The sequence below is a fragment of the Rahnella sp. WP5 genome, from assembly GCF_000745615.1.
GTDB lineage: Bacteria > Pseudomonadota > Gammaproteobacteria > Enterobacterales > Enterobacteriaceae > Rahnella > Rahnella aceris.
The window spans coordinates 1-57,671 of sequence record NZ_JQJR01000014.1 but is presented as its reverse complement, the minus strand read 5'-3'; the positions used below and the strand labels follow the sequence as shown (position 1 = coordinate 57,671).

Here is a 57,671-nt window from a genome sequence, read left to right as displayed (position 1 = left end):
CAGCGTTTACAAACGGAAGATATTGATGATGCCACGCGGCAGGACGCCATGAAACAAAGTAATCCACGCATTATTTTGAGAAATTATCTGGCGCAGAAAGCCATCGAAAGGGCTGAAGTGGATGATATCAGTGCGCTGGAGCAACTTCACCAGGCATTGCGTGACCCTTACAGCGATGCGCCTCAGTATGATGAAATGGCGAAATTGCCACCCGACTGGGGAAAACACCTCGAAATATCTTGTTCGAGCTGAGATAAAAAATGCCACATCTGAATGTGGCATTTTTATTGAACCGTCTCTACTGGCGTAAGAAAACTTGCGGCAATGCAGTTTCCGGATGCGGGCAGACGTTCAAATCGGCCTGATACCAGCGGCTCAGTATGGCTTCGCTCAGTACGTCAACGGGCGTCCCGCTGGCGACCACTTTTCCGCCGTGCAATAAAATAATCCGGTCGGCATACAACGCCGCAAGATTGAGATCATGCAGCACGCAGCATACCGCCAGCGGCGTTTGCCGGGTTAGCTGTCGCAGCAAACGCAACGCGTGTTGCTGATGATATAAATCCAGCGCCGATGTAGGTTCATCGAGAAACAACCAGCGTGAGGAAGAGGCGGGTTGCCAGAGCTGGATCAGTACCCGCGCCAGTTGAACCCGCTGCTGTTCGCCCCCCGATAAATGGCGATAATCTCTTTCTGCCAGATTCAGACAATCGGTTTGCGTCATGACTTCAGTCAGTGCCCGTTGCATATTTTGCTGACCGTGCGGTGAACGCCCGAGTGTCAGTACTTCCCGCACGCTAAAGCCAAAGGCCAATGTACTGTTCTGACGCATAACTGCCCGGGTGCGCGCCAGTTCCTGTGCTGGCCAGTCATTGAGTTGTCTTCCCTGAAGCGAAATCTGCCCCGATTGTGGCATCAGGTAGCCGGTCAGCATACGCATCAGTGTTGATTTTCCGGCACCGTTTGGCCCAATCAACGCCACCATCTCTCCGCTTTGCAAGCTGAGTGAAACATCGTCAATTAACCGGCGGCTATTGACGGAATACGTCAGATTTTCTGCAACCATTGATGAAGTAAAGTCAGACATTACGCGGAACTCCCGGGCGCAGGATCAGCCATAAGAAATACGGCCCGCCAATCAGGCTGGTGAGCAATCCCACCGGCATTTCTGCCGGAGCAACCAGTGTGCGGGCCAGCGTGTCAGCGAGCAAAAGCAGGCAGGCACCGGCCATGGCCGATCCCGGTAATAGCCAGCGGTGGTCTGCGCCAATACGCATCCGCAACAGGTGCGGGATCACCAGACCGATAAAACCGATCACACCAGAAACCGCGACAGCAGCCCCGACCAGCAGGGCGCTCAGCAGCAATAATTGCAACTGCGTGCGGCGGACATTCACACCGAGATAGTGCGCGTCTTCTTCACCTAATTGCAGGATATTCAGGCGCCGCGCCATGAACAGGGCCGCAACACAGGCTGGCAGGATCAGCGAAGAGGCCACAGCCAGTGTCGGCCATTGCGCCTGCCCGAGACTGCCCATGCTCCACAAAGAGAACTGGCGTAACTGCTGGTCATCACTGACGTAGGTCAGCACGCCGACAGCGGCACCGCACAGTGCATTGATGGCAATACCGGCAAGCAGTAAGCGCGATAACCCACCATGGCCGAAACGACTCAGTGTAAAGACGATGGCTGAAATGGCCAGACTGCCAGCAAATGCGCTGATCATATGACTGTACAGGGCCAGCAAGGGTGGCAATGCCAGTGGCATCACTATAGTCAGGGCAACCGCAAGCGCCGCGCCGCTGCTGATCCCAAGCAGGCCGGGATCAGCCAGCGGGTTGCGAAACAATCCCTGCATAACCGCACCGGAACTGGCCAGCGCGCAACCGACTACCACCGCCAGCAGCACGCGGGGAAGGCGGATTGTCAGCCAGACTTGCCACAAACTATCGCCAAATGGACGTGCGAGTAACGTCCTTAACGACAGTGACATCGCGCCGGTATTCGCGGCCATCACGGCCAGCACCAGCAGAGCGCCGCCAAGGCCAATCATCGCCCAAACTGGCGAACGGCGACCTGACGGCACCGGAGGGCTCATGCTACTCATTTTGCTTGTTCCGCAGCCTGACGAAGTTGTGCCATCACCGCAGGCGTTTGCAAACCAAAGCCCAGCAGGGACATATCATCGATGACCAGCACACGCTTATTTTTGCCCGCAGGCGTCATAGCAACACCCGGCAGTTTCCACACCTGATCCATTCCACCCAGGGTTTTAACTCCGTCAGCGGTCAGTAGCAGGATATCCGGCGCACTGGCAATCACCCCTTCCTGTGACAGCGGACGGTAACGACTGAATCCCTGCATGGCATTTTTCGCCCCGACAGACGTGATCATCGCATCTGCCGCAGTATTCTGACCTGCTGCCATAGATGACATGCCACCGTGGCTCATTACAAACAACATTTTTACCGGCAGGGCATCGTGTTGAATAGCAGAAATCTGCGAACGATAGGTTGCGATCAGTTTTTCACCTTCCGCCTGACGGTTCAGCGCTGCGGCAATCACTTCGATTTTATCCGGGACGGTGTCCGCAGAGGGTTTCCCCGGCACACGAACCACTTTTACGCCGTTCTGCTCAAGCTGTTTTAACACCAGTGAGGGTTCTGCCAGTTCGCTGCTCAGCACCAGCGACGGGTGCATAGACAAAATCCCTTCAGTATTGAGCTGGCGCATATAACCGACGTCCGGTAGGGCCAGTACTGCCTGCGGACGCAAGCTGGTACTGTCGCGGGCGACCATTTCGTTGCCCGCACCGAGTGCGTAAACAATTTCGGTAACGTCACCGCCAATACTGACAAGCTTTTCAGCGGCATACAGGCCCGGGGTCGCCAGTAAAGCTGTAATAGCGGCCAGCATTTTCAAGGTTTTGTTCATGCTGCAACACCTTCATTGCTAAGTTGCGCCAGCTGTTCCCGCCACTGAGTTTGTTCAGGATTGCCTTCGTTACGCTGACCGTAAAGTTGCGCGATCTGCGTACCATCAGCGGCAAATAACTCCAGGCTGGTCACGAAACCGTCTTTGGTCGGCTTACGGGTGATCCAGCTTTCCGCGATAGCACTTTCCACCAGATGCAGGGTGAACTGTTTGTTGAAGACGTTAATCCATTCACCGTGCGGCATGATCTTTTCAATCTGACCGGTGAAAATTTGCACGCAACCCCTGTTGCCTACAAAAATCATGATTTCGTTTTGGTCATCTTTGGCGATATTCAGTAAACGCGTCAGCGAGCCGTTATCGACGCGCCATGCCAGATCATCCCCGACAGCTTTAAACGCTTGCTGGCGGGTGACATCGTGACGTTTCAGCAACTGGAAGAACTGGTGAACGTCGGTCATTGCACGCCATTCAGCATCGAGAGTGCTGGTGTCGGCGGCAGTCGTCGGAGCCGGAACTTCAGGGGCGACTTCAATTTGCAGCGGAGGATTGACGTCACTTTTGTACTGCGCAATCAGCGCGTCCCATGCTGCCATGTCAGTTTCATCGGTGTTATACACTTTATGAACGGCATCACCGTGCGCATCGAAGAACTGAATGCTGTGGCGAACGCCGCGGGCCGTGGTTTCTGACAGGCTGAAAATGTGCAGCCAGTGTTGCAGGAACAAACGCAGGTCCAGCGCGCGTGGATTAAGGATCAGACCGGCGTGACCGCTGAGATGCTGATTCTCATAGCGACCTTCCTGCTCGTGTACGGCAAAGTTGTTACGGGTGATTGACTTGGTGCCACCGACATTCTCCAGAGCAGCCAGCAAGCTACGGGCATCAACATCCAGACGCGCAGCATCATGGGAAACACGTAAAGCCGTTAACTCAGCTTCGCTTATCCGTAAAATTCCCGCCAGATCGCGGGCATATTTACCGGGATTAGCTTCTTTTGCCTGTAAATAGTCCTGATAGTGAACTGAATGCATTGCTGTTTCCTCGTTGTCTAAAGTCACCCGCTCTTTGGCGGATAAAGCTTGCGATGTTATGTGAATGATTTGTAAAAATATTTATGGCAAGAGTACGTTTAATATACGCGTGGTAATAGGAATTAATATCAATTTGATAATCATTATCAAATCATTACCTAAACACATCAAGAAAATTTTTGTCGCTGGAATGTAATTCTGTGGCGTTAACCCCTTAATTTAAGAGGGGAAGCAGGAGGGGATGCGCGGAGAAGCATCAGAACAGACAGAGGGTTACACGCCCCCAGGCCTGCTACTGACACAAAAAAGGGCAACCAAAGTTGCCCTTAAGAAGGTTACAGCAAAGTGATCAGAACCGGCTGTTTGTTGCCTGCGCAAGCATTGAGAGTAATGTCTCGGTGTCTTCCCAACTCAGACATGGGTCGGTAATCGATTTGCCGTAAATCAGAGGTTTGCCGGGAACGATGGGCTGTGTGCCTTCAACCAGGAAACTTTCCGCCATGATGCCCGCAATGGCAGTTGAACCGCTGATGATTTGCTGGCAAATATCTTCTGCTACCTCAAGCTGACGACGGTGCTGTTTCTGGCAGTTGCCATGACTGAAATCGACCACCAGCCGCTGCGGCAAATCGAATTCCGCCAGATTCAGGCAGGCTTGTTCGAGGTCATCCGCATGATAATTCGGTTTTTTACCTCCACGCATAATCACATGGCCGTAAGGGTTGCCGGCGGTACGGTAAATGGTCATCTGACCCTTTTTGTCCGGTGACAGGAACATATGACTGGTGCGCGACGAACGGATAGCATCGATGGCGATGCGGGTATTTCCGTCAGTGCCATTTTTAAAACCAACAGGGCAGGAAAGTGCCGAGGCCATTTCGCGGTGGATCTGACTTTCGGTGGTGCGAGCGCCGATGGCACCCCAGCTGATCAAGTCGGCAATATATTGTCCGATCACCATATCAAGGAATTCGGTCGCTGTCGGGATGCCTAGTTGGTTGACGGTCAGTAATACCTTACGTGCCAGCTCAATACCGTCATTAACACGGCAGGAACCGTTCAGTTCAGGGTCTGAAATCAGGCCTTTCCAGCCGACAACGGTACGTGGCTTTTCAAAGTACGTACGCATGACGATTTCCAGGCGATCCTGATACTTTTCACGCAATACGCTGAGCTTGCCCGCGTAATCAATAGCCGCTTCTATATCGTGGATTGAGCAGGGGCCGACAACGACCAGCAACCGCTGATCTTCACCGCTGATAATCTTTTCAATTCGTTTACGTGATTCCATCACGTGTTGTGCGACCGACGGGGAAATTGGCAGTTTGTCTGCCAGTGCCTGAGGCGTAATCAGGCTGTCGATGCGCGTCGTACGCAGTTCATCTGTTTGTGACATCGTGTTCTCGAAAAATTTGTTTCTTCGCTGCGGCAGGAATACCGGGAAGTGATGCCGATCACAATAACGCAAAACCCGATGAATTCAACCATTGCCGGCAGGATATGCCATCTACATCAGTAAAAGGATTCAGAACATCCGGCGACTCATGCCGAAGCTGTCCATGATCTTCGCCGAAATCTCCTCAACAGAATAATTTGTACTGTTGAGGTAACGGATCTGATTTTTGCGGAATAAGGCTTCTACCTCAGAGACTTCCATCCGGCACTGGCGCAAAGATGCATAGCGGCTGTTTTCAACGCGTTCCTGGCGAATTGCCGTCAGTCGTTCAGGGTCAATCGTCAGGCCAAATAGCTTATGCATATGCGGTTTTAACGCGGCAGGTAACTGGATATTGTCCATATCGTCGGCGGTAAATGGGTAGTTAGCCGCGCGGATACCAAACTGTAATGCCAGATAAAGGCTGGTCGGCGTTTTACCGCAACGCGAGACGCCCAGTAAAATCACCTGCGCCTGATCGAGGTTGCGCAGGGAAATCCCGTCGTCGTGGGCCAGCGTGTAATCAATCGCGGCAATGCGCGCATCGTATTTACTGATGTTGCTGGCTGTCAGGCCATGCGTCCGGTTGGCAATTGGGGTAGGATCTACGCCCAGCTCATTCTGTAAGGGGGCGACCAGCGACTGAACAATATCCTGACAGAAACCTTCACTGTTTTTAATGATGTCGCGGATGTTGGGTGAAATGATGGAATAAAACACCAGTGGGCGGGCACCGGTTTTCTCAAAAATTTCATTAATTTGCCGGCAGACAGCTTTGGCGCGCTCTTCACTTTCAACAAAGGGGAGTGAATAGGTTGTGGCATTTACCGGAAATTGTGAAAGCACAGCATGGCCTAAAACTTCTGCTGTAATCGCGGTACCGTCCGAAATGTAAAACACGCATCTGTCCACAAACTGCTCCTGAGTTATCGCACTTCATTTATCTTCAACTTATCGCTTATTTAGTAATAACCAGAATTTCAGGAAATAAAAAGCGTATTCGTTCCAGCCAGCAATGTTCTGCTCATTGCTGCGAGACAGTGCGCAAAATGACTGTAATAAATGAAATGGTATTTTAAATTCTCCACGATTTCTCGCAGCTTTTTGATTTGCTTCAGCAGAGCTTCAGCAGCTCTGTTAGCATTAATTTAGTTTCGAAACTAAAGGCAACTTCTCCATGATTCATAAGGAATATTGTTGATTTCCATCGCGTGAGTAATTTTGCTGCTGTGGAATTTTCCTAAACAAAAATAGTTTGATTTGCTGGATCGATTCACCTGTCCATCTCTTATGGATCATTATGCTAATCTCAAAATGACAGCGTTGTTAAATGACAGAAAAAGCGTCGCTGACAATGACTAGACAACCGGTTTGCACGCCTACTGACTTTTACTGTAAATAAATAAGAAAGGATTGTTTCATGGCTCATCTCGATCCCGATTTACGCAATGTTATCTGGTACAACCAACTGGGTATGAAGGACGTTGATAAAGTCGGGGGCAAGAACGCATCCCTCGGGGAAATGATCACCAATTTGTCTGATCTGGGTGTTTCAGTTCCAAATGGTTTTGCAACGACTTCTCAGGCATTCAATGATTTTCTCGATCAGAGCGGTGTCAACCACCGTATTCATGAGTTGCTGGATAAAACGGATGTTGACGATATCGGGCAATTAACTCAGGCGGGCATGCTAATCCGCGAGTGGATCATTGAGACGCCATTCCAGCCTGAACTTGAGAAATCCATCCGCGAGGCCTATCAGCAGCTTTCCGACGGTGAGCCTGATGCGTCATTCGCTGTGCGTTCTTCCGCAACTGCCGAAGACATGCCGGACGCATCATTTGCCGGACAGCAGGAAACCTTCCTGAATGTTCAGGGATTTGATGCTGTACTGACCGCCGTGAAACATGTTTACGCTTCCTTATTTAATGACCGTGCCATTTCTTATCGTGTGCATCAGGGCTACGACCATCGTGGCGTGGCGCTGTCTGCGGGTGTGCAGCGCATGGTGCGTTCTGATCTCGCTTCTGCAGGCGTGATGTTCACCATTGATACCGAGTCGGGTTTTGATCAGGTGGTCTTTATCACCTCGGCTTATGGTCTGGGTGAAATGGTCGTTCAGGGTGCCGTTAACCCTGATGAGTTTTACGTACATAAACCTACGCTGGAAAAGAATAAGCCTTCTATTGTCCGCCGTACGATGGGCTCGAAGAAAATTCGCATGGTATATGCTCCGAGCCAGGAACATGGCAAACAGGTTCAGATTGAAGATGTGCCGGCTGAACAGAGCACGCGTTTCTCCCTGACGGACGACGAAGTGCAGGCACTGGCACGTCAGGCATTATTGATTGAAAAACACTATGGTCGTCCGATGGATATCGAATGGGCGAAAGACGGCCATAACGGCAACCTTTATATCGTGCAGGCACGTCCGGAGACAGTTCGTTCAAACGGTCAGGTGATGGAACGCTATCAGCTAAATGGCAGCAGTAAAGTGTTGGTTGAAGGCCGCGCTATCGGCCATCGCATTGGGGCCGGGCCGGTAAAAATCATTCATAATATCAGCGAAATGCACCACGTTAAGGCAGGTGATATTCTGGTAACTGACATGACGGACCCTGACTGGGAGCCGATCATGAAAAAGGCATCGGCGATTGTCACCAACCGCGGCGGGCGTACCTGTCACGCAGCCATCATTGCGCGTGAATTGGGTATTCCTGCGGTAGTCGGTTGTGGTGATGCCACTGAAAAACTGACAGAAAACCAGAAAGTGACGGTTTCCTGTTCTGAAGGCGATACCGGTTACGTCTATCAGGATGAGCTGGACTTCACCGTGCAGAGCTCTGAAATTGATGAGCTGCCAAAATTACCGCTGAAGATCATGATGAATATCGGTAACCCTGACCGCGCATTCGACTTTGCCTGTCTGCCGAATGAAGGTGTCGGGCTGGCGCGTTTAGAATTCATTATTAACCGTATGATTGGTGTTCATCCCAAAGCATTACTGGAGTTTGATCAGCAGCCGGCGGAGTTGCAGGAAACCATCAATAAGATGATCCAGGGCTATGACAGCCCGCGTGAATATTATGTGGCACGTCTGACGGAAGGGATCGCGACGCTCGGCGCTGCATTCTGGCCGAAACGGGTGATTGTGCGTTTGTCCGATTTTAAATCGAACGAATACGCCAATCTGGTCGGCGGCGAAAAATACGAGCCTCACGAAGAAAACCCGATGCTGGGCTTCCGTGGTGCGGGTCGTTATGTCTCTGACAGCTTCCGGGATTGTTTCGCGCTGGAATGTGAGGCCATGAAGCGCGTGCGCAATGATATGGGGCTGACTAACGTTGAAGTGATGATCCCGTTTGTTCGTACCGTGGCACAGGCTGAAGCTGTCGTTAAAGAGCTGGCGAGTCAGGGGCTGAAACGGGGCGAAAATGGCCTGAAAGTGATTATGATGTGTGAAATACCGTCAAATGCATTGCTTGCAGATCAGTTCCTTGAGCACTTCGACGGATTCTCTATTGGGTCTAATGACATGACGCAGCTTGCGCTGGGGCTTGATCGTGATTCCGGCGTGGTTTCTGAACTCTTTGATGAACGAAACGAAGCCGTTAAAGCCCTTTTGTCGATGGCAATCAAAGCCGCTAAGAAGCAGGGGAAATATGTCGGTATTTGCGGGCAGGGGCCATCAGATCATCAGGACTTCGCGCAATGGCTGATGGAAGAAGGAATCGACAGTTTGTCACTCAACCCGGATACCGTTGTCCAGACCTGGTTAGCGTTAGCTGAAAAGTAAATAAATGACTAATGACTGACGCTAAGGCTGTCACTTTCGGGTGGCGGCCTTTTTCTTTTTTACCGGGATGGAAGTTACGGGAATAAAAATAACGGTTAGCGGGTTACGGGATAAATAGAACGGTGAGGAAAAGAAATAAAAAAAAAGCCCGTCATAGCAGACAGGCAAAGACTACACACAGCAATTTGGGATATACCAGCTCAGGGGGAAGCTTGTATATAAATCAGTGGGTTGAAATCCGAACTGTTAATAATACTAAGTTTCTCAAGGTATTTAGTCTGTAAGAATTCTCCTAATAGATATTATTCTCATGCTAATTGATGAGAAGAAGTGTTTTTAGTGTGAGTCATTCAGGAAGGAAGCAGGAATAAAAAAAAGCGCTGCCCGGTTGAATTATCAGGGGCAGCGCCGGTGGTCAGTTAAAACGCAACGAAATTATTCATCCAGCGCTTTTAGTGCTTCTTCAGGTTCCATGTCAGGCTCAGGAGCCTCATTGACCCAAAGCGAAATCAGGCGATATGAGACGGCCAGCACGACCGGTCCGATAAACAGGCCAATCATGCCAAAAGCAAATAAACCACCAATAACACCGGACAAGATAAGCAGCATCGGTAAATCCGCACCCATGCGGATCAGAACCGGGCGAAGCACGTTATCCAGGGAACCAACCACGCAACTCCATACCAGCAGAACGGTGCCCCAGGTATTGTCGCCGGACCAGTACAGCCAGATGATGGCCGGTATCAGAACCAGTAACGGACCGATTTGCGCGACGCAGCACACGAACATCACGACGGTCAGCACGGTGGCATAAGGAATGCCAGCAATGGCCAGTCCGATCCCACCCAGTACTGACTGAACAATGGCGGTAACAACGACACCTAACGCCACGGCACGGATTGCCTGACCGGCAAGAATAACGGCTGCATCACCACGTTCTGCTGCCAGTCGCACCGCGAAATGGCGGATACCCATGGCAACATTTTCTCCACGGCTATAAAGCAGGGCACTGAACAATAACATCAGCGCACAGTGGACAATGAAACGGCCCAGATGACCTGCCTGTGTCACAAACCAGGCTGCTGTTTGTCCGACGTAGGGCTGCACTTTGCTCATCAGCGCGTTCCCGCCGCCATTGATCAGGGCATGCCAGCCGTTGTAAAGCTTATTACCCACCAGCGGGATCGCGTTCAGCCACTGAAAATCAGGCATATGTAACGATGAAGGATGGCTCGCAATTTCGACCAGCGGCGCACCATTTTCCACGGCGCTGCTGACCAGCAAGGCGATAGGCAAGACGAATAATAAGATCAACAACAGCGTCATGATAATGACGGCCAGAAAACGGCGTCCCCAGAGAAGGCGCTGGAGCTTGATCATTAATGGCCATGTGGCAATGACTACCATCCCGGCCCAGACAAACCCGAGAATAAAGGGCTGTACAATCCAGATGCTGGCAACGGTCATCAGGGCAATAAATAGCACCCCAAAGATAATCTGGGGCAAGTCATAACGTTTAATTGGGAGATTCATTCATGTTTCTCAATGTGATAAACGAAGTAAGGCACAAACCCTGTGCCTCCAAACACTATATTCATAAACAGGGGGCTAAAAATAAGCATGGAACATACGACGGCTTTTGGATAGCCCGCCACATAATTAGTTGCAAGGCGTTGTTGCCGTACGTGCTTTTTGCGGTACGTCATGAAACATCTGCAACAAAGGTGAACCAGACGGAGCGCTTAAAAACGAAGTATGTTAGTTTTTATTCTGGATAAAGAACAGGGTGGATCTGCCCGGCAGATCCGGCAGGTCGCCTCGGGCCCGCCAGGCATACAACAAAGACAGAGTCATAATTCAATGATCCCACAGATTTCTCAGGCACCGGGTGTCATCCAGCTGGTGCTCGATTTTTTGGAAGCATTAAAAAGCAACGGTTTTACGGGTGATGTCACAACAACTTATGCCGATAGGCTGACGATGGCGACGGACAACAGCGTCTATCAGTTGCTGCCGGATGCGGTCTTATTCCCCATCGCAACGTCAGACGTTGCATTGATTGCCCGCCTTGCGGGGCAGGAACGTTTTAAAACACTCGTGTTTACTCCGCGCGGTGGCGGTACCGGTACCAACGGTCAGTCACTGAACCGCGGCATTGTGGTTGATATGTCCCGTCATATGAACCGCATTCTGGATATCAACGTGGAACAAGGGTGGGTCAAGGTCGAAGCCGGGGTGATCAAAGATCAGCTCAATGATTATCTGCGCCCGTTTGGCTTTTTCTTCTCTCCCGAGTTATCAACCAGTAACCGTGCGACGCTGGGGGGCATGATTAACACCGATGCCTCCGGTCAGGGCTCGCTGGTTTACGGCAAAACGTCTGACCACGTTCTCGGTGTCCGTGCGATTGTTCTCGGTGGCGACATGCTGGATACCACCGCTATTCCGACGGCGCTGGCCGATAAGCTGGGTGAAGAGGATTCGGTCATTGGACGAATTTACCGCACCGTGCTGGACAGTTGTCGTGATAACCGCGCGCTGGTGATTGAAAAATTCCCGAAACTTAATCGTTTCCTCACAGGTTACGACCTGCGCCATGTGCTGAGTGACGATCTGCAAACCTTCAACCTGACACGCATTCTAACCGGTTCAGAAGGCTCGCTGGCCTTTATCACCGAGGCGCGTCTGAATATCACGCCGATCCCCAAAGTGCGTCGTCTGGTCAATATCAAATACGACTCTTTTAATTCAGCGTTACGTAATGCGCCTTTTATGGTGGAGGCGAAGGCGCTATCGGTTGAAACCGTCGATTCCAAAGTACTGAATCTGGCGCGAGAAGACATTGTCTGGCACAGCGTTCGTGATTATATCACCGACGTTGAAGGCAAAGACATGCAGGGACTTAACATTGTCGAGTTCGCCGGAGATGATGCAGACCTGATTGAAACTCAGGTCAGTGCGTTGTGCGAACGCCTTGATAGCCTGATAAGTGATAAAGAAGGCGGTGTGATTGGCTACCAGATTTGCGCTGATCTGGCTGGTATCGAGCGTATTTATAATATGCGCAAGAAAGCCGTCGGTCTGCTGGGTAATGCCAAAGGGCAGGCTAAACCGTTGCCGTTTGCGGAGGACACCTGTGTGCCTCCCCAGCATCTGGCGGATTATATTGTCGAATTCCGTGCGCTGCTCGACAGTCATCATCTCAGTTATGGCATGTTCGGGCATGTCGATGCGGGTGTATTGCATGTGCGTCCCGCGTTGGACATGTGTGACCCGCAACAGGAGATATTGCTCAAACAAATCTCCGATGAAGTCGTAGCCCTGACCGCTAAATATGGTGGTTTGCTATGGGGAGAGCACGGAAAGGGTTTCCGTGCAGAATACAGCCCGGCATTCTTTGGCGAAGCGCTGTTCCATGAACTGCGCCGGATCAAAACCGTATTCGATCCGGATAACCGCCTGAATCCCGGTAAGATCTGCGCGCCGCTTGAGTGCGATGAACCGATGATGAAAGTCGATGCGCCAAAACGCGGAACCTTGGATCGCCGTATTCCGCTGGAAGTCCGTCAGTCATTCCGCGGTGCGATGGAATGTAACGGTAACGGCCTGTGCTTTAACTTTGATGTGAAAAGCCCGATGTGTCCGTCAATGAAAATTACCGGCAGCCGTATCCACTCGCCAAAAGGTCGCGCGGGTCTGGTTCGCGAATGGTTGCGTTTATTGTCAGAACAAGGTGTAGATCCGCTGGCGCTTGAGAATGCGCTGCCGGAGAAAGGCATGAGTTTCCGCAGCCTGATCGAACGTACGCGTAACACCTGGCATGCTAATAAAGGTGAATATGATTTCTCCCATGAAGTGAAAGAGGCAATGTCCGGCTGTCTGGCCTGCAAAGCCTGCTCGACGCAGTGCCCGATAAAAATTGATGTGCCGGGGTTCCGCTCACGTTTCCTGCAGCTTTATCACACGCGTTATCTGCGCCCGGCACGCGACCATTTTGTTGCGAGCGTTGAAAGCTATGCCCCCCTGATGGCCAAAGCCCCAAAGGTGTTCAACTTCTTCCTCAGGCAACCCTGGTTGCGCGAGATGAGCCGGAAAAGTATCGGCATGGTTGATTTGCCTTTGCTGTCTTCTCCGACACTTCGCGAGCAGTTATCAGGGCATCGCGCCAGTAAGATGACGCTTGAACAACTGGAAGCCATTCCGTCTGCCCGGCGTGGTGAATATGTGCTGGTCGTGCAGGATCCGTTTACCAGTTTTTATGACGCGCAGGTCGTTGCTGATTTTATCCGTCTGATTGAAAAACTGGGCCTTAAACCTGTTCTGTTGCCTTTCTCACCTAATGGCAAAGCGCAGCACATAAAAGGTTTCCTGACCCGCTTTGCCAAAACAGCGAAGAAAACGTCGCTGTTCCTTAACCGTGTATCGCAATTGGGAATGCCTATGGTGGGGGTCGATCCTGCGCTGGTACTGTGTTATCGCGATGAATATAAAGAAATTCTCGGTGACACACGCGGATCGTTCCAGGTCCAGCTTGTGCATGAATGGCTTGACAGCTGGCTGGCTGAGCGTCCGGCACAACAACAAAGTGGCGAGTCCTGGTATCTGTTCGGACATTGTACGGAAAGCACCGCCTTGCCCAACAGCGGCAAACAGTGGGGCGACATCTTTGCCCGCTACGGGGCGAAGCTGGAAAACGTCAGTGTCGGGTGTTGCGGAATGGCAGGGACGTACGGTCATGAAACCAAGAATCTCGAAAACTCACTGGGAATTTATGAGCTTTCCTGGCATACCTCTTTGCAACGGTTGCCACGCCAGCGCTGTCTGGCAACCGGTTATTCCTGCCGCAGCCAGGTAAAACGAATCGAAGGAAACGGTGTTCGCCATCCGTTACAGGCGCTGCTGGAAATCATCCCCTAACAATAAGGAAGTATTATGTCATTCTGGAAACGGAGTACCACGCTTGAAGCCCTGAATCAGCGCAGTCAAGGATGTATGGTGGGCCATGTGGGGATTGAGTTCACGCAGTTGGGTGAGGATTTCCTCGAAGCGACCATGCCGGTGGATGTACGCACAACACAGCCTTTTGGTTTACTGCACGGCGGCGCATCTGTTGTTCTGGCCGAAACGATGGGGTCAATGGCGGGTTATTTATGCTGCGAAGGAAATCAAACTGTAGTGGGCGTGGAAATTAATGCCAGCCATATGCAGTCTGCACGGGAAGGGCATGTGCGCGGTGTTTGCCGCGCATTGCGCACCGGCCGCCGCAGTCAGGTGTGGCAGATTGAGATTTTTGATCAGAAAGGGAATCTGTGCTGCGTATCGCGGCTGACGACCATGGTAATCGAACATTGATACAGGCTGTTAACCAACACTGATCATACAGTCAGAAAGTGGACAGGCGGATGCATGATGAATGTGTCCGCTTTTTTATTTGACTTAGTGAAGGGAAGTAACCTGTTGAAAGCACATCAAAGCTGGAACGGAACGCGTTTGGCAAAGTCAGTTTGAAATGCCGTTGCTTTTTCCCAGATGCCCATCATGGCATAATACTGACAAATGAGTTTTAACGTGTGCCGTGCGAAATGGTAACTCTGAACACGGAAGAGTTCACACCGAACCACGCTGTTGATTTCCAGGATCAGGCGGTTATGTAATTTGCATAACGCATGAAGATAACTGTGGTCATCCCCGTTTTGCAGGCACAGATTGGCCATATCCAGACAGATGCTGTTGAAGCGTTTGAGCTGGCAAAGATGCGCATCCGGGCGTCGTAAGGCTGCATCCGCCATATAAAAATCCACGGTGGCATCGCGGACACTCGATTTATATTCGTCGATCTTGCCTTGCAACCACGCATTTACCGATTGAGTCATTCTCAGTATTCCGGGTTATCTGAATGATAATCATTATCAAATAATGAGCATCATATTGGCAAAAAATCGCCGGATCAACGTTTTCATCCGGTTTTTTTATTTTTGTGTAGTTAAGCCAGTAAGCAAAAAGAGCTTTAATTCTTCAAATATGGCGAATTCATAAATAGGCATTTCCGATGAATGTTTTATAATAGACACAATGAAAGCTATTAAACCTTACCCTTTATAAGGTTTATTTCAATTTTTAACAAAAAATTGACAATTTATTCAATCAGTTGATGGTCACGGTGTTCAAGACCCGCCAGTGGCCAGATGTAAAGACGGTGCACATTGAGTGTCTTTCCTCGTGTGTAATCGCTATACCCTCTTAAAACAAGAGGTTGAAGTGATTAATGTTATCACTAGAATAGAGACAATAGGTCTTGTCTATGACCGTAAAATTATGAGGTAAGACAGATGCAAACTGAAACTGTCGGCTCTTTCTCTTTAGACGACAACGTATGGCAAGGCGTTAGCCTGACAGATTCTGCAGCGAAACAGATTAATACTCTGGTGGCTCAGGATCCCGAAGTCAAAGGTCTCCAGCTTTCCGTGAAACAATCGGGCTGTGCTGGCTTTGGCTACGTTTTGGATTTAACCAAACAACCGGCCAGCGATGACCTGGTGTTTGAACATGACGGCGCTTTGCTGTTTGTTCCGCTGAAGGCCATGCCTTTCATCGACGGAACCGAGGTAGATTTTGTCCGCGAAGGACTGAATCAGATATTTAAATTCAATAATCCTAAAGCTCAGCATGCCTGCGGGTGTGGCGAAAGTTTCGGTGTTTAAGACTTTCTGTTTCTAAGATTATTGTAAACAAAGCGATGTAACCAACATGTCACGAAGCAACGTAGAAATTCCAGATGATGTGCAGTCTTGGGTCGGCGAGGGGACGAATTACAAGGAAGGGTTCTTTACCCAGCTGGCAACCGATGAATTAGCATCAGGCATCAACGAAGATGTGGTGCGTGCGATTTCCGCTAAGCGCAACGAGCCTGAGTGGATGCTGGAGTTCCGTCTGCAGGCTTATCATGCCTGGTTGAAAATGGAAGAACCGCACTGGCTCAAAGCGTATTACACGCCTCTTGATTACCAGGATTACAGCTATTATTCCGCGCCATCCTGTGGCAGCTGCGATGATACCTGCGGTTCTCAGCCTGGCGCCAAGCAGCAACCTCCGGAAGATTCTCACAGCATTCCTGCGCTTGACGGTAAAAACTACCTCACCAGTGAAGTAGAAAAAGCCTTTGAGCAACTGGGTGTTCCGGTTCGTGAAGGCAAAGAAGTCGCCGTTGATGCGATTTTTGACTCCGTATCTGTCTCCACAACGTATCGCGATAAGCTGGCTGAATCGGGCGTCATTTTCTGCTCATTTGGTGAGGCAATTCATGAATACCCTGATCTGGTGCGCAAATACCTGGGTACCGTCGTGCCTGCGCAGGATAACTTCTTCGCGGCGCTGAATGCGGCAGTGGCCTCGGATGGTACTTTTGTTTACGTGCCTAAAGGCGTGCGTTGTCCGATGGAACTGTCGACCTACTTCCGTATCAATGCAGCGAAAACCGGTCAATTCGAACGTACGATCCTGATTGCTGACGAAGGCAGTTATGTCAGTTACATCGAAGGCTGCTCCGCGCCGGTACGTGATACCTACCAGCTGCACGCAGCGGTGGTTGAAGTCATCCTGCACAAAGACGCGGAAGTGAAATATTCCACCGTGCAGAACTGGTTCTCAGGCAGCAAAGACAGCAGCGGCGGTATTCTGAACTTCGTGACTAAACGTGCATTGTGCGAAGGCGCTGGCTCGAAGATGTCCTGGACGCAGTCTGAAACCGGTTCAGCCATCACCTGGAAATACCCAAGCGTTATTCTTAAAGGTGATAACTCAATCGGTGAATTCTTCTCGGTTGCACTGACCAGTGGTAAACAGCAGGCGGATACCGGTACCAAGATGATCCACATTGGTAAAAATACCAAGTCGACCATCATCTCTAAAGGTATTTCTGCCGGTCACAGCCAGAACAGCTATCGCGGTCTGGTGAAGATTCTGCCGAGTGCTGAAAACGCCCGTAACTTTACGCAGTGTGACTCTATGCTGATTGGTGCCGACAGTGCCGCACATACGTTCCCGTATGTTGAAGTGCGTAACAACACGGCTCAGCTGGAACATGAAGCCACGACGTCAAAAATCGGCGATGACCAGTTGTTCTACTGTCTGCAACGTGGTATCAGCGAAGATGACGCTATTTCCATGATTGTTAACGGTTTCTGTAAAGATGTCTTTTCCGAGCTGCCGCTGGAGTTTGCTGTCGAAGCACAGAAACTGCTGGCGATCAGCCTTGAACACAGCGTCGGTTAATTCGCCGTACGTTTTCCCTGCCGTCGCAGCATGGTGTGATGTGTGCGACGTGCAGGTGTGAGTTCTCAAAGTCACAGCATAAAACAGAATTATGAGCGCCCAGGCGCAAACTCAAGGATACGTATGTTAAGCATTAAGAATTTGAAGGTCCGTGTCGAAGAAAAGGAAATTCTGAAAGGACTTGATCTGGAGATCAAACCGGGTGAAGTACACGCCATTATGGGCCCGAACGGCTCAGGTAAAAGTACGCTCTCCGCGACACTGGCTGGCCGTGAAGATTACGAAGTCACTGACGGTTCCGTCATCTTCAACGGTAAAGATTTGCTGGAACTCGCGCCGGAAGATCGTGCTGGCGAAGGCGTATTCATGGCTTTCCAGTACCCGGTAGAAATCCCTGGTGTGACCAACCATTTCTTCCTGCAAACAGCAGTGAATGCGGTGCGTAAATACCGCGGGCAGGAGCCGATGGATCGTTTTGACTTCGCAGATTTCATCGAAGAGAAAATCGCGATGCTCAAGATGCCTGCCGATTTGCTCACCCGTTCCGTGAATGTAGGTTTCTCCGGTGGCGAGAAAAAGCGTAACGACATTCTGCAAATGGCAGCGCTTGAACCAAACCTGTGCATCCTTGATGAAACCGACTCCGGTCTGGACATCGATGCGCTGAAGATTGTTTCTGATGGTGTCAACACACTGCGTGACGGCAAACGTTCATTCGTTATTGTCACCCACTACCAGCGTATCCTCGACTACATCAAGCCTGACTACGTGCATGTTCTGTATCAGGGCCGCATTGTTAAATCCGGCGATTTCACCTTGGTTAAACAGTTAGAGGAGCAAGGTTATGGCTGGCTTACCGACGAAGAGTAATGTCCCTGCGGCGGGCAGTTCGCACGCCATGCAGCAACTTTACCGTCTTTTTGAAAGCCGTGGCGGTGAGCAATCCCCCCACGCGCATGCTCACTGGCAACAGGTGCTGCGCCTCGGCTTTCCGCATGCCAAACTGGAAGACTGGAAATACACGCCGGTTTCTTCACTGCTGGGCAATCAGTTCTTTGCTCCTCAGCAGCAGGCGCTGACGGTTGAGAAAATCAAATCCCTTGCGCTGCCACTGGAGTGCTACCGTCTGGTTTTCGTGGATGGTCGTTTTGATGCGAGCCTGAGCGACAGCGATACCGGTGCGTTTGAAATCGAAAAACTGAGCCCTTCCGCGCAACAAACGTTACCGGATCCGATTCAGTCAGAGGTGTTTTTACATCTGACTGAAAGTCTGGCGCAGGATTCTTTCTCTGTGCGTTTGCCTGTAGGCAAGCACGCTGAGAAACCGCTGTATCTGCTCCATCTGAGCAGTGGTCGTGACCAGTCGCGCGAAATGAATACCGTTCATCATCGTTATCACCTGGCGATTGAGAATGGTGCGAATGCAGAAGTTATCGAGCATTACCTGAGTCTGAACGACCAGGGACATTTCACCGGTGCACGTATGACGATAAATGTGGGCGATAATGCAGATTTCACGCATTACAAACTGGCCTTTGAAAGCCAGGCCAGTTTCCACTTCTCGCATAATGATCTGGTCATCGGGCGCGATGCACGTGTTTCCAGCCACAGTTTCCTGCTGGGTGCGGGCCTGACCCGAAATAACACCAGCGCGCAGCTTAACGGCGAAAACAGCAATCTGGATATCAACAGTCTGGTTCTGCCGGTTGATTCTGAGATTGCCGATACCCGGACGTATCTGGAACATAATAAAGGCTATTGCAACAGCAAACAGTTGCACAAAGTGATCGTGAACGATCGCGCTAAAGCGATTTTCAACGGCATGATTAAAGTGGCCCAGCACGCACTGAAAACTGATGGCAAAATGACCAACAACAACTTGTTGCTGGGCAAACACACTGAGGTTGATACCAAACCTCAGCTGGAAATTTATGCCGATGACGTTAAGTGCAGCCACGGTGCGACAGTGGGTCGTATCGACGACGAACAGCTTTTCTATCTGCGTACCCGTGGGATCAGCGGGCAGGATGCTCAGCAAATGATCATCTTCGCTTTTGCTGCCGAACTGACGGAAGCCATTAAGAATGAAACCCTGCGTGAAGTCGTCATTGCCCGTATTGCAGGCAGACTAAATCGAGGTAAGTAATGAGTTTTCCACTGGAAAGAGTACGTAGCGATTTCCCTGTGCTGAGCCGTGAAGTTAACGGCCAGCCGCTGGCCTACCTTGACAGCGCGGCCAGCGCGCAGAAACCGCATCAGGTTATTCAACGAGAAATGTCTTTCTTCGAACAAGGTTATGCTGCGGTTCACCGTGGTATTCACACCATGAGCGCGGAAGCGACTGAGCAGATGGAAAACGTCCGCACTCAGGCCGCCCATTTCATGAATGCCGCATCGGCGGAAGAAATCGTCTTCGTCAAAGGTTCCACGGAAGCCATTAACCTGGTCGCTAATACCTGGGGACGTGAGTTTTTACACGCCGGCGACCACATTATTCTGACTGAAATGGAACACCACGCGAACATCGTGCCATGGCAGATGCTGGCGAAAGAACGTGATCTTCATATCGATGTCTGGCACCTGACACCCGAAGGTGAGCTGGATTTGTCACAGCTTGAATCGCTGATCACGCCACGCACAAAATTACTGACGCTGGCGCATGTTTCCAATGTATTGGGCACTGTTAACCCGATCGAAAAAATCATCCCTCAGGCGAAGGCTGCTGGTCTGACCGTTCTGGTTGATGGTGCGCAGGCGGTCATGCATCATGCGGTTGACGTGCAGGCGCTGGGCTGTGATTTCTATGTCTGGTCCGGACATAAACTTTACGGGCCGACCGGTATTGGTATTCTGTACGGCCGCAAGGCGTTGCTGGATCAGATGCCTCCGTGGGAAGGTGGCGGCTCAATGATCAAACATGTCAGTCTGACCGAAGGCACGACATTCGCGGCGGCGCCGTGGCGGTTTGAAGCGGGCACACCCAACACCGGCGGAATTATGGGGCTGGGTGCGGCAATGGAATACGTGACTGAGCTGGGTCTGGAAAATATCCATGCTTATGAACAGGAACTGATGAACTATGCGCTCAACGCGATGGCGCAGGTGCCTGATATTCAGATCTACGGCCCGGCCACCCGAGCTGGGGTTATTGCGTTCAATCTCGGCAAACACCATGCGTACGACGTAGGCAGTTTCCTTGACCAATACGGTATTGCCATCCGCACCGGTCACCACTGTGCGATGCCATTAATGTCCTTCTACGGTGTTCCGGCTATGTGCCGTGCGTCGCTTGCGATGTACAATACACGTGAAGAAGTCGACCGTTTGGTCGCTGGACTGCAACGTATTCACCGGTTGTTGGGTTAATCCTGACAGCCCAGATCAGGATGTCTTTATGGCTTTGCCAGATAGAAACAAGTTAGTCAGAAACTTTTCCCGATGCCCGAATTGGGAAGAAAAATATCTGTACGTGATTGAGCTGGGTGGCCAGTTACCGGTTTTACCGGAAGAATACCGTCAGGATCAAAACCTGATTTCCGGCTGCCAGAGTCAGGTATGGATTGTGATGCGCACTGATGAAAATGGTGCACTGACCTTCGAAGGTGACAGTGATGCAGCCATTGTTAAAGGTCTGGTCGCGATTGTCTTCAGCCTGTATCAGGGTTTAACGCCTCGTGATGTGGTTGAACTGGATGTGCGTCCGTTTTTCACTGAACTTGAACTGAGCCAGCATCTGACACCTTCACGCTCGCAAGGGCTGGAAGCGATGATTCGCTCTATTCGCGCTAAAGCCGCAGAGTTGTCTTAATACCGCTCGCTGCTGTACTGCCTTGCTCATTAGGAATTATCTGCTAATGAGCAAGGCAGATGACTTCTTTCTCTGCACATATCTCCTTTTACTCCTGATTTTTCAACCCACTATCCTCCTGCTTTTTATTCTGACTTCTGTAAGGTAACTTTCTGATTTACAGTGGTTTGATTGCCATGAAATTCTGTGCTGCTAATATTACCGGACAAGATAATTGTCTTGCCTCAGATTCGCTGAGCGCAGGCCGAAAAAGGACTGAGTATGAGACGCGCATTACCCCTTCTGGCAATGTTAGTTGGCACAATAATGGCAACGCATTCCATGACCGCAAGTGCAGCAGAATACCCTTTGCCGCCGGATAATAGCCGCCTGATTGGCGAAAATACAACGTATGTTGTGCCCAACGACGGTAAGCCGCTGGAAGACGTGGCAGCCAAATACCAGATTGGCCTGATTGCGATGCTGGAAGCGAATCCGGGAACTGACCCTTATTTGCCAAAAGCCGGAACTGTGCTGACCATTCCTTCGCAGATGCTGTTACCGGATACCAAACGTGAAGGTATCGTAGTCAATCTGGCTGAAATGCGTCTTTACTACTATCCGAAAGGCGAGGACAAAGTCATTGTCTATCCGATTGGTATCGGCCAGTTAGGGCGTAACACACCGGAGATGGTGACATCAGTCAGCCAGAAGATCCCCAATCCTACCTGGACGCCCACTGCCAATATCCGTAAAGCCTATCTGAAAGAGGGGATCACATTGCCGGGCATGGTCCCAGCCGGGCCGGATAATCCGATGGGCTTGTTTGCGATGCGTCTGTCTGCAGGAACAGGACAGTATCTGATCCACGGCACCAATGCGAACTTCGGCATTGGTATGCGCGTCAGTTCCGGTTGTATCCGTCTGCGTCCTGACGATATCGAAGCGCTGTTTAACTCGGTGCCTAAAGGGACACGCGTACAAATCGTGAATCAGCCAATCAAGTTTGATATCGAACCGGACGGTAAACGCTATATCGAGGTGCATCAGCCGTTGTCCCACACGGAGAAAGATGACCCGCAAACCAAACCAATTCCTCTGACTGCAGCAATGAAGAAATTTATTAAGCATGATGAGACTAACGCTGAGATGGTAAAAGAAGCGATTAAACGCCGTGCGGGTATGCCGGTTGTTGTCAGCGTTGGCGATAAAGCGGGGGATACACCACCGGCTATCAATCAGCCGCAAACAGCGACTTCGGGCGAACCGGCAGTCAATACAGCCAGTACGCAGTAAACGTCGCAGAAACACATCAGAAACGATTTAAACTTCAGGGGCCATCATGGTCCCTTTTTTATGTCTGACATTCACGTGAGTGATTGAGGGCGTTTTAAATGGTGGATTTAGTGATGATTCAAAGACCTGAATGCGAGGGAGAAAAAAAACATAATGAAATTGCAGGTAAAAAAAATGGCGCACTGAGTGCGCCATTGAACTAGAGAAGTAAATATTACTTCTTGTAAGCGTGAGCTTGGTTATCCAGACGTTGGTTAGCGCGAGCTGCATCGTCTTTAGCTGCTTGAACGTCAGAACGGATTGCGTTCACGTCGTTGCTCAGTTGGTCAACTTTAGAGTTCAGAGTAGAAACGTCTGAAGACAGTTGGTCGATTTTAGCATTGCTTGAACAACCAGCCAGCATAGTTGAAGCCAGGATTACAGCGCCCAGTACCAGTTTAGTGCGATTCATTATAAAACCCTCTAGATTAAGTTAATCTCCATGTAGCGTTACAAGTATTACACAAACTATTTTCTAATGAGAATAATTTTTTGCCGGTAGACGCTATATTTTGATCGTTCGCTCAAAGAAACATCTTTTTTTACGAAAAAGTTAAAAATTGCAGCGAAAACAGCCGTATTCCATGGGACTTATCCCAATTTTGCAGCTACTGCATTTAGCACTTTTTATGAAAGAAGATACTTTTTGAATAAATAAACGCCACATTTCGCGGCGTTCATTAATGCTCTTGGTCACGTTTTTAATTAAACAACATGCACCGATGAAGTATTGGTTGTACCGCTCTGTACCAGTGCGCCAGAAACCATCACTACGATATCACCTTTCTGTGCCAGACCGCTTTCAATCGCCGCTTCTTTACCGATACGGTAGAAGTCGTCAGTAGAAGCAATCTCTTTCACCAGTTGCGTCACCACACCTTTGGTCAGGATCAACTGACGTGCGGTGATTTCATTAGTGGTCAGGGCAAGGATAGTCGCATGCGGGAAGTATTTACGCACGGCTTTTGCTGATTTACCGCCGCTGGTGGCAACGACGATCAGTGGCGCGTCCAGTTTCTCTGCAGTTTCAACAGCACCACGACAAACCGCTTCTGTGATACGCAGCTTGCGATTTTCGTTCTGGCCATCAATACGGCTTTGCATTACGCGGTCAGTACGGTCACAGATGGTAGCCATGATTGTTACAGCTTCCAGCGGGTATTTACCTTTCGCACTTTCACCAGACAGCATCACTGCGTCGGTACCGTCGATGATGGCGTTAGCTACGTCGCCAGCTTCTGCACGGGTAGGGCGTGGGTTTTTGATCATGGAATCGAGCATTTGCGTAGCGGTAATAACCACTTTGCGTGCACGGTTACATTTCTCAATCATCATCTTCTGCGCGAAGATAACTTCTTCAACCGGAATTTCAACACCCAGGTCACCACGGGCAACCATGATGCCGTCTGACGCTTCGAGGATTTCGTCGAAGTTATTCAGGCCTTCCTGGTTTTCGATTTTGGAGATGATCTGGATGTGTTCGCCACCGTGTGCTTTCAGGTGTTCACGGATTTCCAGAACGTCAGAACGTTTACGGATGAAAGAAGCCGCGACGAAGTCAACGCCTTGCTCGCAACCGAAGATCAGGTCACGTTTGTCTTTTTCAGCCAGCGCTGGCAGTGCGATAGAAACACCTGGCAGGTTAACGCCTTTGTTTTCGCCCAGGTCGCCGTTGTTCAGCACTTTACAGGTCACGTCGGTTTCGGTGACGTTGGTCACTTCCATACCAATCAGGCCGTCATCGACCAGAATGGTGTTGCCGATTTTCAAGTCAGCAGCAAAACCCTGATAGGTAACCGCAACACGTTCGGTGTTACCGATAACGCTTTGATCCGTGGTGAAAGTGTAAGTCTGACCCGCAACCAGAGAAGCGTCTTTGCCGCCTTCCAGTTTCATGGTGCGGATTTCAGGACCTTTGGTGTCCAGCAGAATTGCCGCTTTGTGACCGGTCTTCGCCATCACGTTGCGGATATTTTGAATGCGCTGACCGTGCTCTTCATAATCACCGTGAGAGAAGTTCAGACGCATAACGTTCATGCCTGCATCAAGCAGCTTGGTCAGCATTTCTTCGGATTCAGTTTTCGGTCCGATGGTACAAACAATTTTGGTCTTTTTCATGACGATTTTATCTACAAGTTGTGATGGATTGGAAAAGTGTTTGCCTGACAGCATCGCTGCCCGCGCGGAATTGAGGTGGTGCCTGATTGAAGCAAATCATTACTAAGCGTAGAAGACTGTGCAAGGAATGGTGTAGTAAGTTCAGCCAAAGCATAGCGATTTGTGCGATTTATCATCGCTACTGGAGTGGTGATGCTTTTGTAAGTGCGATATCGACAGATCAAGGGGCTGAAACCATTCAATCGAAGAGACGATGCGTATTATAGAGGGGAACAGGTTGGGAAACCAAATAAAAAACGTGATGCGGCGCAAGCTTAGGGCAGATTTCGGAACGTTGTTTTGAAATTATCCAATGCGGGCAGGGGTGAAAGCAGAAGTGATAACGGTTTGTTCACGCAAGTGTCAAAAATGATACATACGGGAAATAATCTTAAAAAATACAAACGGATGACTTAACGTAAATTTCTCAGGGAAAATAAAAGCCAGCAGAGAGGTTCAGGTCGTTCCAGGGAGTTTGATGCACAAGGGAGAGTTCAGAAAGTTGCTTTGGTGCGTCCGAGTGGACTCGAACCACCGACCCCCACCATGTCAAGGTGGTGCTCTAACCAACTGAGCTACGGACGCACAATATGCAACGGTACTGCTAAGAAAGATGGTGCGTCCGAGTGGACTCGAACCACCGACCCCCACCATGTCAAGGTGGTGCTCTAACCAACTGAGCTACGGACGCATCGTTTTTCTTTTTCATCAGCCAGTGTTGGCGACGGGGACGAATATTAACGACCTCTCTGAATACTGGCAAGGGAAAAAAGACATTTTCCTGTCATATTGTGCGTGACTGCCGAGCTTATGTGCATTGCGTTGTTTTTTTAGACATAACAGCCAGCGCAATGGCTGAAAAATCCGCGCGCCGGAACAGATATTCACAGCACGCGGATGAAGCCGGGGGGATTAACGGCCCGCTTTTTGCAAAATGGTGTAAGACGGTTGCTTCTGTAACCAGCGCATCCGCAATGTCATCATCAGCGCTGCGAAGGTCAGCCCCAGAATAAATCCGCACCAGAAACCGCTGGGGCCCATCTGCGGAACCAGAATATCGGTCAGTCCGAGAGCGTACCCTACCGGCAGGCCCAGCACCCAGTAAGCGACAAACGTAATATAGAAGATGGAACGTGTGTCTTTATAACCCCGCAAAATGCCGCTACCGATAACCTGAATCGCATCTGAAATCTGAAACAGCGCAGCAAAAATCAGAAGATGGGAAGCCAGAGTGACGACTTCCGGGCTGTCATTATAAAGGGAGGCAATGTGCTCGCGGAAAATGATGGCCGTCAGACTGGTGCAACAGGCCATCATAATTCCCGTTCCTATACTGGTATAAGCCGCAATCTTCGCGCCTTCAACCGACGATTCACCCAGCCGCGAACCCACACGAATCGTGGCGGCGACACCTAAAGACAGCGGAATGACGAACATCAGGGAACCGACGTTGAGCGCAATCTGGTGACTGGCGACAGCCACGATCCCAAGTGGGGAGACGAGCAGGGCAACGATCGCAAACAGTGTCACTTCGAAAAATAATGCCAGTGCGATTGGCATACCGAGCTGGATCAGACGGCGCAATGTCGGCCAGTCGGGTTTCGCAAACCGCGAATGCGGCTGAGTATCGCGCAGGGCACGATTGCGACGTACGTAAATCCGCATGATGAAGAACATGACCCAATATACGGTCCCCGTGGCGACACCACAGCCGACGCCACCGAGCGCGGGCGCACCGAACTTTCCGTAAATAAAAATGTAATTCACAGGAATGTTCACCAGCAGACCGATAAAGCCGAACACCATGCCTGGCTTGGTTTTTGACAAACCTTCACACTGGTCACGCAGCACCTGGAAGAATAAATAGCCCGGAGCGCCCCACATAATGGCATGCAGATAGCCGACGGCTTTTGCTTTCAGTTCGGGATCAATATTATGCATCAGGCTAAGAATATGGTCGCACTGTGACAGCACCGCGATGATCAGCACCGAAACCCCCGACGCCAGCCAGAATTCTTGCTGAACCTGATGACCAATTTTATCGCGACGCCCGGCTCCATTTAAATGCGCGATGGTTGGTGTCAGTGACAAGAGTAAACCGTGTCCGAATAAAATCGCCGGCAACCAGATTGAGGTGCCGACAGCGACGGCAGCCATGTCCGTGGCACTGACCGATCCCGCCATTATTGTGTCCACAACGCCCATGGATGTCTGGGCTATTTGCGCAAGGATGACCGGGATGGCAAGCGCTAACAAAACCCGCGCTTCTGCAAGGTACTTCTGCACAGATACACCTTTTTTCTTGATTATATTGAATAAAAAACGCCACAACAGATGGCATTAAACAGAGAGTAATAGTCCGAAGATTGTACATTGTCGGTATTTTTAAGCAAACAAAGCTGTTAATAGTTGGTTAAATAATGGAATTGAAGCAGACGGTGCTATTTCTTCTTGCAGAGATTTGGCTTTCAATTAATTCTGCGGCAAACTGAACGGAGTGACGTTTTAATACAACAGATTCAAACATTGAGGAAAAGGCTATGTTTACCGGAATTGTACAGGGAACCGGCACGGTCGTATCGATCGACGAGAAACCCAATTTCCGTACCCATGTTGTTCGTTTACCTGAAGATATGCTGGATAACCTGCAACTCGGCGCATCGGTGTCACATAACGGTTGCTGCCTGACGGTGACTGAAGTGAACGGCGACCTGGTGAGTTTTGATCTGATGAAAGAAACCCTGCGCCTGACAAATCTGGGCGAACTGAAAGAGGGCGACTCAGTTAATCTGGAACGTGCAGCGCGTTTTAATGATGAAATTGGCGGACATTTAATGTCTGGTCATATTATTTGTACGGCGGAAGTGGCAAAAATCCTGACGTCAGAAAATAACCGTCAGATCTGGTTCCGTATGCCGCATGAAGATTTGATGAAATATGTATTACATAAAGGTTATATCGGTATCGACGGTATTAGTCTCACCATCGGTGAAGTGACCCGCACCCGTTTCTGTGTCCATTTAATTCCGGAAACCTTGCAACGCACGACGCTGGGCATGAAACGTCTGGGCGACAAAATTAATATCGAAATCGATCCGCAAACTCAGGCGATTGTCGATACGGTCGAACGCGTATTAGCCAGTCGTGAAGCGGCGATCGCTACGGCACAGGCGATGATTGATAAAGCCGAATAAGTTATCTCAGACCCTTTATTGACATAAAAAAACCGGACATTCAGTGTCCGGTTTTTTATTAGCTAACGCATACAACTATCAGCGTGGTACGCGCATTCCGCCATCAACGCCTTGTGGGCTAAAGACGACTTGCCACAACTGAATGTCCCGGGCGCGGAAAGCACCAGCGCAGGCATTCAGGTAGTAGGTGAACATGCGGTGGAAACGTTCACCGTATTTTTCCGCCAGTTCCGGCCAGTGTTTCTGGAAGCGTTCATTCCACGCCATCAGCGTGCGGTCATAATCAGCGCCGATATTGTGCCAGTCTTCCATTACAAATAATGACTCACTGGTTTGTGCAATTTGTTGAACCGACGGCAGGCAACCGTTGGGGAAGATGTATTTATCAATCCACGGATCGACATTAAGGTCTGTTTTATTAGAACCGATGGTGTGCAGCAGGAAAATGCCGTCAGGTTTGATATTGCGTTTGGCGACATTAAAATAGGTCTGATAATTCTTCGGACCCACATGTTCAAACATCCCGACAGAAACAATGCGGTCAAACTGATCATTAAGGTCACGGTAATCCTGCAGCAGGATTGTGACATCCAGCCCTTCACAGCGTTTTTGAGCCAGTTTTTGTTGTTCAGCAGAAATCGTGACACCCACAACGCTCACGCCATAATTTCTTGCCGCAAACTCTGATAATCCACCCCAGCCGCAACCGATATCCAGCAAGCGCTGTCCCGGTTTTAATTGCAGCTTGTCACAGATCATTTTGAGTTTTGCTTCCTGTGCTTCTTCAAGCGTAGTGGCCTCTTTCCAGTAGCCGCAGGAATATTGCATGTACGGGTCGAGCATCAGAGTAAATAAATCGTTGCCCAGATCATAATGCTCTTTGCCAACAATCCACGCCCGTTTGCGGGATTGCAGATTGGTCAGGCGTGCTGCGGCGACACGTAAAGTATCTTTAAAATGGTGGGGGAGTTTACTTTCCAAACCGGCACGAATAACGCGCTGGAAAAAGATATCCAGACGGTCGCATTCCCACCAACCGTCCATATAACTTTCACCGAGGCCCAGAGAACCTTCCTGTAAAACACGCTTAAAGAAGTCAGTGTTTTTTACTTTAAGGTCGAAAGGACGATTACCGTTTACCTGAATATCTGCCATCGCCAGCATTTCACTGGCGATCCGGTACCACTGATTGTCCTGAATGCTTTGATCTTCTATACACGATGAACTCATAGCTTCTCCATCACTTTCTCTTCTGACTTATTAACCTGCCGGGAAAAGCAAAGGCTATTTTTGCAGGTCTTTATGAGAACAGACGACTAGCGCCTCGCCCGATATTCGACACCAACAGAGGAAATTAAGAAGAACGCCTGCGCGCCGTAAGACGTGCAGGAAAATCATCCTTGAAAAAGTACAAAAAAATAAGTGTGACACTGTCCGCGCGTCTGGCTTAAGTATGTGATAAAAGTTTTGTAAAAGTGCTATTTTATTTGGTTTTGTTGAGTATAGGCTCGCTGGCAGGCATTCTCAATAGTTAATCGTGATGAATGAAAATGCCCGTTAAGTGACTGTTACATCAGGGTATTATCACTATTAATTAGCATGCCTTGTCTGAGCTTCCTGCTCTGATTCCTGTCCATTGTCTTGCGGGCTTTCATGCTGCAAAGAGAGCCAGCGGCCCAAAACTACCAACAATAGTGTAGACAGCATGATCGTGACTGTCGCCATGAGCGGATGCACAATAAATGCGGAAACCAGCAAGCTGGCAAGGAAGCACAGCCCGAGCTGCAGCGTATTTTGCAATGCTGCCGCCTTGCCTGTATTAGCAGGAAACGGCATTAATGCATTTGCGACAACAATTGGGTAGGTTGCACCATTCACCAAAGCCATCAGACAGAAAGGGAGCAGCAGGCTAATCAGCCCGGCATCCGTGAACATGGCAACACAGAACAAAGTCACCATACTGACGCCGTAACCCGCCAGTAACCATGGCAGAATTTTATTACCGTCCAGCTTGCTGATCACAACACGGCAACCAAAACCACCAAGCAGGAAAGCAATAGTCTGCGGGACATAGCTCAGCCCGATGGCACCGGGTGAATAACCCATGTCGCTCAGGATAAACGGTGAACCCGTTAACCACGCAAAGAATCCGGCTGAACAGGCGGCATAAATCATGACATTCCCGCTGTAAACAGGCGATTTCAGTAACGTCGCAAACCCTGTTTTATCAGCCTTCGCTTGTTTTGCAGGTTTATTCTCACGCAGAGTCAGCGTCGTCAGCACCAGGACGACGGCGACTGCGGTCAGCAGAGCAAAAATGGCTTCCCAGTCAAAATGATTGAGTACCCACGCACCAAGTAATGGTGCCAGTGCCGGAGAAAGAGCCACTAACGGCATAATGCTGGCGAAGGTTTTTTTTGCCACATCGGCAGAGAAACGGTCAACAACGATTGCCTGCCAGGTGACTGCGGCGGCACAAACGCCCATCGCCTGTAAGAAGCGCAGGGCCAGAAGGGCGCGTACATTCTCAACCCAGATAACGCCCAGACAACCGACCGCAAACAGTGTCAGACCAAGAAGCAATACCGGTTTACGGCCGATCCTGTCTGACAACGGCCCCCATAACAACTGACCGAGAGCAAATCCGCCGAGAAAAATGCTCAGACTTGCGCTGATCATCCCGGGGCTGGTCATCAGACTGGTTTGCATGGCGCTGAACGCAGGCAGATACATATCAGTGGCTAAAAAGCCCAGCATGCTCAGTCCCGCGAGATAGAGCATAAATCCAAAGGAGGGTTTCATTATCGTCTCGTTAATTTATTTATTGCAGATGATGTGATGCAGATTACATACCGGAGGCGGAGTTTAACGCTTTGATAACAGGCTTGTGAAACGCTAATATTTGCACTCTGCTATCAAAAATATTGAAGGCTGAATTATGTGGTCAGAATACGCCCTTGAAGTGGTAGATGCCGTGGCAAGAACGGGTAGTTTTAGTGCGGCAGCGCAAGATTTGCACCGCGTGCCTTCTGCTATCAGCTATACCGTCCGTCAGCTTGAGCAGTGGCTGGCCGTGCCGTTGTTTGAACGTCGCCATCGTGACGTGGTACTGACGCCTGCGGGAAAGGTTTTTGTCGATGAAGCGCGGATTCTGACAAAAAAAATGATAGCCACGCGCCGGCAGTGTCAGCAGGTGGCGAACGGCTGGCGCGGCGAATTACGTGTGGCGGTTGACCGGATTGTAAAACCCGCACGGACACGGCGTCTGGTGCTCGATTTCTACCGCCATTTTGCGGACACCGAACTCATTATTCACTCAGAAGTGTTTAATGGTGTCTGGGATGCGCTGGTTGACGGGCGGGCAGACGTGGCGATCGGTGCTACACGCGCGATACCGGTTGGCGGGGGCTTCAGTTTTCGTGACATGGGATTTATGGACTGGCATTGCGTCGTCAGCCCGCAACATCCGCTTGCGCAGTTATCCGGCGCGCTGAATGATGATGAGTTGCGGCCTTATCCTGCACTCTGTCTGGAAGACACCTCCCGGACATTGCCTAAGCGGGATACATGGACGCTGGATAACCAGCGGCGGCTGGTCGTGCCAGACTGGACCTGCGCGCTGGAATGCCTGACCGAGGGCTTATGCGTGGGTATGATGCCGGTTCATCGCGTCACGCCGTGGATAGAACAGAAAAAGTTGCAGGTGCTGACGCTGGAAAATACGTTTCCCGACAGCCCGTGTTGCCTGACATGGGATCAAAGCAATCCGTCACCCTCGCTGGCCTGGTTGCTGGAATATATGGGCGATACAGAAACCATGAATCAGGAATGGCTGCGCGATTAGAAAAAAAACGCCTGCATCTGCAGGCGTTCGATATCTGTTAACGGCGGTAATCGCGGTACGGACCATCGGCTACGGAACGGCGTTCGACCAGTTTCGGATGCACCTCAATGGTCTGAGACTCTTCACGCTTACTGACAATTCTGTCCAGCAACATGGTAAAGGCCATTTCACCCAGACGTTCTTTCGGCTGATGCACGGTTGTCAGCGCGGGGGAGAAGTAGCGGGCGTTACGCACATTGTCGTAACCGATCACGGAAATATCCTGAGGAACGCGCAGGCCCAGTTCGTCTGCGGCACAGATTGCGCCCATTGCCATCACATCGCCACCACAGAATACGGCAGTCGGGCGGTGCTTCTGCATCAGAATTTTATGCATCGCCTGATAGCCCGATTCTGGCTCGAAATCGCCCTGAACTACCCATTCGTCACGCAGCGGAATATTGGCTTCAGTCAGTGCTTTCACAAAACCCTGGAAGCGGCCACCGCCGGTATTACGTGCCAGTTGGCCCGGGATCACCCCAATATCACGATGACCGCGTTCAATCAGATAACGCCCGGCCATGTAACCCCCTTCGAAAGCATTATCAATAATGCTGTCGGTGAAGTTCTTACGCGCTTCGCCCCAGTCCATGACCACCATTGGGATCGAACGGTGCTCCTCGAGCATATTGAGCAACTCATCAGGATATTCCGCGCACATCACCAGCAAGCCATCGACGCGTTTTTGCGCCAGCATTTGCAGGTAGGCTTGTTGTTTTTCCAGATTATTATGCGAGTTACACAAAATCAGCGTATAGCCTTTGGAGAAGCAGCTGTTTTCTACGGCTTCAATCACTTCGGCAAAATAGGGCGCTTCGCTGGAGGTGGCAAGCAGACCGATCGTTTTGGTGTTATTGACCTTCAGACTGCGGGCTACAGCACTCGGCGAGTAATGTAACTCTTTGATTGCAAGGAGAACCGCTTCTTTGGTTTCTTCGGCGACGAAACGTGTTTTATTGATGACGTGCGACACGGTTGTAGTGGAAACGCCAGCGCGCTTTGCGACATCTTTAATCGTTGCCATGTAAACAATGACTCCTGAACTCACGTGTTTCAGCACGTTAGCATTATGTTAATCGTTTGCTTGCGTGGATCTCACTGCTGGCTTCTAAAAGGGCAGTGAAATCGTTGGGTGGATTCTTCAGAATGAGGCGTGAAATACTCTCGGGTGAAATCAACCGGCACACAGGCGTGTTAACCGACAATTTTCTCTTATAATGCAGGAAAGTGGAAGTAAAATTCTCAGGGATACATTGTCATTCAGCACAAGATTTTAAATGTTAATTATGCGAAAATGCGTTGGCACACAATTAGTGTGGCTTAAAAAATGCCACAATTTGATCCGAAAGGGGGTTTGATGGACAGCAACCTGAAATTATCGTTGATCACCACGGTATGCGCTTTGCTTATGATTATCGCTTTCAGCTTCACTGCGGTGATGAACTGATTCAGTAAGTGAACCGCGATAAAAAAGGGCGATTCCTGTTACAGGAATCGCCCTTTTCAATTTTACGCAGTGGCCGTTACCGCCGATACTCTTCCCTGCAGAAACTCTTCGTTAAATGCTATTCAATGGCTGATTAGCGAAACTTCAGACTTAACGAATTGTTTATTATCGGATCGTTTTCGGCGTCATTACCCGGCGTGCACCCACATAATGATCTTGCCAGTAATCGTCGCCGAGAGAGGTGATTTTAATGTCTTCGCCCGTTCTTGGAGACTGAATAAACTTGCCGTTCCCCACGTAAACACCAACATGGTCTGCTGCGCCGCGGTTATTGATTCTGAAGAACACCAGATCACCGCTTTCAAGTTCGCCGCGTTTAACCGGAGCCGCATCGCGCAGGTGATACATTTCATTCGCTGTGCGTGGCATCTTAATACGGATCAAATCTTTGTAGGCGTAATAGACTAAGCCGCTGCAATCAAAACCGGTATTCGGCGAGGTTCCGCCCCAGCGATACGGTTTTCCTACCTGATGCATCAGTTTGGTCATCGCCGTTTGCTGGGCATGCTGATAGCGTTTTTTATGCGTTGCACTTAGCGTAATCGGTTTGCTGTCTTCTTCAGGCTTTTTACCTTTACGGTGCCGGCCATACGCTTCTTTTTTACTGACCCTTTCTGTGCTGTTTTTCGCGAGTGAACGGGTTTTGACGTGTTTCTCTGTTTTGCTTTCGGCCCGCGTGGTCTTCAGTGTCTTTTCTTTTTTACTTTCGGCCCGGGTCGTTTTGACACTTTTCTCCGTCGTGGTCTTTCGTTTAGCCAGTTCGGTGCTTTTAACTTTCTTCTTCGAATTCTTGTCCTGAATTTTTTGTTCTGTCACTGGCGCGATTTTAGTTTTTTTACTGGTTTTCGCGGCCACCGTTTTTCGCTTTCGCCGTTCTTCAGGTGCAGCCTGATTAACATGGCTTTTACGCTGATCGGCAGAAACACGTGTCTGCGGCGATGCATGTGCCATATTCAGAAATAGCTGGGTAAAGAGCAGCACAAAAAGCGTGAACAGTAAGCGCATAGCTTCGTTACCATGAGTGGTAGGTTAAACATCAGGGATGTCAGAGTATTGCCTAAAAGAACCTGACAAAAAAGCACGAATTGACTCGATTCTAGATCATATTGTGAGAAAAAGTTAATGGCTTTTTTTATGTCGAAATAACCGCCATTTTTAGTCAAAAAAATAACCACTTTTCATGGTGTTAATATTTGAGTTAAAGAATGGAATTTTGCAAATCTGGCGTTATCGGTGAACGTCAAAAATGTTATTCTCAATGAATGTTTAAAGATGTGAGCCTGAGCGCACACATTAAAGATTGTTAAATAAAATGCCAGTATTGAGAAAGACCCCACAAAAAATGGCGTTTTTATCTGATGGCTGCCATCGTTACAATAGAAGGTATTGTGATTGCGCACCGTCTCTTTATGCTGCGCGTGAAGAGTAATGATCGTGACAGCCTGTACCGGCTTGAGGAAGCAAGAAATGACCACTCCAACAATTGAAAAAATTCAGAAGCAAGTTTCTGAAAACCCGATTCTGCTGTACATGAAAGGTTCGCCAAAACTGCCAAGCTGCGGTTTCTCCGCTCAGGCTGTTCAGGCGCTTTCAGCCTGTGGCGAGCGTTTCGCTTACGTGGATATCCTGCAGAACCCGGACATCCGTGCTGAGATGCCAAAATTTGCTAACTGGCCAACGTTCCCGCAACTGTGGGTTGACGGTGAACTGGTTGGCGGCTGCGACATCGTGGTTGAGATGTTCCAGCGCGGCGAACTGCAGCAGTTGATCAAAGAAACCGCTGAGAAATACAAATCTTCTGAAGAGAGTAATACGACAGAAGACTAACGGTTTTTCGGCCGGAAAGTAAAAAGAGCGACATGATGTCGCTCTTTTTTTGTCTTCAGTTCGGTGCAAAAGTTGTTATTGCTGATTTTCTTCCGATGCTGTTTCGTCTTCGACTTCTTCGTCTGAAAGCGCCAGAGGCCAGCCGCCTAAGCGTTTCCAGCGGTTGACCAGCTCGCAGAACAACTCGGCTGTGCGCTCGGTGTCATACAACGCAGAATGTGCCTGGCTGCTGTCAAAGACGATGCCCGCGCTGATACAGGCTTTTGCCAGCACCGTTTGCCCAAGCACCAGCCCGCTTAATGCGGCGGTATCAAACGTGGCAAAAGGGTGGAACGGATTACGTTTCAGTCCGGCACGTTCAGCCGCTGCCATCAGGAAGCTGTGATCAAAATTGGCGTTGTGCGCCACGATGATCGCGCGGTTACAGTTTTGCTCTTTCATCCCTTTACGGATGACTTTGAAAATCTCATGCAGGGCTTCATATTCACTGACTGCACCGCGTAACGGATTGGTCGGATCGATACCGTTAAACGCCAGGGCTTCCGGCACCAGTATCGCGCCTTCAAAGGGCTCGACGTGGAAATGCACGGTCTCATCGCTTTGCAGCCAGCCGTCCTCATCCATCTTCAGGGTGATGGCTGCAATTTCCAGCAGCGCATCGGTTTTGGCATTAAATCCGGCGGTTTCTACGTCGATAACCACGGGATAAAAACCACGAAAACGGCCTCTCAGGGCGTTAATGTCACTATTCTCGGCCATTAGTTTCTTATCTTCATCGAATTCAGCACGCATTATGGCAAATTTTGCCGCCACTTGCAGGGTTGTGGCAAAAATGGGTCAATAAAAAAGGGCGCGATTGCGCCCCTGTCAGTGTTCGGGGAAGATTAATTCCCCAGCCCCTGACCTGCGTGTTTGGATTCGATCAGCTCGATTTTATAGCCGTCCGGATCTTCTACAAACGCGATAATGGTAGATCCGCCTTTGACCGGGCCGGCTTCACGGGTCACTTTCCCCCCTGCATTACGGATGTCATCACAGGTTTGCGCGACGTTATCAACGCCCAATGCGATATGACCGTAAGCCGTGCCGATGTCGTAGCTGTCGACGCCCCAGTTATAGGTCAGCTCGATCACTGCACCTTCACTTTCTTCGGTATAACCGACGAAAGCCAGAGAGTATTTATATTCAGTGTTTTCGCTGGTACGCAGCAAACGCATACCTAAAACATCGGTATAGAAGCTGATAGCACGTTGCAGATCGCCAACGCGAAGCATGGTGTGGAGTAAACGCATAGGTTCCTCTTTATTTGCAGGATGAGAGTTAACGGGTCAAGCCTAACTGATAGCCGCCGTTTTGTCTGTATTACGGCGACGGCTTGTTGAATGACTGACCAAAAAAAACAGCAGAAGGAGGGCCTCTTCTGCTGCAAGGAGTGAATCACTCTTTTTTAATTATTACAGTGTCGGATAATCGGTATAGCCTTGCGCACCGCCGCCGTAGAAAGTTTCCGGTTTGGGTTCGTTGAGAGGCGCATGAGATTTCAGGCGCTCAACCAGATCAGGGTTAGCGATATAGCTGCGGCCAAATGCCACGGCATCGATATAACCTTTTTCGATCAGTTCTTCGCCTTTTTCTGCGGTGTAAGCACCCGCCCCCACAATCACACCCTGATAATGCGCACGGATCACTGCCCGGAATTCCGTGGAGTAAGGTTTGCCGCCAGCCCAGTCCGGTTCGGAGATATGCAGGTAAGCGAGTTTGCGCTTGTTCAGTTCATCGAGCAGGTAGATAGCCGCCTGTTCCTGATCTTCGCCGTTATCCAGCCCGTTGAAGGGACCCATTGGCGAAATGCGGATGCCCACACGTTCAGCGCCAATAGCCCCGATGGCAGCATCAACCACTTCCAGCGTCAGACGGGTACGGTTTTCAATGCTGCCGCCGTATTCATCTTCACGCAGGTTGGACGCCGGAGACATAAACTGATGCAGCAGATAGCCGTGCGCGGCATGCAGTTCGATGTAATCGAAACCAGCTTCGGCGGAGCAGGCGGCAGCATGACGGAAATCATTCACGATCCCCGGAATTTCGCTGAGCGCTAAGGCACGCGGTGTCGGGCAATCGACACGAATGGCGTGACCTTGCTCATCACGCAAGCTGGTCCGCGTGTTCGGGTTGACGGCCGAAGGCGCGACCGGTGTCTGGTTGTCAGGCTGAACGCTGTTATGCGAGATACGTCCGGTGTGCCACAGCTGAACCGCAATGCGTCCGTCTTTCTGATGTACGCCGTCCACGATTTTTTTCCATGCAGCGACTTGTTCCGGCGTATGCAGGCCAGGTGCGCCGGCATACCCTTTCGCCTGGAATGAAACCTGAGTGGCTTCAGTAATGATCAGGCCAGAACTGTGACGCTGTGCGTAATATTCGCCCATGAGCGGTGTAGGGATGTCACCCGGTTCGATGCTGCGCAGACGGGTAAGCGGTGCCATAAAGACACGGTTAGACAACGTGTTTTTACCGACAACAATGGGGGTGAAAAGCTTGGTCATTTCAATAACTCCGACGTTAATGGACTGATCGGTAAGACGTTCATGGATAACTTTCACGTCACCCGACCCTTTCTTAATGCCACCTTTCTATCGCATCTGACCTGTTTGTGACTACGCGCACGGTGCTTTTTCACCAAACGCATCCTGATTTCAGGTTTGCATCCATACTTTAAGGGCAAAAAAGATTGAAAAAGAGCCGGCGGGTGCCGGCTGAGGTGAGGGCAAACCTCTGTTTTCTTGGTGAGGGCTTGCGAAACAGTAGGGCCATTTTCCGACAGGTGAAAACGGCTAAACGGACGGTAGCAGGTCTGTGTTGCAGATATTTGAAGAATGAAACATAAGACGTAAATTACCTTGCGGGATAGCAGGAAAGCGTCTTGAATAAATGTTCACCGTTATTTGCGGAGGGTGTGTGGCTCAGCAGCTCGAATTTTTTGACATCCCCAGTCCATGCCGTGGCATTTGTCAGGCTGATGAACGCGGTTATTGCCGTGGCTGCCTGCGCAGCCGCGAGGAGCGTTTCGGCTGGATAAAAATGACTGACACAGAAAAACGCCATGTGCTGCGGTTATGTCAGCAACGCCTGCAGCGTCAGCAACGTGCAGGAAAACAGCCGGACGAACCCTTGCCGCAGCAACCGGAGTTGTTCTGATTTCACCTGTCATTTATCGCCATCGTGACGGCGGTCCGCTTCCTGACAATTCTTGCGCGTCGCATCAATACAGCACCACGGGCGTTGTGTATTCTGTGGGTCGAAAATCGAAAATATAAGGGATTCACAATGGAAGCATACACCCCGATTTCTCCGCAAGGGCCGGTATTTTCAACGCTGATTTGTGGTTACTGGCGGCTGATGGAATGGAACATGACGCCGCAACAGGTTCTGGCGTTCATGGAACAGCACATTGAAATGGGCATTACGACAGTCGATCATGCAGATATTTATGGCGGCTATCAGTGCGAAGCGGCATTTGGTGAGGCGTTGCGTCTTAACCCCTCTTTGCGCGAAAAAATGCAACTGGTCAGTAAATGCGGCATCGCCACCACGGCAGATCCCGACAACAAAATCGGTCATTACATTACGGATACGCAGTACATTGTGGACCGTGCGGAGCAATCACTGCGCAATCTGCGTACCGATTATCTGGATTTATTGCTGATCCACCGCCCGGATCCGCTGATGGATGCCGATGAAGTCGCTGAGGCGTTCACGCGGTTGCATAAAAGCGGCAAAGTAAAACATTTCGGTGTGTCCAACTTCACCCCGGCACAGTTCAGCTTGTTGCAATCGCGTCTGCCGTTTTCGCTGGTGACCAATCAGCTAGAAATTTCCCCCATTCATCAGCCCGCCATTCTTGACGGCACGTTGGATCTTTGCCAGCAACTGCGTATCAAACCGATGGCGTGGTCCTGTCTGGGGGGCGGTCGTCTGTTCAGCGATACAGAATTCCAGCCGCTGCGTGATGAACTTCAGACTGTGGCGAATGAAATTGGCGCAGACACTATTGAACAGGTGGTCTACGCCTGGGTCATGCGGCTGCCGTCTGAGCCGTTGCCGATTATCGGCTCGGGCAAAATCGGGCGCGTGCAGTCAGCGCTGAAGTCATTGTCTCTGGAAATGACCCGTCAGCAATGGTTCCGCATTCGTAAAGCCGCATTAGGATTTGATGTACCTTAATGTTTTCACGCGGGTTTTGTGGCGCTGACCGCGGGATCCGCCGGGCCATCTTCTGTTGAGATGGCCTGCTGCAATTGTGACAGCGAGCAGTATAAACGCCAGATCACCCCTGCCAGTTCACGCGCCGCAGGTTCGGGATGGTGAGCCAGTGAATTGCTCATCCGCATTAACTCAATCAACGTGGCGTCCAGATTTTCATGGCTGACGCCGCGCTCCGTCATTACCCCTTTCAGACAATGAATACACACATCCCGCACCGCAGACAGCGGATCCGAGCGGGTTTCCCATTCGCGTAACTGCCAGACAATATGGCTGCAATTAAGCAGCACCACACCCCAGCGTAATAACCAGGTTCGTGAGAGGTGATCTTTACTTTGATTGAGCTGATTCATCCGGTGATAAATCAGGGATTCAAACTGGAAATGGCTCAGCGAGGGGTTACGGCTAAGCTGATCCATAAAATCACGACGCAGGGCGCGGATAATGCGACGGCTTTTGCGCTTATCAGAGCTGGGCCTTAACACCTGAAAGGCAATTCCGGCCAACATCACACCGGCAATTTTCGCTACGCCGTCATTCATAAAAGACTGATAGTCGTAATCCGGCGGATTCGTGACGGCTAAAAAAGATCCCATAAACACAATCATTTGCCCCCATAAACCGGCGTAACGTTTGTATTGTAGTTTCATCATCTGCATCGTTACTAACATCGGCAGGAAGAAAGCGCAGAACACCCAGAAATTGTCGATTTGGACCATCAGCCCAAATTTCAGCAGGAAACAGCCGACAAACAGTAACCCCAATGATTTTATTAACAGCGTGATACTGCTGATCGGCGAGGCCGTGGAAGAATAAAGCACGCAACTGACAGCCGTCAGCGCCACAGCACCGGCACCTGAATCCCACTGCGTCGTCATCCAGAAGGCGCAACCGATCACAATACACAAAAATGTCCGCAGCCCGTTGTAAGCGGCCTCAAGGGTATCGGTGTGCTGGGCAAGATGGCTGATTTTCGGTGGCTGGAGAGTGTCGGCTTTGGCTGCGTTGGCATTTTCCACCCGTTGCAACCAGCGTTCACTGCGAAGATATAGCCAGCAAAAATCGCGTAAACGGTGCCAGAAAGCCTGATGGCGGAAATCAGACGTATCCTGTGGCTGAATATGCAGCAGAATTCTGGACAGCTTGAATTTATCCGTGTCCGGCTTACGCAGTTCACCAAGCAAAACGACCAGTACCTCTTGTAAATTTTCCGGGGGATGGGGCCAGTTCAGCAGCATCCTGCGCAGGCTGGAAATGTAGCTGGTCATGCGTAATTGCTGATGCAGTAAATAATTAACGACATTATTTTGGCGACGCAGGCGGTAATGGCTCCAGAATGCCTGGATACGCAGAAGATTCATGGTCAGGATCTGGCCGATCAATCCTTCGTGCGACGTTCTGATCTGATCTGAAATTTCCGTACGCCACAACAATTGCGCATGTTCCAGCAACCGGGTATGCATTTTGCGCAGCGAGGTGAGCAGGGCATCACCGTCGGACGTACTGGGCAGCACCATCATCATAAAACCACCGCACAAAATACCGGTGATGACTTCGCCGACACGCGCCTGTGCGATATCAAAAATCTGTGTCGCATCGCTGACGTCTACGGTGGAGAACGCAATGATTGCCGCCGTGTAACCTGCCAGGGCAAACGCATAAGAGACGTTGTTCTGATAATGGTTGGAGACGTAGGTACAAATCCCCAGCCATGCGGCAATGGCAAAAGTGAAGAGCCAGGGCTCATTCAGACAATGTCCGGCAATAAACACCGCGCCCACGGCACCCAGCAGGCTGCCAATGATTCGCCCGATACTTTTACTGATAACGCCACCGACGGTGGGGAAACTCACCACCGCTGCCGAGGTCAGGGCCCAGTAAGGCTCGTCCATCTGAAATTCAAAAGCGATATAAAGCGCAAGTATCATCGCGATGGAATTGCGCAGGGCATAGCGCCATTGACCCCACGTGGCTTTTCCCCACGGAGTATTTTTCCATTCGAGCCAGGAAAGATTCACTGCGCGGCCTTAATTACGGATTGCGATTGTGCAGGTGGTTCCGGCAACCAGCACCACGTGTTCCGGCACATTCTCAAGCTGAATACGCACCGGCACGCGCTGGGCCAGACGTACCCACGGCACATTGGGTTTCACATTCATCAGCAAATCTTCCGGGGCATCGAGGCTCTGGTCATAAATAGCCCGGCCAATACTTTCGACCCGACCCTGCAACGGAATATTGCCGTTAAATAGTGTGATATCCGCCATGTTGCCTTCGCGAATATTTTTGAGTTTGGTTTCTTCGAAATATCCCAGAATGTAGAAAGAATGAATATCCACCAGCCCGACCAGCGGTGTCCCGGACGTGGCATAGTTTCCACGGCGGGTTTGCAGATTGGTGATATAACCATCAGTCGGCGCAACAATTGTGGTTTTACTCAGATTCCATTTGGCCTGTTCTAATGATGCCTGTGCCGCCTGATAGGCCGCCTGCATGGCTTTGGCGCTGATATTGGATTCATCAAGGGATTCGGCGGAAATAACATTGGTACCCAGCCCTCTGCGGCGCCGGGCTTCGTGACTGGCTTTGGCTAAATCAGCCGCGGCTTTCGCTACCGCAGCTTCGGCATTATCAACAGCGATTTTAAAAGGCACCGGATCCAGACTGAAAAGCGGGTCGCCGCTTTTAACAAACTGGTTATCATGGATATTTATTTCAATAATGCGCCCCGAAACTTCCGGCGTGATATTGACAATCTCGGCGCGCACTTTGCCGTCCCGGGTCCAGGGCGATTGCATATAATAATTCCACATCCACCAGCCTGCACAAATTGCGACCGCGAAAACCAGCACGGTAGAAAAATATTTGAGTGTCTTAAATTTCATTTCAGAGGTTCACCATAAGCATCAGTGCGGCACAAATAGAGATCACAAAAAGAGATAAATCCATCAGGGTGGGATGCCAGACTTCACCGGAATAAATCCAATCACGCAGCACGCGGTGTATCAAAAGCCAGAATACGAATCCCAGTAAAAATGCTTTGAACATCGGGGGGAAATAAAGTGAGGCACCCAGGACCAGATCCGGTAGCGGGAAGCCTGAGTGAAACATTTGCGCATTCACAATATTAATCTCTGCCAGTGATTGTGTTATAAACAAGCTTAACTTTGGAAGCAGAGACTCTGCTTCCGGATGCAATCGTACCTACTATTATATATAGAATTGTAATTTCTCGATTAATGTTCCTAAAACTAAGCTAAACTCTGGGGAGTTATCTTAGCATGCTAATTATAAGGAGGGGATAATTGGAATCGAATCTGGGGTCAGATCTAGCACGATTAGTTCGTGCCTGGCGTGCGTTGATTGACGATCGGTTAAAACCGTTGGAACTCACGCAAACACATTGGGTAACACTTCATAATATCAATATGTTACCTCCGGAGCAGTCTCAGATTCAGCTGGCGAAAGCCATCGGGATTGAGCAACCGTCTCTGGTTCGTACGCTTGATCAACTGGAAGAAAAGAAGCTGATCACCCGTCAGACTTGTGCGAGCGATCGCCGTGCTAAGCGCATCAAGCTGACTGAAGAAGCCGCGCCGATCATTAATGAAATGGAATCAGTTATTGATTGCACGCGTAAAGAAATTTTGTCCGGCATGTCTTCTTCTGAAATCGAACAACTGGGCGGGATGTTGTCCCGGCTGGAAAAAAATATTGCTTCCCTGCAAAGCAAATCATAAAAATCGACTTTTATTACGTCACACAGCGTTGCTTTTGATCCGACAGAAAAGAATTACCCATAAAAAAAAACCGAAGCCACTGGCTTCGGTTTTTTGCGTTGAGACCGGGAAAATCAGGCGCCAGGGGACACAGTAATTGTGCTGCCGCTGCTGGCCATGCTCACACGCTGGCCGACGCTGAATTTGGTTGCTCCGACTTTCTGAACCACCTGAATGGTTGTACCGTCATCACGACGAATTTGCAGTTCTACGCCGTTTGAACGGTTAAGTGAACTTTGCACACCCTGACCTGCAACGCCACCTGCGACTGCACCTGCAGCGGTTGCCAGACTACGTCCGGTACCCCCACCGACGGTATTCCCCAGGAAACCACCCAATACCGCACCACCAAGTGCGCCGACGATGTTTGCATCATCTCCGCCCTGGATTTGTACTGCACGGGTAGACACGATGGTGCCGTAGGTCACTTGCTGAATTTGCTTCGCCTGGGATGCGGAGTAAACATCGCCAGACAGAGAGTTATCGCTGACGCAGCCAGCAAGGGAAACACCGGCAAGGGCGACGACGAGTAAACGCTTAATCATAAATAGCTCCTTTATTATGCTGCTGCATACGTTTGAGAGTAGCGGCACCAACAGAGAAAAAACAGTGCACAAGTTCAACATCAGTGTCGAAGGTGTCATATAACATACTTGTTTCACTTCCACCTAGTATACAGAAGGCGTGCTCAACTAATAATAAACGCAGGTTTACGTTTTAGACAGCAAAGTGCGCAATCAAAAATACGGGTATCCGATGTTGTTATTGGTGGTTTTTACAACACGGCTATTTTCAGGAATAAAAAACGTAACAAGAAAAACACGAAGTCATCACACCATGTAATAAAAAATCAGTAACTCATGGCGTTGCCCTTCAAATACCGATTACTCTGTGGTGATTACTTTTTCTGACGAGTTTCCTGGAGAGTTAAGGATGTTATCTATGAAGTCAGGTCGCTATATCGGTGTGATGTCCGGCACCAGTCTCGACGGTGTTGATGTCGTACTGGCCGCCATTGATGAGCACATGGTCGCGCAGCAAGCCAGCTATTCACATCCTATTCCTCTGGCTTTGAAAAATGCGATCCTCGGGATGTGTCAGGGCCAGCAGGTGACGCTTGAACAGGTCGGGACGCTTGATACTCAGCTGGGTATTTTGTTCGGTGAGGCCGTATTAGGTTTGTTGAAAAATGCCAATATCTCCCCTGACGAAGTGACCGCCATTGGCTGCCACGGGCAAACTGTCTGGCATCAGCCGAAAGGTGACACGACATTTTCTATGCAACTGGGTGATAACAACCGCATTGCGGCCATGACCGGCATTACCACCGTGGGCGATTTTCGTCGCCGGGACATGGCATGGGGCGGGCAGGGCGCGCCGCTGGTGCCTGCTTTCCATCAGGCATTGCTGGCTGATCCGGCCGAGCGCCGTATGATCCTCAATATTGGCGGCATCGCGAATCTTTCAATGCTGCTGCCGGGCCAGCCGGTGCGTGGTTACGATACCGGTCCGGGAAATATGCTGATGGATGCGTGGGTCTGGCGTCATCTGGCACAGCCATATGATAAAGGGGCTGAATGGGCAAATCAGGGGCGGGTGAACTTACGTTTGCTCCAGCAGATGCTGTCTGATCCTTACTTTGCCGAACCTGCACCGAAAAGTACCGGGCGTGAATATTTCAATATGGCGTGGCTGGAAAAGCAACTGGCGCGTGCTCCTGAAATCTCCCCGCCGGATGTGCAGGCGACGCTGGCTGAACTGACCGCGGTAAGCATCGCCGAGCAAGTGCAACTGGCTGGCGGATGCGACCGGCTGATGGTGTGTGGCGGCGGGGCGCGCAATCCGTTACTGATGGCGCGACTCTCAGCCATGTTGCCGGGCACGGAAGTTTGCACCACGGATGCCTGCGGTATCAGCGGTGATGACATGGAAGCACTGGCGTTTGCCTGGCTGGCATTCCGCACGTTATCCGGTCAGCCGGGCAATTTGCCGTCGGTTACCGGTGCAAGTCGTGAAACTCTGCTCGGCGCAATTTACCCGGTTGTTTCAACCCGTTCCTGATGCGTTCTCGGTTTTATCTCAATGTGCTGCGCCTGCGGGCGTGGTACATAAAAGGGATAATTGAAGACCATCAGGGAGCACCGAATGAAAAAGGCGATTATCGCTACGTTAGCAGGGTTCACACTGGCAGGATGCAGCCAGTTCAGCCACCAGACCGAAAGTCCGACAGAAGAATTACACTACCAGTGCGGTACCTTACCGCTGACGGTTACGCTGGATAAACCGGCGCAGCAGGTCAGTATGGTTCTCGATGGTGAACAGCTGAAACTGAAACAGATTGAGTCCGCTTCTGGCACCCAATACAGCGATGGCCATTACACGTTCTGGTCTAAAGGTAATCAGGCCTTTGTGCAGCGTGGTGAGAACGTCATTATCGACGACTGCGTCCAAAAATAACCCCCTTCATACTTCGAGTTGCAGATGCGCTGGCTGCGTTTACTCCGCGCCGCGTCAGGAACATTGAGATCCTGACGCGGCGGGTGCACAATGCGCTTACCTTCCTTAGATACGCAACTTAATCCATATGTCTGATAACAAAGAGTTTGATATTGCGGACTCGCGCCGCGAATACACCCGTGGCGGGCTGCGTCGTGCTGATTTAACCCCTGAGCCGCTGCCTTTGTTTGAACACTGGCTGAAACAGGCCTGTGACGCCCGTCTGGCTGACCCGACGGCGATGGTGGTGGCGACGGTTGATGAGCGCGGACAGCCTTTCCAGCGCATTGTGCTGCTTAAGCACTACGACGAAAAGGGGCTGGTGTTTTACACCAATCTGGGGAGTCGCAAGGCGCAGCAACTGGCAAACAACTCACGTATCAGCCTGTTGTTTCCGTGGCATATGCTGGACCGGCAGGTGATTGTGCTCGGCCAGGCAGAACGTCTCTCTACGCTGGAAGTCATGAAATACTTCACCAGCCGCCCGAAAGATAGCCAGATCGGCGCATGGGTTTCGCAGCAGTCCAGCCGAATTTCGGCACGCGGCGTGCTCGAAAGCAAATTCCTCGAACTGAAACAGAAATTCAGCAATGGCGAAGTGCCGCTGCCAAGTTTCTGGGGCGGTTTCCGCGTCAAAGTGGATTCGATGGAGTTCTGGCAGGGCGGTGAACATCGTCTGCACGATCGGTTCATTTACCAGCGTGACGAAGCAGAGCCTCAAACTGGCTGGAAAATAGACCGCCTCGCACCCTGACCACGAAAAAATACGCGATTTCCTAGCGCTCGGACGACGGGCGCTTTATTCTATGTCGTTCCCCGTAAAGGTGAGAGAAAAGGCACATGCACGGCATGATGTCAGACATGAATCTGCACACATTCAGTACATATTTCTGAGTACAAACAAACGGAGTCTTTGATGGCGAGCAGCAACCTGATTAAACAATTGCAAGAGCGGGGCCTCATTGCCCAGGTGACGGATGAAGAAGCGTTAGCAGAGCGACTGGCGCAAGGGCCAATTGCACTCTATTGCGGTTTCGATCCTACCGCAGACAGCTTGCATTTGGGACATCTGGTGCCTTTGCTTTGCCTGAAACGCTTTCAGTTGAACGGGCACAAGCCAGTGGCTCTGGTGGGTGGCGCAACCGGTCTGATCGGCGACCCGAGCTTTAAAGCCACGGAGCGCAAGCTGAACACCAATGAAACCGTGAATGAATGGGTTGAGAAAATCCGCCAGCAGGTTTCGCCGTTCCTGGATTTCAGCTGTGGCGAAAACAGCGCTATCACCGCCAATAACTATGACTGGTTCGGCAGCATGAACGTGCTGACTTTCCTGCGTGATATCGGTAAGCACTTCTCTGTTAACCAGATGATCAATAAAGAAGCGGTGAAACAGCGTCTGAACCGTGATGACAGTGGTATCTCCTTCACTGAATTCTCTTACAACCTGTTGCAGGGTTACGATTTTGCCTCCCTCTACGATCTGCACAAAGTTGAGCTGCAAATCGGCGGTTCGGACCAATGGGGTAACATTACGTCAGGTATCGATCTGACCCGTCGTCTGCATCAGAAACAGGTGTTTGGCCTGACCGTTCCGTTGATCACCAAATCTGACGGCACTAAATTTGGTAAAACTGAAGGTGGCGCAGTCTGGCTGGATCCGAAGAAAACCAGCCCGTACAAATTCTACCAGTTCTGGATCAACACGGCGGATGCTGACGTTTACCGCTTTCTGAAATTCTTCACCTTCATGAGCATTGAAGACATCAATGCGCTGGAAGAAGAAGATAAAACCAGCGGTAAAGCGCCACGCGCACAGTACGTTCTGGCTGAGGAAGTCACCGGTATGGTTCATGGTGCAGAAGGTCTGGCGGCCGCAAAACGCATTACGCAGAGCCTGTTCTCCGGTTCCCTGAGCGAGATGACAGAGGTCGATTTCGGCCAGCTTGCGCAGGATGGCCTGGAACTGTTTGAAGTGCCTCGTGATACGGATCTGCAACAGGCGCTGGTTATCGCCGGTATGGCACCGTCGAAAGGCCAGGCGCGTACCATGATTTCCTCTAACGCGGTTTCTGTAAATGGCGAAAAACAGACCGATACAGAATACAGCTTCGCTGACAGTGATCGTCTGTTTGGCCGTTATACCTTGCTGCGTCGCGGTAAAAAGAACTATACGCTGTTGCTCTGGGCATAAGTTTTAGGCCGGTAGGACGGGGGGCTGCAAGGTCTCCCGTTTTTGTTCCCTGATATCAGTAATCCCGCCATCTCCCCGATGACGTTGCAATCGGAAATTCTTCATGAAAAGCATTCTTTCTATCCAGTCACACACAGTTTTTGGACACGCGGGTAACAGCGCGGCGGAATTCCCTATGCGTCGTATGGGCGCAAACGTTTGGCCGCTAAATACTGTTCAGTTTTCCAATCACACTCAGTACGGACACTGGACCGGCTGCGTGATGCCTGCAGCACATCTGACTGAAATTGCGCAGGGAATTGCGGAAATTGATCGTCTGAAGGATTGCGACGCGGTGCTGAGTGGCTATATCGGTTCGCCGGAGCAAGGGCAAAGTATTCTGGAGATTGTTCGTCGGGTGAAAGCTGCGAATCCCGATGCCTGGTATTTTTGCGATCCGGTCATGGGACATCCTGAAAAAGGCTGTATCGTGGCGCCGGGCGTTGCTGAGTTCCATTGCAACCAGGCGCTGGTTAACTGTGACATTATCGCGCCGAATCTGCTGGAGCTTGAACTGCTGAGCGGTCACGCCGTGGCAAGCGTTGAAGAAGCCGTCGCCACTGCGCGGGAGCTGATCAGCAAAGGCCCGAAAATTGTGCTGGTGAAGCACCTGAGCCGCGCTGGCTATCACAGTGATCGCTTTGAAATGCTGCTGGTTACTGCGAGTGAAGCGTGGCACATCGACCGTCCGCTGGTTGATTTCGGTGTCCGTCAGCCGGTTGGCGTGGGTGACCTGACCAGCGGTTTATTGCTGGTGAATTTGCTCAAGGGTGAAGCACTGGATAAAGCGCTTGAGCACGTGACCGCTGCAGTTTATGAAGTCATGCTGGCGACGCATGCGATGGGTGAATACGAGCTGCAAATCGTGGCAGCGCAGGACAAAATGGTCAAACCTGAGCATCATTTCCCGGCGGTAAAACTGTAATCACTGCCTGAATACCTTTTTTCCTGAATAGAAAAACGCCCCGCGCTGTAGCAGCCGGGGCGTTTTTGTTGGCGATCACACCACGAAAGCGGTTATTTCAGACCTTCAGCCGACAGAGCCGCATCAACAGCCGGGCGTGCGGCAACGCGGTCAAGGTAGGCGTTCAGTTCCGTCAGTGCGCTCAGATCAAATTTCAGTGCCTTCGCCCAACCCATCACGGTAAACAGGTAAGCATCTGCCACGCTGAAACGCGTACCCAGCAGGAAATGATTGTCTTTGAGGGAAGCATTCACGTAAGCAAATTTTTTGCTCAGTGCTTCGCGGGTTAATGTCTTGAACTCTTCGGGGGCTTTGGGATTAAACAATGGCGAGAAACCTTTATGCAGCTCAGTTGCAATGTAGTTCAGCCATTCCAGCGCGTGATAACGGGCCAGCGTGCCTTGTTCCGGCATCAGCTGACGGTCTGGTTTCTGGTCTGCCAGATACTGCACGATAGCCACGCCTTCGGTCAGAATACTGCCATCATTGAGTAACAGCGTGGGGATCTGCCCCTTGGGGTTCACTGCGAGGAAGTCATCACCGGTTTCTGTTTTCTTGGTCGCCAGATCAACCTTCTCAATGCTGAAGTCCAGACCCGCTTCACGCAGGATGATATGAGGGGAAAGGGAACAGGCTCCGGGTTTATAATACAGTTTCATAAACACTCCATTGGATGAGCAACCCGCCGGACCCCGCGAGACATTACCGTTTCACAGGGTGGCGATAGGGCTATATAAAAACTGCTTCTATCCTAGAACTGGCGGGAGCAAAAGTCAGTGTTTTAATTGTGACAGTGCGTCCGGTTACTCATATTCTGATCAAACATACGCTCTCAGCGCGAGTGCTGGTTCAGGAGGCCACGCACGGCCAGTTCAACGTTTTCCGGCGCGGGCAGCATAGGAGAACGCAGCTCGTTATCCATCAACCCGTCCAGCGATAACGCAAACTTAATGGCCGCCGGATTCGGGGCAGAAAACATCAGACGAATCATTGGCAGTAAGCCAAAGAAGGTTTTACGTGCGGCAACGATATCCTGCTCTTTGAACTGTTTAATCAGTTGAACAAACTCTTCCGTGAAAATATGCGACGAGGCAGCAATCGCCCCTTTACCGCCCAGGCTCAGGGTTGAAAATATCTGCACGTCTTCGCCACACAGTACGTCGAGGTCGCCGTCAGCAATCAGTGAAAGCGTCAGGTCTATGCTGCCTCCGCAATCTTTTACGGCGGTAATGCGCGGATGTTTTGCCAGCTGACGGAATGTGTCCAGCTCCATCTGTACGCCAGTACGATAAGGAATATTGTAAAGCACCACCGGCACTGTGGCGTGATCTGCAATTTCCGTAAACCACGCGACCAGCGCGGCCTGAGAAGGGCGGATGTAGTAAGGCGCGGGGATCAGCAAACCGGCAACTGGACGGTGTAAAATCGCATCCTGCATTTCACGGATAACCGGCATATGCGTGCCTGACAGCCCCATGATCACCTGATGACCCGGTACCACTTCCAGCACAGCATCCAGAACCTGCAGTTGTTCTTCTTTGGTGAGCATCGGGGCTTCACCGGTCGTACCACAGACGACGACGCCGTCAATGCCCCGTTTGAGCAGCCGGGTGCACAATGATTTCAGTGCAGTAAAGTCGATCTCACCCTGATGAAAAGGCGTGACCAGCGGGACCCAGATACCTGAAAACGATGACATGATGTAGTTCCTTAAACGGCGTGATTTATCAGCCTCGGATCATGTCAGTAAAACAGGGACGAGCGCCAATTGAATGAATTAATAAGGTGTTTTGAGTTATCTATGGTGCTTATAAATAGATGGTTTACGTACTGGATAACATGTTCATTTCATTGCTCAGTAACGTGCTTAACACTTCTACCGGCACGGGGCGCGAGAACAGATAGCCCTGGAGGTGCGAGCAACCTGCTGATACTAAGAAAGTTTTTTGCAACTGATTTTCAACGCCTTCTGCAATGACGTTGAGATGCATTTTATTGCCAAGCTGAGACACGGCAGAAACAATCGCGGCGGTATCATTCACTTCTGTGACGTACTGCACAAACGAACGGTCAATTTTCACGCTGTCTACTGAGATATCTTTTAGCAAACTGAGGCTGGAATAACCGGTACCAAAATCGTCGAGCGAAATTTTAACCCCGACCTGACGTAATTTAGCGAGATGGCTGAGGCTGATCCCGTTGGCGTTCATCACTGAGGTTTCGGTCAGTTCAAGTTCGAGCCGTGAAGGCGGGAAATCTTCCTCTGCCAGAACCGCCAGAATACGCGGTCCGAAATCCGGTTCACCGAGTTGAACAGCAGAAACGTTGATCGCCAGATTGAGCCGTTCAAAATTCCTGATATCCCGACACGCCTGCCGCAGAACAATTTCACCGAGCTGAATAACCAGTCCGGTCTCTTCGGCCAGGGCGATAAACTGTACCGGCGAGACTTGTCCGAGCACGCCGTGGTTCCAGCGTGCCAGCGCTTCAACGCAAACGACTTTCTCATCGTGGCTGCGTAAAATAGGCTGATAAACGCAGGTCAGGTCACCTTCTTTGGCCAGTGATTCCGCCAGCGCTTTCACCATAATGCGTTTACTGACGCTGCTGGCATCGAGCAATTCAGAATAAAACGAGAACATATTTTTGCCGCGCTGCTTGGCTTCCAGCAGCGCCGTATTCCCGCGGCGCATGATCTCGCCGGCGGTAATATTCTCTGCACCAAACATCACGATGCCGAATGAAATCGTAATCATCGGATTAGCCCGCGTCAGCGTAAACGGCTGGCGCATCATCACCAGTATTTCCAGCGCCAGATTATTGGCCATTTCACTGGTCGGATTATTGCGCAGGATAATCGAGAATTCATCGCCGCCGATGCGCGAAACTGTTCCGCTGTTGCCGACTTCATTACGCAGACGCTGGCCGAATTCGCAGAGAATGGCATCGCCCGCCTGATAGCCGTATGTGTCGTTGATGTAATTGAAATCGTTGAGATTCAACAAGAAGAGGGCGCAGGGGTCAGGGCGATACATGCGCCGGGCGGCAATCTGGCTAAGTTCTTCACTCAGTGCCGTCCGGTTCGGCAAGCCGGTTAATACGTCATGACGGGCAAGGTAGCGGATCTGCGCTTCTGAACTGCGCAAAAGCGAAATATCCATAATAGAGGTCAGAATGAAATGCCGTGTCTCCAGCGTGACGCGGGATTTACGTACCAGCACATTGCGTCGCTTACCTGACGGGTCAACCAGCGTTTCTTCGTTGACCGTTTTCTCTCCGGTTTCCAGAACTTCAATATCGCGCTCACGCTGCCGGGCAGATTGTTCAGGATCTGTGAAAAAAGAAACATCCTGACCAATCAATTCTTCCCGTGGACGTCCATAAAATTCGCTGGCTTTCTGATTAAGGAATACCAGTTTACGCTCATTATCTTTAAGGACTGTCGCTTCGGGAAGAGCATCAAGAACTGCCTGGCATATCGCAATATCTGTAAGCATGAGTTAAATACCCCGAGCAGAAAATGAGTGTGATGTGGCACAGTTTGTTAGCCAGTAAACTCATCAGATTGTTTTTGCAATTATTACTCACAATCGGATGAGAATATTACCGTTGTTTTTAAATTTTAAAATTCAATCGGTTATCACGCCCTAAGTAAGGTATTCGATATATTATTCGGGTGAATAACGATCAACTCAGTTCAATGCGGTTTTTACCGGCGAATTTTGCCCGATACAAAGCATGATCTGCCTGGATTAATAAGGGCGAGACCGAATCCTGATTGGGCATCACGGAATGCCATACCGATATCGTTCGTCATCGGAATATTATTCTGCAAATTCAGAGCTAACCGAAGCAGGAGATAACCTGCCGTCAGATACGGTCCTGGGGAAATTAGCTTAACAGGACTGTGATAACAAATCGGTGAAAGAGTGTGGCGGGTATGCGAACTGTTATTGTGACTGATGATCCGTGCAGGACAGAAACACTTTTATCATATTTAGGAATTTCTTTATAAACGCTAAGACGACGGAAGAAGAACAGCCTGACATGAAGTATCAGGGATGCTTTTTAGTCCCAAATTTTTCATCCCATTCGCGGCGGTAACGGCGGGATTGTTTACGGCCTTTCAGCCAGAGGTAGGTGCACACCGCACAGACACCCGCTGAGAAAACGATATTGCGCATATCCTGATCATAAAAAATGACCAGCACACAGTCGAGAGCAGCCACAATCGCAAACCACTTATGCATGTGCGACTGCCTGCGGGTTTCGGCATTCATTCTTTTAAGCTGACGTCCCTCTTCCAGAACCTTTCTTTTTACCATCGCACGCTCCCGGGATGAGTGGAGTCAATCATTTGACGTAGATTTTTTTGAAGGAGAGTAAACCGAAAAAAGCGGGTTATTATTCGCGATATTAACTGATCCTGAAATTATTATCGCGAACAACCTGCCAGCGTTATTCGTTGAATAGCGCGATTTACTGACTGATTTTACAGTCTTTTAAACGTTATAGGCTGACTAAAAAATAGTTTTTTATGATGAAAAAGTATTACCAATTACTGCTGAGGATTGATTTATCAGGCCGTGGTGGATTATCTTTTTAGGAATTATCTTAATTCTCGGTGAGTAAATGAGCGATTCATCATCACGAAAGATCGTTGATAGTGCGAACATTTATCAGGATTTCGACACCCGTTTTTACGAATGGGAAGACGGAATGTCCAGCGCAGGTTTCAAACTTGAACTGCCGGATCGCAACAGGGAAGAATTTGACTGGAGCGTCACCGGCTACAACTTCGGCCGCGTGATTGGCGGTGTGCTGACTGTCAGTGAGCACGATATCAATCGCCAGTACGGCAACCTGTTTTCGATGCCCGATCATATCGTCATTTTCATTGTGATCATCGGGGGGATGGACTGCCAGTGTTTCGGCGAGCGGTTCATGCTGAGCCAGGGGGATATCCTGATCCAGGATATGTCGCAGCCGATTAAAATCCATGTGTATCCGGGCGAGCAGAAACCGCGTCTCGGTTCTTATCAGTACATTATTATGCCCAAGCACAGCCTGCATTTTAATGTCGATATTGCCTCGTTACACGGAAAGCGTATTCCGGCAGCCTCACCGGTGAACATCATTCTGCGCAATCATTTTGCGACGATGGTGCAGGTGTTTGATCAGATGACCGAACAGGAAGTACTGAGCACTGGCGAGGGTGCGGCGTCGGTATTCCTGCAAACACTGCATCTGGTGGCGGGGAAGAAGGTGGAACATCCGTTTGAGCAAAGTGCACGTCTTGAGCGCATTTGCCTGTATATCGAAAAGCATCTCGGCAGACCGATCAGTATTGATATTCTGTGCAAAGATTTTGCTATTTCGCGCTCAGGGTTGTATCGCCTGTTTGAACCGCTTGGCGGCATCGCGCAATTTATTCGCAGCCGGCGCTTACTGCTGGCGAAGCGCCTCCTGCGGACCTCTTCGATGTCGGATCAAAGTCTGGCCGCCATTGCGAGACAGTGTGGCCTGGATCCCAGCGCTTTACGTCGCTATTTCCATGAATTCTATGGCACAACCCCTTCTGAGATGCGGGAGAAATTCCGCCGTGATGCTGAGCAATCGGGGCAGGCGGATGCCACTCATGTGAATTGGGTGACTTCGCTTTAATGCATTGATTGCCCCATTTTTGTACGAAAAGTGTTAACCATTCACGCATTTCCTGATCTGTCATTATTCTGATTTTGCCTCTGCGAGGCGGAATCAGAGCCGTTTTCCCGGCCAAACACAGTAGACTTGGTGAAATAGTCATCAGTAATCATTGAGAGCGCATTATGTTAGTCCCTCAACCGGCAGTTGATGAACAGGCTCGTCTTGCCATACTGGCTTCTCTGGGGATCCTGGATTCCCCCGGAATTGAGGAGATCGACCGTATTACCCGGATGGTCGCCCGGCAGTTTCAGGCTAAGGCTGTCGTTGTTTCATTGATTGACGCGGATCGCCAGTGGTTCCTTTCTCACACCGGCATTGATATTCATCAGTCTTGCCGTGATACCTCCTTTTGCGGTCATACCATTCTCGAGCCCGGTCCGCTGATTGTCAGGGATGCCCGGCTCGATTTGCGCTTCCACGATAATCCGCTGGTGACCGGCGCGCCTCACATCGTGTTTTATGCCGGCTGTGCCTTGCATTCAAAAGAGGGTGTGGCGCTGGGCGCGTTATGCCTGATTGATGATCGCCCGAGGGACTGGTGTGAGGAGGAACAGCAGACTTTGCTGGATATGACGGCGCTGGTACAAAGTTATATTTTTCACCTTGAAAACCGGCAGTACACGGCGCGGGTAGAAGATAATCTGGCGAAAACTGAGGCTTTATTTGAACAGACATTTGCGCACGCTGCCGTCGGCTTCTCCTTAGTCGGACTCGACTGGCGCTGGCTGCGCATCAATCCGCAGGTGTGCAATATGCTGGGTTATGCCGAATATCAGCTGCGCGCCTGTTTGCTGCATGACGTGACCCATTCCGATGATCTTTATGCCGAAAATGTGCTGATTCCCCGTTTGCTCTCCGGTGAAATAAACAGTTTCTGCATAGAGAAACTTTTACAGCGGGCGAACGGCAGCACGCTGTGGGTGACTCTGACGGCCTCACTCGTGCGTAATGTGGCTGGTGAAGCCCATCACTACATTGTTGTTATCAGCGATATTACTGAGCGTAAACATATCGAACAGGCATTGTATTCACTGCAGGGGGATCTGGAACGCCGTGTGGCCGACCGGACTTATGAGTTGCAGGTGGCGATGGATCAGCTTCATCAGGAAATCGCCCAGCGTCTGACCCGGGAACGGGAACTGACGGAAAGCAAAAACCGCCTCAGAGCCATCACCGATAACATTCCCGCGCTGATTTGCCATGTTGATGCGAATGAACAATACACTTTTGTGAATCATTTTCACGCCAACTGGTATGGCGTCGAAGAAACACAGGTCAGCGGGAAGCAGGTCAGGGATGTGGTAGGAGATGACAGCTATCAGAAAATTAAGCCCTATATTCGCCAGGCTTTGCAGGGAATGACAGTAAGTTACGAAATCGAATTGTCGGATCACTCCCATCATGCCAAGGGCGGTGTTTTGCATACCACGCTTATCCCCTGCGACGATATTCGCAATGGTTATTACGGCCTTTCAACCGATATCAGTGAAATTAAAGCGTTACAGGCTCAGCTGGAATTTGAGGCAAATCATGACGCACTGACCGGATTACCAAACCGGCGCGCGTTCCAGCAGTCACTGATTCATGCCGCCGGAAAACAAGAAAAAGCAGATAGAGATATCGCATTGCTCTTTTTGGATATTGATAATTTTAAAGCGTACAACGACACCTACGGGCACGAATTCGGCGATTTAATCCTGAAGTTTTTTGGTTATACCTTACGTGAAAATCTGCGTTCACAAGATATTGTGGCGCGTCTGGCGGGAGATGAGTTTACCGTTTTGTTGAGCGGGCTGATGAATACTGAGAGTGACGTCAGCCGTATTTGCATCAGCCTGATGAGTGCTCTGCATTCCATCGAGTGTATCGCAGGTGTCCCGGTGGCGCTGTCTGCCAGCATCGGCGTGGCGATTGGTCGCGCGCGCCAGTCATTGCTGCCGGATGCGCTGCTGGCGCGGGCTGATGCCGCGATGTACCGCGCGAAACAAAGTGGAAAAGGCCGGTATTATTTAGGATAAAAAATTTAGGATAAAAAACCGATACAGGCCGGACACCGAGTAAATGAAACATTCCTGAGGCGATAAACGCTGTTCGCTGACGGCAGGCGTTTCTTACGTTTTGATGATTATCTTGCTGCTTTTTTCGTTATAACACACGGCATTGTCCGGGATGTTCTTATTGATGAACGACATCGCACCAATGGTGACATTGTGGCCGATAGTAATGTCATTGCCGATAATGCAGCAATTGGCGCCGATATCCACATTATCGCCAATGATTATACGTCTTTTCCCCTCATCCACTTTAATGCCGATGGTGGTGTTTTGCCGGATCCGGACATTCTTCCCAATCATGCAATGAGGATTGATGACGATACCGGTGAGATGAGGAAGCCTGATGCCTTCTCCGATCTGCGTTCCCAGCATGATCTCGATGCCATACTTTCTTATTAACGAGTAGTTAATCTTACGGGCGCGGGCTTTGCAGAAATGGCTGTCCGTCGCATATAAGTAGCTTGCGATACGCCACCAGAAAATGTACCGGTGCTGGGGTTGTTTTATGCACCTGATGATTATCCGTCGCCAGGAGAAATCCTTTTTGTTCTTAAGAATATCGGCGGATAAATAGCGGGTTAATTGCTTATATTGACTGTGATTTTCGTGCATCAGGATGGTTCCGTTTTCGTAAGTCTCGCTTACGTAATCCTAACACAATGAATACTTATCCCAAATTCCAGCCATAAAAATCTATGGTCACCCCCGTTTTTGCAACGTTGATTTTGATTTATGATGGACTTGCTTAAATCTATACGGCGTCTGATGGGCAACCTTACGTTGCCCGCGCCACGATGAAGTCCGCGCCTGCAGAACCTTAAAAAACGGACGGCTTCAAAGAGCCATTTTTTATGTCAGGTTCATCCGCAGGTCGCTGTGCCGTTCATGTCATCAATAATCGGTCGTCGCAAAACCAGAAAGTCACTGCGTAATGCCTAAGAGCTAACAGTTCGTCCCTGTTGGCTCTTTTTATTGGATAAAAGCTGTACGATGGGTTGTCACCGACCAGGCTATTCGG

General features: G+C 50.3%; 53 protein-coding genes, 2 tRNA genes and 1 other RNA gene (1 of these 56 running past the window's edge). 26 read left to right on the top strand and 30 right to left on the bottom strand.

The window, feature by feature from the left end; translation table 11 throughout:
• Nucleotides 1-252 carry the 3' portion of a protein adenylyltransferase SelO gene (locus EX31_RS13970; RefSeq protein WP_037035284.1) on the top strand. It extends 1,203 nt beyond the left edge of the window, so only the last 252 of its 1,455 coding nucleotides appear in the window; its start codon lies off the left edge, out of view; it ends in the stop codon at nucleotides 250-252.
• 46 nt (nucleotides 253-298) lie between these two features.
• Here EX31_RS13970 and EX31_RS13965 read toward each other — a convergent pair whose 3' ends face one another.
• From EX31_RS13965 to EX31_RS13940, 6 genes are all read right to left on the bottom strand, one after another.
• Nucleotides 299-1,087: a heme ABC transporter ATP-binding protein gene (locus tag EX31_RS13965; RefSeq protein ID WP_037035283.1), complete on the bottom strand. Its 789-nt coding sequence runs from the start codon at nucleotides 1,085-1,087 to the stop codon at nucleotides 299-301.
• Nucleotides 1,080-2,108: a FecCD family ABC transporter permease gene (locus EX31_RS13960; RefSeq protein WP_013576112.1), complete on the bottom strand. Its 1,029-nt coding sequence runs from the start codon at nucleotides 2,106-2,108 to the stop codon at nucleotides 1,080-1,082. The genes EX31_RS13965 and EX31_RS13960 overlap by 8 nt, the downstream gene beginning before the upstream one ends.
• Nucleotides 2,105-2,935: a heme/hemin ABC transporter substrate-binding protein gene (locus tag EX31_RS13955; RefSeq protein ID WP_037035281.1), complete on the bottom strand. Its 831-nt coding sequence runs from the start codon at nucleotides 2,933-2,935 to the stop codon at nucleotides 2,105-2,107. The genes EX31_RS13960 and EX31_RS13955 overlap by 4 nt, the downstream gene beginning before the upstream one ends.
• Nucleotides 2,932-3,969, bottom strand: a complete 1,038-nt coding sequence (locus EX31_RS13950; protein ID WP_037035280.1) for a hemin-degrading factor — start codon at nucleotides 3,967-3,969, stop codon at nucleotides 2,932-2,934. The genes EX31_RS13955 and EX31_RS13950 overlap by 4 nt, the downstream gene beginning before the upstream one ends.
• 349 nt (nucleotides 3,970-4,318) lie before the next feature.
• On the bottom strand, nucleotides 4,319-5,365 hold the full coding sequence (locus EX31_RS13945) for a 3-deoxy-7-phosphoheptulonate synthase (RefSeq protein WP_037035279.1): 1,047 nt from the start codon (nucleotides 5,363-5,365) through the stop codon (nucleotides 4,319-4,321).
• 129 nt (nucleotides 5,366-5,494) lie between these two features.
• Nucleotides 5,495-6,316, bottom strand: coding sequence for a posphoenolpyruvate synthetase regulatory kinase/phosphorylase PpsR (locus EX31_RS13940; protein WP_013576108.1), 822 nt, complete (start codon nucleotides 6,314-6,316; stop codon nucleotides 5,495-5,497).
• Between the two features lie 508 nt (nucleotides 6,317-6,824).
• Here EX31_RS13940 and ppsA point away from each other — a divergent pair.
• Nucleotides 6,825-9,200, top strand: coding sequence for a phosphoenolpyruvate synthase (gene ppsA, locus EX31_RS13935; RefSeq protein ID WP_037035278.1), 2,376 nt, complete (start codon nucleotides 6,825-6,827; stop codon nucleotides 9,198-9,200).
• 136 nt (nucleotides 9,201-9,336) lie between these two features.
• On the opposite strand, the gene rprA is transcribed toward ppsA, so the two are convergent.
• Nucleotides 9,337-9,447: antisense sRNA RprA (gene rprA / locus EX31_RS25355), an RNA gene on the bottom strand.
• Between the two features lie 188 nt (nucleotides 9,448-9,635).
• Entirely contained in the window at nucleotides 9,636-10,733 is a 1,098-nt protein-coding gene (gene ydiK / locus EX31_RS13930) for an AI-2E family transporter YdiK (protein WP_037035277.1), read from the bottom strand.
• A gap of 327 nt (nucleotides 10,734-11,060) precedes the next feature.
• Here ydiK and EX31_RS13925 point away from each other — a divergent pair, with 327 nt between their 5' ends.
• Together EX31_RS13925 and EX31_RS13920 are read left to right on the top strand one after the other, a co-directional pair.
• Complete coding sequence (locus EX31_RS13925; RefSeq protein WP_037035303.1) at nucleotides 11,061-14,117, top strand: D-2-hydroxyglutarate dehydrogenase YdiJ; 3,057 nt, start codon at nucleotides 11,061-11,063, stop codon at nucleotides 14,115-14,117.
• 15 nt (nucleotides 14,118-14,132) lie between these two features.
• Entirely contained in the window at nucleotides 14,133-14,552 is a 420-nt protein-coding gene (locus EX31_RS13920) for a hotdog fold thioesterase (protein WP_013576103.1), read from the top strand.
• Nucleotides 14,553-14,668: 116 nt separating this feature from the next.
• Here the strand turns inward: EX31_RS13920 and EX31_RS13915 are convergent, their stop codons facing one another.
• Entirely contained in the window at nucleotides 14,669-15,073 is a 405-nt protein-coding gene (locus EX31_RS13915; RefSeq protein ID WP_013576102.1) for a hypothetical protein, read from the bottom strand.
• 456 nt (nucleotides 15,074-15,529) lie between these two features.
• Here EX31_RS13915 and sufA point away from each other — a divergent pair, with 456 nt between their 5' ends.
• The 7 genes from sufA (at nucleotide 15,530) to EX31_RS13880 (ending at nucleotide 22,554) form a co-directional block, all read left to right on the top strand.
• Entirely contained in the window at nucleotides 15,530-15,901 is a 372-nt protein-coding gene (gene sufA, locus EX31_RS13910) for a Fe-S cluster assembly scaffold SufA (protein WP_013576101.1), read from the top strand.
• Nucleotides 15,902-15,947: 46 nt separating this feature from the next.
• Complete coding sequence (gene sufB, locus EX31_RS13905) at nucleotides 15,948-17,471, top strand: Fe-S cluster assembly protein SufB (protein ID WP_037035276.1); 1,524 nt, start codon at nucleotides 15,948-15,950, stop codon at nucleotides 17,469-17,471.
• Between the two features lie 123 nt (nucleotides 17,472-17,594).
• A complete protein-coding gene (gene sufC / locus EX31_RS13900; protein ID WP_013576099.1) occupies nucleotides 17,595-18,341 on the top strand; it encodes a Fe-S cluster assembly ATPase SufC in 747 nt (248 codons plus the stop codon).
• Nucleotides 18,316-19,617, top strand: a complete 1,302-nt coding sequence (gene sufD / locus EX31_RS13895; protein ID WP_013576098.1) for a Fe-S cluster assembly protein SufD — start codon at nucleotides 18,316-18,318, stop codon at nucleotides 19,615-19,617. The genes sufC and sufD overlap by 26 nt, the downstream gene beginning before the upstream one ends.
• The gene (sufS, locus tag EX31_RS13890; protein WP_013576097.1) at nucleotides 19,617-20,837 is read left to right on the top strand and encodes a cysteine desulfurase SufS; all 1,221 of its coding nucleotides are present in this window, start codon (nucleotides 19,617-19,619) and stop codon (nucleotides 20,835-20,837) included. The genes sufD and sufS overlap by 1 nt, the downstream gene beginning before the upstream one ends.
• A 28-nt stretch (nucleotides 20,838-20,865) precedes the next feature.
• A complete protein-coding gene (sufE, locus tag EX31_RS13885) occupies nucleotides 20,866-21,279 on the top strand; it encodes a cysteine desulfuration protein SufE (RefSeq protein ID WP_013576096.1) in 414 nt (137 codons plus the stop codon).
• 261 nt (nucleotides 21,280-21,540) lie between these two features.
• Nucleotides 21,541-22,554: a L,D-transpeptidase family protein gene (locus EX31_RS13880; protein ID WP_013576095.1), complete on the top strand. Its 1,014-nt coding sequence runs from the start codon at nucleotides 21,541-21,543 to the stop codon at nucleotides 22,552-22,554.
• 214 nt (nucleotides 22,555-22,768) lie between these two features.
• Here EX31_RS13880 and EX31_RS13875 read toward each other — a convergent pair whose 3' ends face one another.
• From EX31_RS13875 to EX31_RS13855, 5 genes are all read right to left on the bottom strand, one after another.
• Nucleotides 22,769-23,005, bottom strand: coding sequence for a major outer membrane lipoprotein (locus tag EX31_RS13875; protein WP_013576093.1), 237 nt, complete (start codon nucleotides 23,003-23,005; stop codon nucleotides 22,769-22,771).
• 293 nt (nucleotides 23,006-23,298) lie between these two features.
• Nucleotides 23,299-24,711 carry a pyruvate kinase PykF gene (gene pykF / locus EX31_RS13870; protein ID WP_037035301.1) on the bottom strand — a complete coding sequence of 471 codons (1,413 nt, stop codon included), beginning with the start codon at nucleotides 24,709-24,711 and terminating at the stop codon, nucleotides 23,299-23,301.
• A 547-nt stretch (nucleotides 24,712-25,258) separates the two neighbouring features.
• Nucleotides 25,259-25,335: transfer RNA gene (locus EX31_RS13865), tRNA-Val, on the bottom strand.
• A 29-nt stretch (nucleotides 25,336-25,364) separates the two neighbouring features.
• Nucleotides 25,365-25,441 (bottom strand) — tRNA-Val (locus EX31_RS13860).
• A gap of 221 nt (nucleotides 25,442-25,662) precedes the next feature.
• Nucleotides 25,663-27,036, bottom strand: coding sequence for an MATE family efflux transporter (locus EX31_RS13855; protein WP_037035275.1), 1,374 nt, complete (start codon nucleotides 27,034-27,036; stop codon nucleotides 25,663-25,665).
• 254 nt (nucleotides 27,037-27,290) lie between these two features.
• Here EX31_RS13855 and EX31_RS13850 point away from each other — a divergent pair, with 254 nt between their 5' ends.
• Nucleotides 27,291-27,944, top strand: coding sequence for a riboflavin synthase (locus EX31_RS13850; RefSeq protein WP_037035274.1), 654 nt, complete (start codon nucleotides 27,291-27,293; stop codon nucleotides 27,942-27,944).
• A gap of 78 nt (nucleotides 27,945-28,022) precedes the next feature.
• Here EX31_RS13850 and cfa read toward each other — a convergent pair whose 3' ends face one another.
• Together cfa and punC are read right to left on the bottom strand one after the other, a co-directional pair.
• Entirely contained in the window at nucleotides 28,023-29,174 is a 1,152-nt protein-coding gene (gene cfa / locus EX31_RS13845; protein WP_013576089.1) for a cyclopropane fatty acyl phospholipid synthase, read from the bottom strand.
• A 360-nt stretch (nucleotides 29,175-29,534) separates the two neighbouring features.
• A complete protein-coding gene (punC, locus tag EX31_RS13840) occupies nucleotides 29,535-30,746 on the bottom strand; it encodes a purine nucleoside transporter PunC (protein WP_037035273.1) in 1,212 nt (403 codons plus the stop codon).
• A 136-nt stretch (nucleotides 30,747-30,882) separates the two neighbouring features.
• On the opposite strand from punC, the gene punR reads away from it, so the two are divergent.
• Complete coding sequence (punR, locus tag EX31_RS13835) at nucleotides 30,883-31,788, top strand: DNA-binding transcriptional activator PunR (RefSeq protein ID WP_013576087.1); 906 nt, start codon at nucleotides 30,883-30,885, stop codon at nucleotides 31,786-31,788.
• A 37-nt stretch (nucleotides 31,789-31,825) separates the two neighbouring features.
• Here the strand turns inward: punR and purR are convergent, their stop codons facing one another.
• On the bottom strand, nucleotides 31,826-32,851 hold the full coding sequence (gene purR, locus EX31_RS13830; protein ID WP_013576086.1) for an HTH-type transcriptional repressor PurR: 1,026 nt from the start codon (nucleotides 32,849-32,851) through the stop codon (nucleotides 31,826-31,828).
• A 303-nt stretch (nucleotides 32,852-33,154) separates the two neighbouring features.
• Between purR and EX31_RS26555 the strand changes: the two genes are divergently transcribed.
• Nucleotides 33,155-33,274, top strand: coding sequence for a cytochrome bd-I oxidase subunit CydH (locus EX31_RS26555; RefSeq protein ID WP_099049196.1), 120 nt, complete (start codon nucleotides 33,155-33,157; stop codon nucleotides 33,272-33,274).
• Between the two features lie 165 nt (nucleotides 33,275-33,439).
• On the opposite strand, the gene EX31_RS13825 is transcribed toward EX31_RS26555, so the two are convergent.
• Entirely contained in the window at nucleotides 33,440-34,339 is a 900-nt protein-coding gene (locus tag EX31_RS13825) for a C40 family peptidase (RefSeq protein WP_037035272.1), read from the bottom strand.
• A gap of 353 nt (nucleotides 34,340-34,692) precedes the next feature.
• Here EX31_RS13825 and EX31_RS26500 point away from each other — a divergent pair, with 353 nt between their 5' ends.
• Together EX31_RS26500 and EX31_RS13820 are read left to right on the top strand one after the other, a co-directional pair.
• Nucleotides 34,693-34,821, top strand: a complete 129-nt coding sequence (locus EX31_RS26500) for a hypothetical protein (RefSeq protein ID WP_255347866.1) — start codon at nucleotides 34,693-34,695, stop codon at nucleotides 34,819-34,821.
• Nucleotides 34,802-35,161 (top strand): Grx4 family monothiol glutaredoxin, encoded by a 360-nt coding sequence (locus tag EX31_RS13820; RefSeq protein ID WP_013576083.1) that lies wholly within the window; start codon nucleotides 34,802-34,804, stop codon nucleotides 35,159-35,161. Before EX31_RS26500 ends, EX31_RS13820 begins: the two co-directional genes overlap by 20 nt.
• 75 nt (nucleotides 35,162-35,236) lie before the next feature.
• Here the strand turns inward: EX31_RS13820 and rnt are convergent, their stop codons facing one another.
• The 3 genes from rnt to EX31_RS13805 all read right to left on the bottom strand — a co-directional run bounded on the left by rnt (nucleotide 35,237) and on the right by EX31_RS13805 (nucleotide 37,713).
• Nucleotides 35,237-35,953, bottom strand: a complete 717-nt coding sequence (gene rnt, locus EX31_RS13815; RefSeq protein WP_013576082.1) for a ribonuclease T — start codon at nucleotides 35,951-35,953, stop codon at nucleotides 35,237-35,239.
• Between the two features lie 92 nt (nucleotides 35,954-36,045).
• Nucleotides 36,046-36,453 carry a lactoylglutathione lyase gene (gene gloA, locus EX31_RS13810; protein WP_013576081.1) on the bottom strand — a complete coding sequence of 136 codons (408 nt, stop codon included), beginning with the start codon at nucleotides 36,451-36,453 and terminating at the stop codon, nucleotides 36,046-36,048.
• A 162-nt stretch (nucleotides 36,454-36,615) separates the two neighbouring features.
• On the bottom strand, nucleotides 36,616-37,713 hold the full coding sequence (locus EX31_RS13805; RefSeq protein WP_037035300.1) for an alkene reductase: 1,098 nt from the start codon (nucleotides 37,711-37,713) through the stop codon (nucleotides 36,616-36,618).
• A 406-nt stretch (nucleotides 37,714-38,119) separates the two neighbouring features.
• Here EX31_RS13805 and EX31_RS13800 point away from each other — a divergent pair, with 406 nt between their 5' ends.
• Together EX31_RS13800 and EX31_RS13795 are read left to right on the top strand one after the other, a co-directional pair.
• Entirely contained in the window at nucleotides 38,120-38,359 is a 240-nt protein-coding gene (locus EX31_RS13800) for a DUF1289 domain-containing protein (protein ID WP_037035299.1), read from the top strand.
• A gap of 129 nt (nucleotides 38,360-38,488) precedes the next feature.
• A complete protein-coding gene (locus EX31_RS13795; protein WP_037035271.1) occupies nucleotides 38,489-39,385 on the top strand; it encodes an aldo/keto reductase in 897 nt (298 codons plus the stop codon).
• Between the two features lie 5 nt (nucleotides 39,386-39,390).
• On the opposite strand, the gene EX31_RS13790 is transcribed toward EX31_RS13795, so the two are convergent.
• Genes EX31_RS13790 through EX31_RS13780 form a run of 3 tightly spaced genes read right to left on the bottom strand, consistent with a single transcriptional unit; the run spans nucleotide 39,391 to nucleotide 42,535 of the window.
• Entirely contained in the window at nucleotides 39,391-41,442 is a 2,052-nt protein-coding gene (locus tag EX31_RS13790) for an FUSC family protein (RefSeq protein ID WP_037035270.1), read from the bottom strand.
• A 9-nt stretch (nucleotides 41,443-41,451) separates the two neighbouring features.
• Complete coding sequence (locus EX31_RS13785; RefSeq protein WP_013576076.1) at nucleotides 41,452-42,309, bottom strand: efflux RND transporter periplasmic adaptor subunit; 858 nt, start codon at nucleotides 42,307-42,309, stop codon at nucleotides 41,452-41,454.
• Nucleotide 42,310: 1 nt separating this feature from the next.
• Nucleotides 42,311-42,535: a DUF1656 domain-containing protein gene (locus EX31_RS13780; protein ID WP_015690122.1), complete on the bottom strand. Its 225-nt coding sequence runs from the start codon at nucleotides 42,533-42,535 to the stop codon at nucleotides 42,311-42,313.
• A gap of 194 nt (nucleotides 42,536-42,729) precedes the next feature.
• Between EX31_RS13780 and slyA the strand changes: the two genes are divergently transcribed.
• Nucleotides 42,730-43,164, top strand: coding sequence for a transcriptional regulator SlyA (slyA, locus tag EX31_RS13775; protein ID WP_013576074.1), 435 nt, complete (start codon nucleotides 42,730-42,732; stop codon nucleotides 43,162-43,164).
• Between the two features lie 113 nt (nucleotides 43,165-43,277).
• On the opposite strand, the gene EX31_RS13770 is transcribed toward slyA, so the two are convergent.
• On the bottom strand, nucleotides 43,278-43,748 hold the full coding sequence (locus EX31_RS13770; protein WP_013576073.1) for an outer membrane lipoprotein: 471 nt from the start codon (nucleotides 43,746-43,748) through the stop codon (nucleotides 43,278-43,280).
• A 397-nt stretch (nucleotides 43,749-44,145) separates the two neighbouring features.
• Between EX31_RS13770 and anmK the strand changes: the two genes are divergently transcribed.
• The 5 genes from anmK to pdxY all read left to right on the top strand — a co-directional run bounded on the left by anmK (nucleotide 44,146) and on the right by pdxY (nucleotide 48,854).
• Complete coding sequence (anmK, locus tag EX31_RS13765) at nucleotides 44,146-45,264, top strand: anhydro-N-acetylmuramic acid kinase (RefSeq protein ID WP_015690121.1); 1,119 nt, start codon at nucleotides 44,146-44,148, stop codon at nucleotides 45,262-45,264.
• Nucleotides 45,265-45,348: 84 nt separating this feature from the next.
• Entirely contained in the window at nucleotides 45,349-45,660 is a 312-nt protein-coding gene (locus EX31_RS13760; RefSeq protein WP_015690120.1) for an MliC family protein, read from the top strand.
• A gap of 127 nt (nucleotides 45,661-45,787) precedes the next feature.
• On the top strand, nucleotides 45,788-46,453 hold the full coding sequence (gene pdxH / locus EX31_RS13755) for a pyridoxamine 5'-phosphate oxidase (protein ID WP_013576070.1): 666 nt from the start codon (nucleotides 45,788-45,790) through the stop codon (nucleotides 46,451-46,453).
• 162 nt (nucleotides 46,454-46,615) lie between these two features.
• Nucleotides 46,616-47,890 carry a tyrosine--tRNA ligase gene (gene tyrS, locus EX31_RS13750; RefSeq protein ID WP_013576069.1) on the top strand — a complete coding sequence of 425 codons (1,275 nt, stop codon included), beginning with the start codon at nucleotides 46,616-46,618 and terminating at the stop codon, nucleotides 47,888-47,890.
• Between the two features lie 103 nt (nucleotides 47,891-47,993).
• Nucleotides 47,994-48,854, top strand: a complete 861-nt coding sequence (gene pdxY / locus EX31_RS13745; protein ID WP_037035268.1) for a pyridoxal kinase PdxY — start codon at nucleotides 47,994-47,996, stop codon at nucleotides 48,852-48,854.
• A 92-nt stretch (nucleotides 48,855-48,946) separates the two neighbouring features.
• Here pdxY and gstA read toward each other — a convergent pair whose 3' ends face one another.
• The 4 genes from gstA to EX31_RS13725 form a co-directional block, all read right to left on the bottom strand.
• Nucleotides 48,947-49,552 carry a glutathione transferase GstA gene (gene gstA / locus EX31_RS13740; RefSeq protein WP_037035267.1) on the bottom strand — a complete coding sequence of 202 codons (606 nt, stop codon included), beginning with the start codon at nucleotides 49,550-49,552 and terminating at the stop codon, nucleotides 48,947-48,949.
• Nucleotides 49,553-49,725: 173 nt separating this feature from the next.
• Entirely contained in the window at nucleotides 49,726-50,592 is an 867-nt protein-coding gene (gene dapA / locus EX31_RS13735) for a 4-hydroxy-tetrahydrodipicolinate synthase (RefSeq protein ID WP_015690119.1), read from the bottom strand.
• A gap of 124 nt (nucleotides 50,593-50,716) precedes the next feature.
• A complete protein-coding gene (locus tag EX31_RS13730) occupies nucleotides 50,717-52,390 on the bottom strand; it encodes a putative bifunctional diguanylate cyclase/phosphodiesterase (RefSeq protein WP_013576065.1) in 1,674 nt (557 codons plus the stop codon).
• Between the two features lie 558 nt (nucleotides 52,391-52,948).
• Entirely contained in the window at nucleotides 52,949-53,218 is a 270-nt protein-coding gene (locus tag EX31_RS13725) for a hypothetical protein (protein WP_013576064.1), read from the bottom strand.
• A gap of 307 nt (nucleotides 53,219-53,525) precedes the next feature.
• On the opposite strand from EX31_RS13725, the gene EX31_RS13720 reads away from it, so the two are divergent.
• The gene (locus EX31_RS13720; protein WP_037035266.1) at nucleotides 53,526-54,557 is read left to right on the top strand and encodes an AraC family transcriptional regulator; all 1,032 of its coding nucleotides are present in this window, start codon (nucleotides 53,526-53,528) and stop codon (nucleotides 54,555-54,557) included.
• A gap of 164 nt (nucleotides 54,558-54,721) precedes the next feature.
• Nucleotides 54,722-56,617 carry a diguanylate cyclase domain-containing protein gene (locus EX31_RS13715; protein ID WP_013576062.1) on the top strand — a complete coding sequence of 632 codons (1,896 nt, stop codon included), beginning with the start codon at nucleotides 54,722-54,724 and terminating at the stop codon, nucleotides 56,615-56,617.
• A gap of 93 nt (nucleotides 56,618-56,710) precedes the next feature.
• Here the strand turns inward: EX31_RS13715 and EX31_RS13710 are convergent, their stop codons facing one another.
• The gene (locus tag EX31_RS13710; protein ID WP_037035265.1) at nucleotides 56,711-57,265 is read right to left on the bottom strand and encodes a serine acetyltransferase; all 555 of its coding nucleotides are present in this window, start codon (nucleotides 57,263-57,265) and stop codon (nucleotides 56,711-56,713) included.
• Between the last annotated feature and the right edge of the window lie 406 nt (nucleotides 57,266-57,671).

Coding starts and splice junctions, on each gene's coding strand:
- sufS (WP_013576097.1), top strand. CDS start 19,617: ATGAGTTTTCCACTGGAAAGAGTACGTAGCGATTTCCCTGTGCTGAGC.
- EX31_RS26555 (WP_099049196.1), top strand. CDS start 33,155: ATGCCACAATTTGATCCGAAAGGGGGTTTGATGGACAGCAACCTGAAA.
- anmK (WP_015690121.1), top strand. CDS start 44,146: ATGAAGTCAGGTCGCTATATCGGTGTGATGTCCGGCACCAGTCTCGAC.
- EX31_RS13915 (WP_013576102.1), bottom strand. CDS start 15,073: ATGACTCAATCGGTAAATGCGTGGTTGCAAGGCAAGATCGACGAATAT.
- EX31_RS13920 (WP_013576103.1), top strand. CDS start 14,133: ATGTCATTCTGGAAACGGAGTACCACGCTTGAAGCCCTGAATCAGCGC.
- EX31_RS13925 (WP_037035303.1), top strand. CDS start 11,061: ATGATCCCACAGATTTCTCAGGCACCGGGTGTCATCCAGCTGGTGCTC.
- EX31_RS13780 (WP_015690122.1), bottom strand. CDS start 42,535: ATGTTTCACTCAGGCTTCCCGCTACCGGATCTGGTCCTGGGTGCCTCA.
- punC (WP_037035273.1), bottom strand. CDS start 30,746: ATGAAACCCTCCTTTGGATTTATGCTCTATCTCGCGGGACTGAGCATG.
- gstA (WP_037035267.1), bottom strand. CDS start 49,552: ATGAAACTGTATTATAAACCCGGAGCCTGTTCCCTTTCCCCTCATATC.
- punR (WP_013576087.1), top strand. CDS start 30,883: ATGTGGTCAGAATACGCCCTTGAAGTGGTAGATGCCGTGGCAAGAACG.
- gloA (WP_013576081.1), bottom strand. CDS start 36,453: ATGCGTTTACTCCACACCATGCTTCGCGTTGGCGATCTGCAACGTGCT.
- EX31_RS13715 (WP_013576062.1), top strand. CDS start 54,722: ATGTTAGTCCCTCAACCGGCAGTTGATGAACAGGCTCGTCTTGCCATA.
- rnt (WP_013576082.1), bottom strand. CDS start 35,953: ATGCGTGCTGAATTCGATGAAGATAAGAAACTAATGGCCGAGAATAGT.
- pdxY (WP_037035268.1), top strand. CDS start 47,994: ATGAAAAGCATTCTTTCTATCCAGTCACACACAGTTTTTGGACACGCG.
- EX31_RS13825 (WP_037035272.1), bottom strand. CDS start 34,339: ATGCGCTTACTGTTCACGCTTTTTGTGCTGCTCTTTACCCAGCTATTT.
- EX31_RS13955 (WP_037035281.1), bottom strand. CDS start 2,935: ATGAACAAAACCTTGAAAATGCTGGCCGCTATTACAGCTTTACTGGCG.
- ydiK (WP_037035277.1), bottom strand. CDS start 10,733: ATGAATCTCCCAATTAAACGTTATGACTTGCCCCAGATTATCTTTGGG.
- EX31_RS13785 (WP_013576076.1), bottom strand. CDS start 42,309: ATGAAATTTAAGACACTCAAATATTTTTCTACCGTGCTGGTTTTCGCG.
- cfa (WP_013576089.1), bottom strand. CDS start 29,174: ATGAGTTCATCGTGTATAGAAGATCAAAGCATTCAGGACAATCAGTGG.
- sufB (WP_037035276.1), top strand. CDS start 15,948: ATGTCACGAAGCAACGTAGAAATTCCAGATGATGTGCAGTCTTGGGTC.
- EX31_RS13760 (WP_015690120.1), top strand. CDS start 45,349: ATGAAAAAGGCGATTATCGCTACGTTAGCAGGGTTCACACTGGCAGGA.
- sufA (WP_013576101.1), top strand. CDS start 15,530: ATGCAAACTGAAACTGTCGGCTCTTTCTCTTTAGACGACAACGTATGG.
- EX31_RS13880 (WP_013576095.1), top strand. CDS start 21,541: ATGAGACGCGCATTACCCCTTCTGGCAATGTTAGTTGGCACAATAATG.
- EX31_RS13820 (WP_013576083.1), top strand. CDS start 34,802: ATGACCACTCCAACAATTGAAAAAATTCAGAAGCAAGTTTCTGAAAAC.
- EX31_RS13960 (WP_013576112.1), bottom strand. CDS start 2,108: ATGAGTAGCATGAGCCCTCCGGTGCCGTCAGGTCGCCGTTCGCCAGTT.
- dapA (WP_015690119.1), bottom strand. CDS start 50,592: ATGTCATCGTTTTCAGGTATCTGGGTCCCGCTGGTCACGCCTTTTCAT.
- ppsA (WP_037035278.1), top strand. CDS start 6,825: ATGGCTCATCTCGATCCCGATTTACGCAATGTTATCTGGTACAACCAA.
- pdxH (WP_013576070.1), top strand. CDS start 45,788: ATGTCTGATAACAAAGAGTTTGATATTGCGGACTCGCGCCGCGAATAC.
- tyrS (WP_013576069.1), top strand. CDS start 46,616: ATGGCGAGCAGCAACCTGATTAAACAATTGCAAGAGCGGGGCCTCATT.
- EX31_RS13795 (WP_037035271.1), top strand. CDS start 38,489: ATGGAAGCATACACCCCGATTTCTCCGCAAGGGCCGGTATTTTCAACG.
- EX31_RS13965 (WP_037035283.1), bottom strand. CDS start 1,087: ATGTCTGACTTTACTTCATCAATGGTTGCAGAAAATCTGACGTATTCC.
- EX31_RS13875 (WP_013576093.1), bottom strand. CDS start 23,005: ATGAATCGCACTAAACTGGTACTGGGCGCTGTAATCCTGGCTTCAACT.
- EX31_RS26500 (WP_255347866.1), top strand. CDS start 34,693: ATGGCTGCCATCGTTACAATAGAAGGTATTGTGATTGCGCACCGTCTC.
- sufE (WP_013576096.1), top strand. CDS start 20,866: ATGGCTTTGCCAGATAGAAACAAGTTAGTCAGAAACTTTTCCCGATGC.
- EX31_RS13710 (WP_037035265.1), bottom strand. CDS start 57,265: ATGCACGAAAATCACAGTCAATATAAGCAATTAACCCGCTATTTATCC.
- EX31_RS13730 (WP_013576065.1), bottom strand. CDS start 52,390: ATGCTTACAGATATTGCGATATGCCAGGCAGTTCTTGATGCTCTTCCC.
- EX31_RS13945 (WP_037035279.1), bottom strand. CDS start 5,365: ATGTCACAAACAGATGAACTGCGTACGACGCGCATCGACAGCCTGATT.
- EX31_RS13950 (WP_037035280.1), bottom strand. CDS start 3,969: ATGCATTCAGTTCACTATCAGGACTATTTACAGGCAAAAGAAGCTAAT.
- EX31_RS13725 (WP_013576064.1), bottom strand. CDS start 53,218: ATGGTAAAAAGAAAGGTTCTGGAAGAGGGACGTCAGCTTAAAAGAATG.
- EX31_RS13770 (WP_013576073.1), bottom strand. CDS start 43,748: ATGATTAAGCGTTTACTCGTCGTCGCCCTTGCCGGTGTTTCCCTTGCT.
- EX31_RS13720 (WP_037035266.1), top strand. CDS start 53,526: ATGAGCGATTCATCATCACGAAAGATCGTTGATAGTGCGAACATTTAT.
- sufC (WP_013576099.1), top strand. CDS start 17,595: ATGTTAAGCATTAAGAATTTGAAGGTCCGTGTCGAAGAAAAGGAAATT.
- sufD (WP_013576098.1), top strand. CDS start 18,316: ATGGCTGGCTTACCGACGAAGAGTAATGTCCCTGCGGCGGGCAGTTCG.
- EX31_RS13850 (WP_037035274.1), top strand. CDS start 27,291: ATGTTTACCGGAATTGTACAGGGAACCGGCACGGTCGTATCGATCGAC.
- pykF (WP_037035301.1), bottom strand. CDS start 24,711: ATGAAAAAGACCAAAATTGTTTGTACCATCGGACCGAAAACTGAATCC.
- purR (WP_013576086.1), bottom strand. CDS start 32,851: ATGGCAACGATTAAAGATGTCGCAAAGCGCGCTGGCGTTTCCACTACA.